Here is a 57,671-nt window from a genome sequence, read left to right on the forward strand (position 1 = left end):
AATGCTCGGTACTACCGCCGCGGCGCTTGCTCAGTATCAGACGTCAGTAGGCAAAGCTGGCAAGCCCGTAGCGGCTACGTTCAAGCCGGCAAAGGTGAGCATCAACGCCGCCAAGAAGCTGGAAGATTTCACGACGGAGAACGTGTTGGGCTACTTGGAAGGCACCGATAAGAAGGACGAGCTATTAGTAGTATCGGCGCACTACGACCACATCGGCATCGTTGACGGCGAGGTAAATAACGGCGCCGACGACGACGGCTCCGGTACGGTATCGGTTATCGAAATGGCGCAAGCGTTTACCCAAGCCAAGAAAGAAGGTCACGGCCCACGTCGCAGCATTCTGTTCCTGACCGTAACGGGCGAGGAAAAAGGTTTGCTGGGCTCGGAGTATTACACCGATCATCCGGTGTTTCCGCTGGAGAAAACCATTGCTGACCTGAACATTGACATGGTTGGCCGCACCGATAAGGAGCACGAAGGCAAAGGCGACTACGTGTACGTTATTGGCTCTGATAAGCTCTCCTCAGAGCTGCACGCCATCAATGAGGCGGCCAATAAGAAGTACACGAACATCGACATGGACTACCGCTTCAACGACCCGGAAGATCCTAACCGCTTCTACTACCGCTCTGACCACTATAACTTCGCCAAGCACAAGATTCCAGTGGCCTTCTACTTCAACGGCGTGCACGATGACTACCACGCCGCCGGCGACGAAGTTGAGAAAATCGAGTTTCCGAAGATGGAAAAGCGCGCTCAGTTGGTATTCTATACTGCCTGGGAGCTAGTTAACCGCGACAATCGAATCGTAGTTGATTCGAGCAAACCTTAAGTTTTTAGTTGGTGAAAAAGCCCCCCGGAGTTTCTCTGGGGGGCTTTTTTTGTGATTACTTCAATTACCTAGGGTGCTAGGCTGAGAATATTCAAGAAGCTCTTTAATGCTTGAATAGCAAGTGTAAGGCGTAACTTTAAGGTAGAATTCAGAGTTACCAGGTGCTTCCCCTGTTGGTTTCGGCCGACTTTCTTACCCTTTTGCCGCCATGACTAAAGTCATTCAATTTCTCGCCGATTCAGAGTCCAAAGCCTTTGATCTAGAGCACCGGCGCAAGATTCGCTTCAACATTGGCAAGTACAACGCGGCCGTGCAAACTGGCCTCACTTGGTACTACGATCATGAACTGGCGCGGGAGCGGGCCTCGTACTTGAAGGCGAAGGTGATTAATAACCTCGATCAGTACTTGCTGGAGTTTGAGCGCAACTTCACGGAGCGCGGCGGCAAGGTTATTTGGGCCCAGAATGCGGAAGAAGCCTTGTATGAGATTGGCAAAATCATGGCCCGCCGCCACGCCCGCACGGTGGTGAAGGCCAAGAGCATGACCACTGAGGAGATTCACCTCAACAAGTTTCTGGAGAAAAACGGCATCGAGTCGATCGAGACGGATCTGGGCGAGTACATCGTGCAGCTCAACGGCGAGCGGCCCTACCATATCGTGACGCCGGCCATGCATTTAAGCAAGGCCGACATTGCTGCCATCTTCGTTAAGCACCTCGGCATCGAGCACACCGATGATGCCCAAAAACTTGTGCTTACCGCCCGCCATTTGCTACGCGATAAGTACACCTCGGCCGAAGTGGGTATCACGGGGGGCAATTTTCTGATTGCTGATACCGGTGCCGTGGCTGTAACCGAAAATGAGGGCAACGCCCGCTTGTCGGCCACGTTTCCGCGCACGCACATCGCTATTGTGGGCATTGAGAAGGTAATTCCAACGATGCAGGACCTGAACCTGTTCTGGCCCTTGCTCAGCACTAGCGGCACCGGTCAGCAAGTGACGGTGTACAACACCATCTACACCGGCCCGCGCCAGCCGCTGGAAAAAGACGGCCCCGATGAGATGTTCGTGGTGCTACTAGATAACGGCCGCACCAATCTGCTGGCCCAGCCCGATAAGCGGGAGGCGCTGCACTGCATTCGCTGTGGCGCTTGCCTAAACGTGTGCCCGGTGTATAAAAACATCGGTGGCCACACCTACGAGGCTACGTACTCGGGGCCCATCGGCTCCGTGATTACGCCTCATCTATCGGGTATGGCTGAGAATAAGCATTTGAGCTATGCTTCCAGCTTGTGCGGCGCCTGCACATCGGTGTGCCCGGTGAAGATTAACATTCACAACATTTTGCTCAAAAACCGGCAGCAAAGCGTAGCAGAAGGCCACATGGACAAAGAAGAGCGCATTGCTATTCAACTGTGGATGCGCACCATGAAGAGTCGGCGCTTGCTGAACTTACTGCCTGCCAAAGCTAAAAACTGGGTGCTGATGCGCATGTTGAGCCAAGTGGGCTGGAACAAGCGACGCGACGCGCTAGAGGTGGCGCCCAAGTCATTCAACAAGATGTGGAAGGAGCGAAAATAGCCCCCTTCTCGCTGAATGGCAATATTTTATCATTAAAACCAACCCTCAGAGCTGAACAAGAGTAGAGAAGCGGCATACCCGTGTTCTACTCCTACTCCTTATGCTCGATTTATTATCGCATGTTCTGGCTTTTGCAGCCGGAGCAGCCTTGGTAATTTATACTGTAATGGGAGCTATACGCTCCTTTGTATTGCCGCGCAACGATCTGGTAATCACCAACAAGTGGACCTATCTAATTATTCGGCGCCTGTTCAGCAGCCTTACTTCGCTGTTTAGCACCTTCGCCCAGCGCGACCGCATAATGGCTATGTACGCTCCTACCAGCCTTATTATGCTGGAAATAAGCTGGCTTCTGATGGTGGCTGTGGGCTACACCGGTATTTACTGGGGAATTGGCGAAGGCTCCTTGATTGATTGCTTTAAAATCAGCAACAGTGCTTTGCTTACCTTGGGTTCTGATGATGCTAAGTCCATAGCGGGCAGCATTTTGACCTACTCCGAAGCAACCTTTGGGCTACTGCTGCTTACTCTGCTCATCTCTTATCTGCCGACTATTTACCAAGCCTATTCGCGGCGCGAGCTGGTAGTAGCTCGCCTTGAGCGACGAGCCGGCACACCAATGTCGGCTCCCGTCCTGCTGATCTGGCTTAATCGTACGGGCTCCCTGCTCGACGATGGACCGCAATGGGAAGCCTGGGAAGAATGGTTTGTAGAGCTGGAGGAAAATCACACCTCACTCCCCGTATTGGTTTATTTCCGCTCGCCGCAGTCGGGCCGCTCGTGGATAACGGCGATGGGCACACTCCTCGACGCGGCCGCCCTCATCATGAGCACCGTCGATCAGCGCCGCGACGCGAAGATCGAACTATGCTTTAAGGCCGGCTGCGTTGCGCTCAACCGGGTATACCGGTATTTTCAGGAACGTATTCGCTCGACACCAGAGTCATATGGTGGAGAAAATGACCCTATGAAGGACCCACAGCGCACCGAATTTATGCGCACCTATGACCTTCTGGCCGACACTAGCATTCCACTAGTTGCGGATAAAGAAGCGGCTTGGGAAAAGTATCATCTGCTGCGCAGGCATTACTCACACGCAGTAGAGTATTTGGCCAAGCTCACGATGGCACCGGACCTCAAACCGATTACGCCCCAGGCCGGTGACACGAAAGAAGCTGACAAGTGAATTACCCCGGAGTGAAAAAGCCCCCTGGAAGCTTCTGGGGAGCTTTTTTATTCAAAAAACTTAACTTAATAATTGTTTTCCTCATCGGGTAGAATATTGATGTCTTGCACCAATACATGCTGTTCTATCTCGCGGCCGCGGGGCGTGTTAGCCAAGCCGCCGAGGGCGGTTTCTTTATAGCGCGTTTCCATGCTTTGGCCTACTTCGCCCAGCGCCATCACGCACTGATCGACGGGAATAACCGGATTAACGCCGGCAATGGCAATCTGGGCAGAGGAGAAAGCGATAGCCGCCGCCGAGGCATTGCGTACCACACACGGCACCTCCACCAATCCCGCCACTGGGTCGCAGATGAGACCCAGCATACATTGAATAGTAATGGCAACAGCCGCGAAGGTTTGCTCTACGTCGCCACCCAGGCAATACACAATAGCGCCGGCGCCCATCGCGGCGGCGCTACCTGTCTCGGCCTGGCAGCCGCCCACGGCCCCGGCCAATGAAGCATTCTGCTCGATGATGAGCGCAATGCCAGCCGCCACAAGCAAGCCTTCGTGAATTTTATGGTCGTTGAGTTTATGCAAATCCTGGAGCGTAACCAGTACGCCGGGCAGAATCCCGGAGGCTCCGGCAGTAGGTGCAGCGACCACCCGACCCATGCACGAGTTTACTTCCTTCGCACCCAATGCCCTGGTGATTAGCTGCTTAAACTCGGGCGACAATACCGTAACCGGTGAGGCGGCAATCTTCTTGGCGCCGTTATTTACCATACCCGAGCGGGAAGTCATATTCTCAGTGAGGCCGGTATGCACGGCCTCGCGCATCACGTCGTAGGCGCGCTGCACGCCAACCCAAATTTCCTCTTCAGTGCGGCCCTTCTGCTCAATCTCGTAGGCCAGCACAGGTTGATAAAGCGCTTCCCCAGTACGGGCGCAATGGGCTTCCCAGCTGGCAAAATCGGTGAATAATAAAGACATAATGGGTGGGAGGCAAAAGTGGGTGGAAACTCCCTATTTCAACGCGAAACAGTAGAGAGGGGTGCAAAAATTGCGATAATTTCCGCAGCAGCTTCGTGGGTGCTGCACAAAAAAGCAGCTACCTGGTTAAGGTAGCTGCTTTTCACGCTTTAGCTGAACACAGGTTAAGCGCTGTGCTGTTTTACTTATGCTTTCTGTGGCTCCGTCACTAGCTGAACCGAGGCAGAATTAATGCATAAACGCAGGCCGCTGGGGGGCGGTCCGTCGGGGAATACGTGGCCCTGGTGGGCGTCGCAGACGTTGCAAAGCACTTCCACACGGGTCATGCCGTAGCTGGTGTCTTTCTTGTATTTGATGGCATTGTCCTGCACTGGTTGGGTAAAGCTCGGCCAGCCCGTACCCGATTCAAACTTGGTGCGCGAGTCGTAGAGCGGCGTACCGCAGCAGACGCAGGCGTACAGGCCAGCCTCGTGGGCCTCGCAGTATTCGCCACTGAAGGCGCGCTCCGTGCCATGCTCGCGCGTGACGTGGTATTGCTCAGGGGTGAGCTGGGCTTTCCACTCGGCGTCAGTTTTGACTACACGGCGTTCGGGGGGCATATTGCCATTATTGGCGAGACGAATTACATCGTTCCAGGTTTGCATATTCTTGTGGTTCGGTCAGAGAATGTATTAATGTGCAAACGCCGTGGGCGCCGTGGAAGTTTAAATAGATAGCCTGATTGCGTTCTGGTCGTTTTAGCAAAATAGTTTTTCTGATTTCGCTAAGATTAAAGTAAGCAGAAAGTGCGAGCACAAAGCAACGCGTGTCTCATTTTCACGCTACACCTTATCATGAAGATCCTCACTGCCGCCCAAACCCGCGCCGCCGATCAGGCTACCATTCAAGCTGAAGGCATCAGTTCCGAAGCACTTATGGAGCGCGCTGCCACTACTTTCACTGATTGGCTCACCGCTCGGCAGTCGCCCAAGGAAGCCGGGGAGATAGTGATACTCTGTGGCCCCGGCAATAATGGCGGCGACGGCCTGGTGGTAGCCCGCCGGCTGTATGGCCGCGATTATGCGGTGCGGGTAGCCGTGTTACCGTCGGAAAACCAGTCTGCTGATTTTCAGAAAAACTTCCAGAAATTACCCCCCGAGATAATCGTCACCGAGCTATCAGCCACAAATTTGCCCCCCATACCAGCGGGCACTCTGGTGATTGACGCGCTGTTCGGTACTGGTCTGTCCCGGCCGCTAGAAGGGCTAGCCGCTGCCGTAGTGCAGCATCTGAACACTGCTTCGGCACGCGTGGTAGCCGTAGATATCCCGTCCGGGCTTTTCTCCGATGCACCCCAACCAGCCGACAGCGCTATAGTAAGGGCTCGGCACACGGTCAGCTTTGAGTTGCCAAAGCTGGCCTTTATGCTGCCTCATAATGCTGCGTATGTTGGCCAGTGGCACGTGCTGCCTATTGACTTAGACCAGAAGTTTATCCAAGAAACCGCGACCAAACTTCACTTCATTGACGCCGCATTATTAGCCGGACGGCTTCAGAAGCGGGCACGTTTCGCTCATAAGGGCACCTATGGTCACGCGTTGTTGCTGGCCGGCAGCAAGGGCAAGATAGGAGCAGCGGTGCTGGCCGCGCAGGCCTGCCTGCGCAGCGGCGTGGGCCTGCTTACGCTGCGAGTACCCGCTGTTGGCTACGATGTGGTGCAAACAGCAGTGCCCGAAGCTATGTGTCTCACCGACCCGGCTGCCGATTTCGTGTCCGAGTTACCCGACCTTGCCCCCTACTCCAGTATCGGAATCGGTCCCGGGCTGGGCAAAGAAAAAGCCCCCCAGCAGGTGCTGGCGCAACTACTACGCGAAGCGAAAGTGCCGCTCGTGCTGGACGCCGATGCCCTGAATATCTTGGCCGAAAATCGGGAGCTATTAGCCACACTTCCACCCAATTCGCTGCTCACCCCGCACCCCAAAGAGTTTGAACGTCTAGCAAGTCCCGCCCGCGACGATTACCACCGGCTAGATTTGCTACGCGATTTCTGCCAAAAGTATAGCTGCTATACGATCCTGAAAGGGGCTAACACGTGCCTCGGCACTCCCGATGGTACGCTTTACTTCAACAGCACCGGCAACCCCGGTATGGCCACGGGCGGCTCGGGCGATGTACTCACGGGCATTCTCACCGCGCTCCGTGCCCAGCCGCTTTCACCATTGGACGCAGCCCTGATTGGCATCTATGCCCACGGCCGCGCAGGGGACTTAGCAGCCCATAGCACCGGTGAAGCCGGCTTAGTTGCGGGAGATATAGCGCGGTTTATAGGACCAGCTTTGGAAGAGTTAACGACGAAAGAATCGTTCTAGAGGTGCTTGTTGAGTAGATATTGAGGGCTGCTCAAGACACCCAATACACCGCGAGAAACTGCACCAGCATTACGCCATCGGCCAACAAAGCGAAGTAATAATCGGGGCGCATTTCATCGGCGTACCACACAATTAAGGCTGCCAAAGCAGTGGGAATAGTAAGTACCAGTAGATAGAGCGGCGTGACGCCTTGGGGAATGAGGATACCCGCTACGGCCAAGGATAATAGAGCTAATATTTTGGTGGCTTTCACTCCAAAAATCCCCGGAAACGTGCGGGTGCCGCTCAACAGGTCTTTCGTATAATCTCGAATATCAAACACGAAAGCCAAAGCCAGAATAAAGAAAAACCGCCGGGCGAAAAGCACGATTACCACTGGTGCGGTCAGGCTTTTGTGCAGGTACAAAGCCGGAATCCAGACGGTAACGGCTGCCCAGACATAGGCAATCAGGAATACCTTGAGGAGCGGAAAATCACGCAGGGCACGCCAGCGGCCTCGAATGCGCACGATGGGCAATGAGTATAGCAGCGAAATAGCGGCCAGATGCGCCAGAAACCCGGTCATCGGCTGCCAGCCATCGAGCCAAAAAAGCCCCCCAGCCACTGCCAGCGCCCCCAAAGCCACCATAAACAGTTCCCGGCGGTGCTGAATCATCCAGAGCTTGCGGCCCGACAGCACGAGTTGTTGCCTATGCTTATAGGGCAACACGCTATCAATGTTATACAGGAATAGGGTAGCGGCAAAAATCATTACCCCCAACCGTCCCGGAATATCTACGCGCCAGAAAAGAAACGTAGCCCACGTGAGTCCCGCCGCCGCTGCCGACACCAGCACGCTGCTATACAGCACGGCATCTGTCCACCGCTTCAGGCCAGTAAAAGCGGAAGCAGGAGCAGTAGCCGGCGATTTGTCGATACTATCGTGCATGGCAGCGGGTGGGCAAGCGGGGGCAAAAAGCTCAACGCTCAGTCCCAAAGGTACGGTTCCCTCTTATTTGCCCGTTTCGGCGTAATTCGCATCCACGGGCTTCGATTCAGGGGAGCCTTTCTGACGCAGAAAAATGGATAAGACCACGATGGAAACGATGGACAGGAACTCGCTCTGCCAGTTTTGCAGCGACTCAAACCAAAACCGGGAGGTTTGCATGTATCCCCACACGCTTATCGGTGGTTCACCTACGTGCACCTGCTCGATATTATAGACCTCGGCTCCACCCAACGCGTGCAGGTACAGTGCGCCCAGAAACAGCAGAAAAAAAGTTAAGCTGAGCGAATTCTGATATAGCTTCAATACCCAGCCGCCACGCTTCACTGCGCTCGGCGCATCCGACTTGCTGGGGTCAGGATCTTGGTCTACTTCCTCTTTTTCGTACAGCTTTTTCGACTCAGAGGAGCCCCGTTGGCGCAGCCACACAGTGAGCAACACGTACAGGGCCATTTGCAGAAACTCGCTTTCCCAGTTCTCAAATGTGGCTTCTATGAAGTGTCCTGATTGAAAATACTGGCCTAAGGTGAGCGGAGCCAGCTCCATTTGCTTCAGCTCATTGTTGTAGTCGTGCCAGCCTGTAAAGAGCTGCCCCACCAGCGTCAGCACAACTAAAGTAGTGACGACAAGCGATAGACTGTTCTCATAGAGCCAGCGCCATGTGGGCGATGCGGGTGGGTGGGTGAGCATACACCGCCTTACGACGGAGCCCCAAAAAAGATAAGCGGTCCGCCGGCAAACTACCAGCGGACCGCTTTAAAGCACAGAAATATCCCTTTTTACAATTCCACGCCAGCGGGGCGAGGCTTCACGGGCGGGGTTGCGCCACCTAACGGAAATGTATCGTTATAAAGCTTGATGCTGTCGGCGATGATGCGGTAAGCATCTTCGCGGCCCATAAAGCGCTCTACCGAAACTTGCTTGTTCTCTAGGGCTTTATAATCCTCGAAGAAGCGACGCATCTCGCGCAGGGTGTGGGGGGGCAAATCGGCGATATCGTTGAAGTGATTGACCGAAATGTCATTGGCGGCCACGGCAATAATCTTGTCGTCCTCCTCATTCTGATCAATCATCTGCATTACACCAATGACTTTGGCCTCAATAATACACATGGGCACCACATCGACGGAGCAGATAACCAGAATGTCAAGCGGGTCTTTATCGTCGCAGTAGGTCTGAGGAATAAAGCCGTAAGCGGCAGGGTAATGCACCGCCGAGAACAGCACGCGGTCCAGCTTGAGCAGGCCGCTGGCCTTATCCAACTCGTATTTGCCTTTCGAGCCCTTTGGAATTTCGATGATGCCATTTACAACGTTCGGAGCGTTATCACCGCGCTCTACATCGTGCCAGGGGTTAAAGTGAGTCATTATTGTGAAAAAGAAAGTAAAATCTTGAAATCAGAAGTAAAACGCAGCCGCTGCTACGTGCGCGAGCTTGTAAAGAAAAAATAGCAGGCCGCAGGTGCGTACGGATTAGCTGGAATGAAGATGTCGCGAGCCGATAAAAAGCTGATTTTAACCGTTAAAAGCAGCTTCTAACTCTTAAACTAATGCTAACGCAAAACTTCCACTAACGGCTTGCCCGTGCAGCCATCCGGTTCCTGAATATGGAGCCAGCTGGCAATTGTCGGCGCAATATCGGTAATAGCAGCCGGAGCGCGCGATTCGCCGTGGCGCACGTGCCAGCCCCAGAACACTAACGGCACATGGGTGTCGTAGTTGCCCGACGAGCCGTGGGTAGTGCCTTTGTTGACGGGATAAGCATATGATTCTAGCCACCCTGGCTCCAGCACAACCAGAACGTCCCCGCTGCGCTTGGGAAAAAACCCGTTTTCCAAGTACATCAGCATGCCACTTTCCCAGTGCGATTTCTGCAAATCATCAGAGGTAATGGCACGCGTCACGCCCGCGAAATTCAATACAATGTCCGCTACCTCGTCCTGAAACTGACGAAGGTTTTGTTTGCGCTCAGCAATAAGCGGCCGGTTGAGATATATCTGCTGGTTGTCGTAGGCTAACACCCAGTTGCCGGCCCCATGCCGACGTACCAGATCACGCTGCACCGAGTCACGCATGATGCGTGGCCCCACTGACCCGGCCGGAATGCGGTGGTTCCGCAGGAAGTCGGGCGAGTGCGCCGCCCCATGGTCAGCCGACAGGAAAATCAGGGCATTGCCCTTGCCCACTGTTTTATCCAGATACTCCAGCAAGCGCTTTATTTCCAGATCCAGCCGCAGGTAAGTGTCTTCCGCCTCAATAGAATTAGGCCCGAACTGGTGACCTACGTAGTCGGGCGAGGAAAAACTCAGAGCTAGAAAGTCGGTTATACCACGCTGGCCAAGCTGCTCCGCGCGGATTGCTTCCATGGCAAAATCGAGGGACAGCGTATTGCCGAAGGGAGTAGAACGAATCAGGTCGAGGTTGCGGCCAGCAGCTACGGGGGGCTTTTCACCAGCGGTTTGCAGAGCTGTATTCGTCTGCGCGGTTGGCGCGGCGCTCAGCGTGGGCAAGTCGTGGGGAAATACAGGCTTGGCTTCCCCTCTGAAGGTGCTTTCCCAGGGCACATCGTCGGCGGTGCTTTCGGTGTATTGGGCGATGGGTAATAGCGTAGTCCAAGGCTTGTCGAGGTACTGAGCCGGCAGGTTGCGGCTATTAAACTTGGCTACCCACTCAGGCAAGCTGTTTTGGTAGAAGGTGCTGGTAATGAAAGCGCCGTTCACGCCATCATACCAGTAAGCACCCGTGGCGGAATGGCCGGCCGGCAGAATAGAGCCTCGATCCTTCATAGAAATCCCAATCACCTTCGCCTGAAAATTTGTAGCCAACCGCAGTTCGTCCGTGATGGTGCTCGTGAGCATATGGCGTGGCGACTGTTGCCCGGCCTCTGTCGTACCACCTACCGACTGCACCGTTTTGTCTTCGGTTACATACGTGGCGCGCCCGGCCTCACGCACGTACCAGTTGTTGCCCACAATACCGTGAACGGAAGGCGTGGTGCCTGTATAAATACTGGCGTGGCCCGGCCCGGTATAGGTCGGCACGTAGTTGTAGTGCGTGTTTTCGTAACTGAATCCTTCGCCGAGCAGCCGTTTAAAGCCTCCATTCCCGTACTTCTCCCAGTAGCGATAGAGGTAGTCGTAGCGCATTTGGTCTACCACTATACCTACTATCAGCTTAGGGCGGTCAAGGGGTTTTCCTTTTTTCTGGGCAAAAGTCGGTGCTGCCAGGACAGCGGCCAGCAACAGGAATAGGCTCTTTTTCAAAACAGTAGCGTATGTAACCGCCTGGCTTCTTGCGGTTGGCGATAAAAGCCAAGGTTTGCGGCCGCAAAGATAGACGCCCGCGGCCGTAATTCAGGGAGCCAGCAGCCGAAATAGCCTACCCACCGTACACCGACGGATTATCCTTTTATTAAAACTACTTTCTACTTGTATGCCTAACGCTTCCGACTACGCTCTCATCTTTGATATGGATGGAGTGTTAATTGACAATACTGCGTACCAAGCTCGCGCCTTTCAGCTACTATTTCGCGAACATGGGCTCACCACTAATGCACGACGGCTGCTAGAGCGCCTGAATGGTATGCCAGCTACCAATATCCTGAAAACAGTTTTCCGACATCCGGTGCCTGAGAGGGATCTTAAGAAATACGCCGATCAACGCGAGTTTCTGTATCGGGTTCTCTACTGGAATAAGCGCCGCGCGGCAGCTGGCCTCACCGACTTTCTGACGGCAGCGCGGGCCGCAGGTTTCAAAATAGGCCTCGGAACAGCTTCGCCTCCCGAAACAATAGAGTATATCATCGACCACTTAAACCTGCGTCACTTGTTCGATACTATCACGGGCAAGGCTGATGTAGAGCGGGGCAAGCCGCACGCCGACACGTTCACCGTTGCTGCTAAGCAGCTCGGAGTGCCGCCGGAGCGGTGTATTGTCTTTGAGGATGCGGTGCTAGGTGAACAATCAGCCTATAAAGCAGGGATGCGCTGCGTTTGCCTTAGCACTAGTGTGAAGGCCAGCAAGTTTCAAAACCCTATGAAAGTAATCAAGAACTTCACTGAAATTGCCCCCCAGGATGTATTTGATCTTATAGAACAACACCCTACTGCACCTAAACCTGACAAACAGCTAGCCCAACGCCAGTACGCCAAGCTTTGATATGCATTCTAGTGTTTCATTATATAAAAAAGCCCCCCAGAATAAATATGGGAGGCTTTTTTATGTAATAAAATCTTTTTTAACGACTTGCGGCCAGTGCTTCAGCACCACCCACAATTTCAAGAATCTCAGTAGTAATAGCAGCCTGACGCGTACGGTTATACGTGAGCTTCAATGATTTCAACAATTCACCAGCGTTTTCAGTAGCCTTATCCATCGCCGTCATGCGGGCGCCGTGCTCTGAGGCATTGCTCTCTAACACAGCCTTATACAGCTGCACCTTCAGAGACTGCGGAATCAATGTTTGCACGATTTGCTCCTTTGAGGGCTCGAAGATGTAGTCAACGTTGGCGGTTGGCGTCGCCGTGACAGGAGCCTCAACGGCTACGAGCGGTAACAACTGTTCAGCGCGTACTATTTGCGTAGCTACGTTCTTAAACTCATTATACACCATCGTCACCTCATCGAACTGCCCAGAACGGAAACCTTCCATCGCTTCCTCAGCCGCAACGCGTACCGTGTCGAATGATAAGGAGCCGAAAACGTGGTTGTAGTTACCCAGCATTGGCAGGCGGCGACGCACAAAATACTCGTGGGCACGCTTGCCAATAGCCAACACCGTTACATTACCGGCCGCAGCTTGAGCGCTGTAACGACTTGCCAACAACTGATTTACGCCTTTAAAAACGTTGCTATTAAAAGCGCCAGCCAAGCCGCGGTCAGAGGTAATGGCAATGACAAGCACACGGCGTACTTCGCGCTGCACGTTGTACTCACTTTCTACTCCGCTTTCAGCAGAGCTAGTCAGATTGCTCAGAATACTGTTTAGCCGCTGGGCATAGGGGCGCATACGTAGGATGTTATCCTGCGCGCGGCGCAGCTTAGCCGCCGCCACCATTTTCATGGCTTTGGTGATTTGCTGCGTGCTCTGCACCGATATGATGCGGCTGCGGACTTCTTTTAAGCTGGCCATTCTTAATTATCAACTTGTTGAATACCTGAGAACTGAATGATTAGCTACAAAAGTGACTTCATCCAATCCTCAGGTATCTAACTATTTATTTGGCGTAAGACGCCGACAAGTCTTTCGCTACCTGACGGATAGCGTTCGTAATGCTGTCATCAAGCTTACCTGCTTTCAAAGCCTGTAGAGCCTCAGGATGACGGGTCTGCATAACCTGACGGAACTCGGTTTCGAAGGCACGAACCTTTTCAACGGGCACGTTATCAAGCAAGCCGTTGGTAGCTGCGTAGATAATAGCCACCTGGTCTTCCACCTTTACAGGTGAGAACTGAGGCTGCTTCAGAATCTCTAGGTTGCGACGACCACGCTCGATAGTGAGTTTGGTAGAAGCATCGAGGTCAGAACCGAACTTAGCAAAGGCTTCTAACTCGCGGAACTGGGCTTGATCCAGCTTTAGCGTACCAGCTACCTTCTTCATCGACTTGATCTGGGCGTTACCACCTACGCGCGACACCGAGATACCTACGTTGATAGCAGGGCGTACACCCGAGTTAAACAAGTTGGTTTCCAAGAAGATCTGTCCGTCCGTAATCGAAATTACGTTGGTCGGGATGTAAGCCGATACGTCACCAGCTTGAGTCTCAATCAAGGGAAGAGCCGTTAGCGAACCGCCACCTTTTACCAAGTGCTTAATGCTCTCAGGCAAGTCGTTCATGTCACGGGCGATAGCGTCGGAAGCGTTAATCTTCGCGGCACGCTCCAGCAAACGGCTATGCAGATAGAATACGTCACCAGGATAAGCCTCGCGGCCTGGAGGGCGACGTAGCAACAGTGACACCTCGCGATAAGCTACCGCCTGCTTTGATAAGTCATCGTACACAACCAGTGCAGGACGACCGGTATCACGGAAGAACTCACCGATAGCAGCACCTGTAAAGGGAGCAAAGAATTGCATCGGAGCCGGGTCAGAAGCCGAAGCGGCAACAACTACCGTGTAGTCCATCGCGCCACCGCGCTGTAGGGCGTTTACTACCTGAGCAACCGTGGAAGCTTTCTGACCTACGGCTACATAGATGCAGAATACGGGCTCACCGCGCTCGAAGAACTCGCGCTGGTTCAGAATAGCGTCAAGAGCTACTGTAGACTTACCAGTCTGCCGGTCACCAATGATCAATTCGCGCTGGCCACGGCCAATCGGAATCATAGCGTCGATAGCTTTGATACCCGTTTGCAGAGGCTCGTTTACTGGCTGACGATAGATTACACCGGGAGCTTTGCGCTCCAAGGGCATTTCATACAGTTCGCCAGCAATTGGGCCACGGCCGTCAATGGGCTGACCGAGCGTGTTTACCACGCGGCCAATAATGCCTTCACCTACTTTGATGGAGGCAATTTTATTTGTGCGGCGTACCGTAGCTCCCTCGCGAATCTCGCTGTAGTCGCCGAGCATTACGGCACCTACGTTGTCTTCCTCAAGGTTAAGAACTAAGGCTTGCAGGCCGTTTTCAAATTCTAGCAATTCCCCCGACTGGGCATTGCCCAGTCCGTAGATGCGGGCCACACCGTCGCCCACCTGCAGCACCGTGCCGACTTCTTCTAGTTCGGCTGCGGTCTTGAAATTGGACAACTGCTCCCGCAGGATGGCGGATACTTCATCCGGACGTACTTCTGCCATGATGCTGAGTTATAGTTGGGGTTGGTAGGGGTTCTTAGAGAACTCGCCGCGCAGCTTGCGCAAGCGGTTGCGCACCGAGTCATCAATTTGCTGATCACCCACACGCAGTATAAAACCGCCGATGAGTGATTCATCAATTTTCTCAGTGAGCGTAATGCTCTGGAGGCCGGTTTGACGGCGCACCAGATCGGTTACTTCCTCGCGTAGCGCGGGAGTCAGAGGCTGAGCCGTTGTGACTTGGGCCACCTGAATACCGCGGAGGTGTTCGTATTGACTCTGAAACTCAGTTGCTACCCATTCCAAAGCGCTTTCGCGGTTGTGCTGAGTGATGATGGTGAAAAACTTCTCCGTCACCTCTGACACTTTGCCCCCGAAAATAGCACGCAGAATAGCCAGCTTCTTATCGTGCTTCACAATGGGATTGCGCAGTAAAAGACGTAGGTCACGGTTCTGCTCCAGAGTTTTAGCAAACAGATCCATATCCTCCTTCACTTGCGGCAGATTGCCTCGCTCCTGCGCCAAGTCTAGCATAGACTTAGCATAGCGGGAAGCAGCTCGTTGTTCAGACATTTTTGTTAGGGTTTGAAACTGGTAACTTGAAGCCTAAGGAATAAACACCATTTGATGCAATGCCTTAGCTTATAGCTACCTGCTGCTTTAGTTAAGCTTAACGTCCTTCAGGTACGAGTTTACGAGTTGCTGCTGGGAGCCACTGTCGGCTAGTTCACGGCGCAGAATGCGCTCAGCAATATCAATAGAAAGCTGAGCAGCCGTGTTTTTCACTTCGGCCAGCGCAGCGTTTTTCTCGTTCTGAATGGCTTCGCGTGCCTGCACGATCATGCGGCCGCCTTCTTCATTCGCTTTGGTTTTGGCTTGCTCGATCAGTTGGTTAGCCATTTGAGTGGCTTCCTGCATAATCTTATCGCGCTCTTGGCGCGCTTCAGTCAGCAGCTTTTCATTGCCGACCTTCAACTGTTGCATCTCGAGCTTGGCTTGGTCAGCCATGCGTAGAGCGCTTTCAATGGAATCTTCCCGCTCCTTAAGAGAGGCAAGAATGGGACGCCAAGCAAACTTGGCCAGCAGAAGCAGCACCAAGCCGAAAATCACCAACTGCCAGAAGATCAGGCCTAATTCGGGGGTTACTAAGGGAGGCATAAAGCGGTAGTTAGTATGGGGTAGTCAGTATGTAATTGGTAGTTAGTGCTGCTTATTGATAAACGGACAGCACCTCAGATGCAGTGGGTGGAATCTATATTCAGTGCCAACTACCAGCTACTAAATACTCACTACTAAAAAGCCAAGTCAGCCCGCCGCGCCGTGCGCCGAAGCGACGCGCAGCGGGCTGCCTAAGTGTGTGCCCCTATCTCTAGAGGTTGAAGGAAATCAGCAAGCAGACTACGACTGCGAACAGGCCCAGACCTTCGATCAGAGCCGCTACAATCAGCATAGCAGTTTGGATGCGACCTGCAGCTTCGGGCTGACGGCCAATGGCTTCCATGGCGCTACCACCGATGCGGCCGATACCCAGACCAACACCAAGAGCAACCAGACCGGCACCGATACCGGCACCCATTACGGCTAGACCAACCGAATTGGAAACGTCACTGACAGCCTGCAAAAACAGAGAAAGAAGCATAAAACAAAAATTAGAGGGAAGTGAAAAACGAAAAAATCAGGGTGAGTAATGTAAACTTAATGGCCTAGTGACCGTGTGCTGGAGTAGCCGAGTTGTCGCCCCCAATTTGGAGGTCGGCATCGTGATGATGCTCCTCTACAGCACCGCCAATGTACATGGCGGTCAACAGCGTGAAGATATACGCCTGCAAAATAGCTACTAACAGTTCCAGCATGTTGATAAACAAGCCGAAAGCCAGTGTAACAGGGCTAATCAAAACACTTTGGAAGATGAAAATCAAGCTAATAAAGCTCAGAATCACGATGTGGCCGGCCGTGATGTTGGCAAACAGACGAACCATGAGCGAAAATGGTTTTACCACTACGCCAATAAGTTCTACTGGAATCATGATAGGCAACAAAGCCTTGGGCACACCGGGGGTAGCAAAGATGTGAGCCCAGTAATTCTTATTGGAGCTAAACAAGGTGATAAGCAACGTCAGGACGGCCAAGGTCAGCGTCACGGCGATGTTGCCAGTGAGATTGGCTGCGCCAGGTAGCAAGCCTAGCAAGTTGCTGAACCAGATAAAGAAGAATACGGTGAGCAAATACGGCATGTATCGCTCATACTTAGGACCGATGGCTTTTTTGCCTACTTCATCGCGAATAAAGATGATGATAGGCTCGAAGAAAGACTGCACGCCTTTTGGAGCGCCGCCTTTGTTCGTCTTGTAACGACTAGCCACTGTGAAGAAAATGCCTAACAGCAGAGCTGCACTCAGCATTAGGGAGGCAACATTTTTAGTAATTGAAAAGTCATATACCTTGCCACCATCCTCGGCTATAAGGTGCTCGTGCTCCAGCTTCAGGCCATTATAGGTTTTGCCTTCAGCAAGCTGCGATGAAGAGAATATACTTAGACCTTTACCGGCTTGATAAGCAATGATTGGCAGCGGAATAGTGAAGTGAATACCATGCTCTTTCTCATCGCCAAGAGTAGCGAAATGCCACTCATGGGCATCGCCAATGTGGTGCAGAATCATCTCGCCGGGACTGAAGGCTTCCGAGTCGGTGGCTTCTTCAACGGTGGGCGCGTGCTCTTGGGCAAAAACAGGAAGCGAAAGAATGCAAAAGAGAGCTATCAGTAAACGCTTCATTCAGAGTAATTTAGGTGGGAGCAGGATATTGGACTAACCCTGTTTTGAAAACGGGCGCAAGTTACTCAGGACGCTCCAGATTTCAAACCCGGCGAAGAGAAAATACAGGATAAAAAAGCCCCCCAGAAATGTCCAGAGCCCTGGGCGCTCCTGGGCGCCGCCATTATATAGAAATACTAGTACCAACCCTACCGACAGCAGCAAGCGTACTACCATCGAACCGAAGTAGGCGCCCATAAAGTTATCGGGGTTAGCCCGAATGAGCCGGGAAGTGACCCAATAAGTGATAAGCGTTAGGAGAGCAAAGAATCCAAATACGTAAATGGTGAGCGGATGAATGACCGCCGTCCCAAACTGACTGGATAAAGCATAAAAAATGCCCCCCAGAAGTAAGCAGAAGAGAATAAATTGACGCAGAAAAATCATTTGGGTGTAGAGTTATGCCCTATGGGTAATGCTTAGCGGTGAGGTATGAGGTAGTAAGTAGACGAATTATGAGTCTCGGGTGAGGGAGCGAATGACTTGATACATAGCTATAAATACGCCGAGCAGCATGAATACAATGGTGTACCAAGGCCGCTCGTTCTGAAACCGCTCATCGAGCGCAGTGCCAGCCCACGCGCTCAGTCCAATGATGACTAGCATTTGGAATCCCAAACCCGAATACTTAGCAAAAGTGCGCAGGCGGTCCGGATTGGAGTTAGTGGGCTTATCGGATGGAGGAACAGCGGGCATCGTAAATAGCAGGATGGGGGGCAAAAGTATAACTTTTCAACACACAAATACCCGTAGCAATTCCTTAGAATTATGCAGATATGAAAAGGAGGCAGGGAAAAAGCAGTAATTTTACCCGAAGCCCAACGTTGAGAAGAAAATGCCCCCCAGCTTCACCGAACGAATCGGCTACTGGGGCGCGTTAAATAGCCAACCCACCGCCTTGATCTGCTTTCTATTTTGACTAATACTCCGCTCTTTCGGCTGTTTTCAATTCCGCTGGCTTTGCTGCTGCTGTTGGTGGCGGGCATGGCTGCTTGTTCCTCAGAGCGCAAATCGGTGGTGGGCCGCACGTACCGGAATATTGTGGCGCGGGATAATGGCTTTTTTCTCGCCCGCGAGAAGATGCGTACGACTGAGGCTACGCTGTACGCCGCTCGTATCAACGACTACAACCGCTTCCTACCTCTCTTCCCAACCTTGGACGACGCGACTGTTACCAAAATCACGGCCGACCTCGACGATATTATAAAAAAAGCCTCTCTGCCACTTCAGTACCAACCGGGCAGCGCCTGGACGGATGACAGCTACCTCGTTATTGGAAAGGCACGCTATTATAAAAAGGAGTACGAGGAGGCAGCCAAGACTTTCCGTTATATCAACGGCAGCAGCGAAGACGCCACAGTGAAGCAAGAAGCCTTAATTTGGCTTATGCGCACTTACTTGGCTCAGAAAGAGTACGATAACGCCGCCGCCGTATCAGATGTATTGGATAAGGAAGAAGGCCGCGAGAGTACTGCCCGGGAGTTGTTTCTGACCCGTGCGGAGTATCATTTGCTAACTGATAATCCGAAGCTGGCTATTGAGAATCTGAACAAGGCCATTCCGTATATCAAGCCCAAAAATGAGCGTTCCCGCACCCGTTACATTTTGGCGCAACTCTATCAAGCTCAAGGGCAGGATAAAGAGGCCTATGCTGAGCTGAACCAGATTCTGAAGCGCAATCCCCCTTACGAGCTGGATTTCTATTCCAAGCTGCTGCTAGGGCAAGTGTCTGATCTGAACACCGATAGGGCGCGACTAGACAAGTATTTCGCTAAGCTGCTCAAAGACCCAAATAATAAGGAGTACCGCGACAAGGTGCTGTATGAGATGGCCCGGCTCGACTATCGTCAGCAGCGCTACCCGGAAGCGCTGGCGCTCGTGCAGCAGTCGTTGCGTGTGCCTACGCCCAATCGGGCACAAAAGTCTTATACCCATCTGCTGGCAGGCCGCATCTACTACGAAAATCTGCAACGGTATCAACTAGCGGCGGCCTATTACGATAGCGCAGTGCAGAATTTGCCCCCCACGGCCCCTGAGTACGCGGCCACAGCCGAGCGAGCCCAGATTTTACAGGAATTCGCTAAGCAGATTACCATCATCGAAACACAGGACAGCCTACAGGCATTAGCTCGATTGGATACTGCCGCGCTACGCACGCGGCTTAGTGAATATGCTAAGGTGGAAATTGCTTCTCGGCAGCAGCAAGCCGAGCGACTGGCCGCCGCTGAGAAAGCACAGGAAGTACGACAGCAGCAAGCACAGGCCTATACTGGCGTCAGCGAGACCCGGGCCGGCAATCCTGATATTGATCCAATGGCATTCGCCAATACGAGCACTGGCGCCCAATGGTACTTCGACAATCCGGCGGCGCTTAGCACGGCCCGGTCTGAGTTTATTCGGCGCTGGGGCACCCGACAGCTACAAGACAATTGGCGCGTCAGCAGCCAGGTTAGCGGCACCCTTACTACGAATCAGAGCGGGAGCGGGCCGGCTACCAATTCTGGCGTGGCCGGCGCTGGTGTGAACTCAGCAACTGGTGCTGCCCCTGCTGCTAATGATGCCGCAGCATTTGAGCGTGGCTTAGTTGCCCAATACCGTCAGAACATTCCGCTTACAGTGCCACAGCTTCAAGCTTCACAGAAGCAAATGGAAGAGGCATTATTCGCGCTGGGGGGCATTTACAACCAGCAGCTTCGGGAGCCCACTCGTGCCGTCGAAACCTACGATAAGCTGATAGCAGGCTACCCCAACAGCACGCATTTGCCCGAAGTATATTACAGCCTGTATTTGATCTACAAAGATCAGAATGACCCCAAGGCCGAAGTATACAGCCAACGGCTTCGCCAGTCGTTTCCTAATTCGTCCTACGCCCGCTTGGTTGGCGACCCGGAATATTTGCGGCGCACCTCACTGGCCAATGCGCAGGTAGGCGTCTTGGTAGATTCAGCCTTTGTCCTTTATAAAAAGCAGGACTTTAAAAAGGCAGCGGGCTTGCTGGACCAAGTAAAACGCCAATATCCGGATAACGCTCTGAACGACCGAGTAGCTTTTCTCAACACACTGCTTACCATTCGAACCCAACCGCCACTATCGGCGCAGGCAGCGGTCCAAAAGTTTTATAAGGACTACCCCAGCAGTCCATTGGCTCCACAAGCGGCCATTTTGCTCAAATCGTATCAGGATTATAAGGCAGGCAGCATTAGTGGCGCTCTGGCTTCCACAGAAAAGCCCCCCGTCTCTGCCTTTCGGCCTGGTGAAATAGATACTCGGCGGCGCGTAGCAATAGCTCCTGATAATCGGCCGGTGGTACCCGTCAATCGGGTGGCAGCTCCGCCAGTTTCCGCTCCTATTCCTGCTTCAAAAGCCAATCCAACTCCCGCCAAGCAGTCAGCCACAACCGTTGCCAAGCCAGCAGAAGCTAGTAGTACAGCCAAACCTACCGCTCCTGCCCCAGTTCCGACGAATGAAAAAGTAGCGACTCAACCTACTACGCCGGCGCCGGCAACAGCACCGGGAGGCAATTCTACACCTGCTCCCGCTGAGCCAGCAGCCACTCCTTACCTGAATAACCCAGCCACGGGGCATGCAGTAGTGCTTATTTTCCCCAAAGGCGCAGCACCTGTAGCCACTTTGCCAGCGGCCCTTGCTACCTACAATAATCGCTTTTATCGCGCCAACAACCTTCAAGTGCAACCTACTGCCCTCGGTGATTCGGTGGAATTGGTGGTGGTACAAACATTGCCGGTTCAGAAAGCGGCGCAGAGCTACGCCCTAAAACTGCGTGGCCCACAGTCGCCGCTAAGCCGATTACGGGGCGCGGGTTACCAAATCCTGGTTATTGGTATTGATAATCTCCCATTGCTACTTCAAACCAAGGATTTAGCTGATTATCAACGCTTTTACGAAAGAGAAATCAAGAATTGAAATTAGTTTGAGTTGGTCAGTCAGCTTATATAAGGCCACCGCAGCACTCAATACCTTTCCTGATTTCGCGTTCCTAGCTTATAATTTCCCTAAAGAATGGCTATTCCTGCCACCAAAACTAAAGTTCAGCCACGTAAGCCCCAACGGTCAGGGCGCTTCACGGGCATCACGCGCACGCTATGGATGCTGTTTAGCTTCGGGCTAATTGGCTTCATCGTGTATGTGTTGGCCGTGAGTGTCAACTTTATGAACCTGTTTGGGCGCATGCCCAACCTCAAGACGCTGGAAAACCCCAAGAGCGAACTCGCCTCGGAGATCTACTCAGCCGATGGAGTGCTAATGGGCAAGTATTTCCGCGAAAACCGCACGCCGGTGGGCTACGAGGAACTGCCCCAAAACTTGATTGACGGCCTGATCGCCACTGAAGACGTCCGCTTCGAGAGCCACTCTGGTATTGACCTGAAAGGTCTGTTTGCCGTTCCGTATTATTATGTATCGGGGCGCATTCGGCGGGGTTCCAGTACACTTACGCAGCAGGTTGCCAAGGTGCTGTTCCGTACCCGCGCCGATCTTAATGACGGTACACTGAGCCATGTGCCAGGCCTGCGCATGCTCATCATCAAGACCAAGGAATGGATAATGGCCATTCGACTGGAGCGCAACTATACCAAGCGCGAAATCATGACGATGTACTTGAATATCAACGAGTACGGATCGAATGCGTTTGGTATTAACGTAGCAGCTAAAACCTTTTTTAATAAGCAGCCCAAAAACCTCACGCTGGAGGAGTCAGCCCTACTGGTAGGGGTACTTAACGCGCCTTCTTACTTTAGTCCGGTAGAGCACCCAGAACGGGCAAAAACCCGGCGCAACTGGGTACTGAGCCAGATGCGTAAGTACGGCTACATTGATCAAGCATCATATGAAGCGGCGGCGGCTAAGACTATCGCGCTGACTTATAATGTAGAAAATGCTAACAAGGGCATTGCCCCATACTTCCGTCGGGAGGTGAGCAAAGCGCTTCTACAATGGAGCCGCGAAACCGACCACGACCTCTACGCCGACGGCTTGAAGATCTATACTACCATCGACTCGCGGATGCAGAAGTATGCGGAATCAGCGGTAGCTGAGCATATGAAGCAGCAGCAAAAGCTGTTTACGCAGCATTGGAAGGGTCAGCAACCATGGCGTGATGAAACCGGTCGCCTAATTCCGAACTTCCTGCAAACAGCCATCAAACGCACAGAACGCTACAAGTCGCTCAATACCCGCTTTGAAGGCAACAAGGACTCTATCAACTACTATCTGAATAAGAAGTACAAGATGATGGTGTTCACGTGGCAGGGCGAGAAGGAAATGACGATGTCGCCATTAGACTCTTTGGCGTACTACAAGCGCTACCTGCAAGCTGGCTTTATGGCCATGAACCCATTAAATGGGCAGATAAAAGCATGGGTAGGTGGCACCAACTTTAAGTATTTTAAATACGACCACGTAAAGCAAGGTACACGGCAACCCGGCTCCACGTTCAAGCCGATTGTATATACGGCGGCCATCGACCAAGGCTATTCACCTTGCTATCAGGTACAGGATTTGGCTATTACCTTCCCAGCGGAAGCTGGTCGGGCGGCTTACACTCCTCGCAACTTTGAAGGTGGCTATTCGGGCCGCACCTTTACCATCCGGCAAGCTTTGGCCCGTTCGATGAACTCGATTACCGCCTTTCTGGTGCAGAAGCTGGGGCCGGAAACTATTGTTGCTTACGCTAAGCGATTAGGTATCACCTCTCCCATTGAGGCCGTACCGGCTGTCGGCTTTGGCTCCAGCGACGTGAGCATCTATGAGTTGTGTGGCGCTTACAGCACCTTCGTAAACAAAGGGGTGTGGACTTCGCCCATGATGGTGACGCGGATCGAAGACAAAAATGGCAACGTGCTGCGCGAATTTGTCCCCCAGACCCGTGAGGCCTTGAGTGAAGAAACCGCTTACCTGATGACGCATATGCTGCAAGCCTCTACTACAGAGCGCGGCGGCACATCTACCATTCTCAAGACGGGTTTCAAGTTTCCGTATGAGATGGGGGGTAAAACTGGCACTACCTCTAACTATTCTGATGCTTGGTTTATGGGCATCACTCCTGACTTAGTGTGTGGCATGTGGGTGGGCGGCGAAGACCGCAGCATTCACTTTCGTAATGGCTCCAACGGGCAGGGCGCTCGTGCTGCGCTGCCTATTTACGGCTTATTCATGCGCAAAGTATATGGCGATAAGGGTCTTGATGTAAGCAAGGCTCCCTTCCCAAAACCCGCGCAACCATTGAGTATTGAGATTGACTGTAGCCGTTACTACGGTGGCCAACGTGACACCATTCCAGTGGATCAGAAGCTCAACCAGACTGATCTTGATATCCTTAATGGACAGGAGATTTAAGCAAGCCTACTTAGCTAATCGGCTTTTAATAAAAACAAAATCGTGGCTGGTATGCCTTACCAGCCACGATTTTGTTTTTATGCCTTCTTTGTGGGTTTAGGAAATTCCTCTGTACACCTTCGCGTTCTTTATTTGCGTACCTCTATCAGAATCTTCATTCTGCGCCTAATTACCAGCATATGGCCGCCAAAGCCCATCTACAAGAGCAAATCCGTCAGCTACCCCATCGTCCGGGTGTATACAAATACTTTGATGATGAAGGTATTATCTACGTTGGCAAGGCTGTAGACCTGCGTAAGCGCGTAAGCAGCTACTTCACCAAGCAGGATCATAATAAGAAAACCCAACAGCTGGTCAAGAATATAAAGCGCATCGAATTTACCATAGTAGACAGTGAATCCGATGCCTTTTTGCTTGAAAACAACCTTATTAAACAGCATCAGCCTAAGTATAATATCCTGCTGAAAGATGGCAAGACGTATCCTTACTTATGCTTGACGAATGAGCGGTTTCCGCGCCTGATTCCGACTCGTAAGAAGATCAACGATGGCTCGCGCTATTATGGTCCATACGCCAACTTAACGGCTATGAACGTGATACTGGAGTTGATCCGTGCGTTATATCCGCTACGTACCTGCACCTATAATCTTACCCCTGACAACGTAGCGGCCGGCAGGTTTAAAGTTTGTCTGGAGTATCATCTGGGCAACTGCAAAGGGCCCTGTGAAGGCTTGCAGGATGAAGAAACCTACAACCAATACATTCAGCAGATACGCAGCATGTTAAGTGGTAATCTTACCGTTCCCAAGGCTTATTTCAGGGAGCGCATGATGGCCGCCGCGCAGGAGCAGCAATACGAATTAGCACATACTCTCAAGAAAAAGCTGGACCGCCTAGACGACTTCCAGGCAAAATCGACTGTCGTCAATGCTTCGCTCTCGAATATCGATGTATTCTCGATTGCGTCTAACGAGAAGAGTTCGTTTATCAACTATCTAAAGGTGATGAATGGCTCTATCATCCTGACGCAGTCGCTGGAAGTGCAGAAGAAGCTGGACGAGACCGACGAGGAAATTTTGCCACCCCTGATCATGCAGATGCGGGAGGAGTTTGAGAGTGAATCGAAGGAGATTCTCACTAATGTTGCCTTGCCTCCCTTGCCTCTCCCTGGAGTCCTTGTTTCGACCCCGCAAATCGGTGACAAGCGCAAGCTTCTGGAGCTGAGCATCAAGAACGTGCTTTATCTGCGCAAGGAAAAGGAGAGTATGAATGATCGCTCCAAGGACCTGAATGAGGTTCGTATTATGGAAACGATAAAGAAGGATTTGCGGCTAACAGAGCTTCCCAAGCACATTGAGTGCTTTGACAACTCAAACTTTCAGGGCGACAACCCGGTGGCAGCAATGGTCTGCTTCCGCAATGCCAAGCCTAGCAAGAAAGACTACCGACATTACCACATCAAAACTGTCATAGGGCCCAACGACTTCGACTCCATGTACGAAGTCGTGACACGCCGCTATCGCCGGCTCGTGGATGAGGGCGCTTCTCTACCTCAATTAGTTATTGTGGATGGTGGCAAAGGCCAGCTTAGCATGGCCGTGAAGGCCTTAAAGGACCTTAATCTTTGGGGTCAGATCCCAGTTATAGGCATCGCTAAGCGTTTGGAGGAAATTTATGTCCCGAATGACCCTCTACCGCTTTACATCGATAAGAAAAGCGAGTCGTTGCGCCTGTTTCAGCGTATGCGTGACGAGGTGCACCGCTTCGGTATTACCTTTCACCGTAACCGTCGGGATGCGGCAACGCTCAAAACGGAATTGACGGAGGTGAAAGGTCTTGGCCCTGCTACGGCCGAAAAGCTATTGAGCAAGTTTAAATCAGTCAAGAAAATTCGTGAAATGAGCGAAGCTGAGCTAGTCGCTGAAATAGGCAAAGCGAAAGCGCGTGTCTTACTCGCTTATTTTGAGCAACAGGAGCAAGGAGCGGAGTAAATCAGTAGGTATTTACTCAAAACAGTTATAGAATCAGTAACAATAAAAAAGCCCCCCAGCTACGTAGCTGGGGGGCTTTTTTATTGTTAACTCAAGCTTAGAAGCTCCATAAGTTGTATTCGTACTCAATCAAGTCAGCAGCAGCTTGTTGCGAGGCGAGAATGCCTTGCTGTTGACTACCGTAGATTTCATCCAGACGAGAATCACTTGGATTAGAAACCTGAACGATATAAGAGTTAAACAACCATAGCTCGAATGCATCCGCCAGGTTCTTGTGTTGAGCGTCGTTCTGTGGATTAAACCAGATAGCTTTATCAGGATTGTTACGGAACATCTTCACCAGATCACTGTACTTGAACGTACCGATCTCCTTTTCAATACCTGAGGTATTTGAGCTAAGGGTAGATGGCACCAACAAAGTGATGGTTTTGATGTCATGATACATCCGCGACCGTTTCTTGTCGAAGATCATATCTTCCTTCAACTCCATCTGATACAAATCCTTATAACGATACTCGTAGCTGGCAGGTGCACCAGCCGTAGCAGGAGCACTGCTTCCAGCCGCTGGTCTAGCTGCAGGAGCACCCCAACCATCATCATTTGCACCAGCATCTGCCTCAGTGAAACCAGCTGCCTTTTCTTCGTCGCTAAGCTCGTTGGCCGATTCAGCAAACGACATGTTAGCCGTTACTTCAGCTGGAGTATATGTGCTGGTCAGCGAGTCATTACGATAAGCCTGAATTTCACCGCGCTTTACTGCTTCAAGGATAACCTTGCTGATTTCCTTGCCTTCAGAAAACATCGGCTTATTTTGCTTTTCACGCAAATCAACAGCCCGGGTTATCGTCTTGCTGAACATGATGTCCGAGTTCGGGATAGGCCGGTGCGAGCCATTGCTGCTCGCAGTAGTGGATTGCTCCTGACCCGAAGCTGTCAATGACAGTGTTAGGCCGGCGGCCAGAGCAGCGAATGAAAGGAATTTATTCATACCGTGATAAGCAATTAAAAGCGACGGTTAGTTCAGGAAAGAGCAACTAGACGAGCGGGATGTTGAACTGCTTCGACACCTTCACTTCTTCCTGCTGATTTTGGAAGTTCAAACGGCGAACTTCCTTCACTTCGATGTAAAGACGGTCGCCTTCACGAGCCGAGTTTACAACATCATTCAGGTTAGCATCTGGGCCGTTGATGGTACGAGCAGGCATAGCTGGACGCTTGCCACGAACCAAGGTAATCTCGTACTGCGTTACCCGATAGCGAGCATCCTCAGGCAGGAAAGTCTGGAAACCAGCATCTGGAATTGCCTTCAGGCTCATGTTGCGCACTGCAGTGATAGGCGTTCCTTGCTTTTCATTGGCCTCACGACCACCTACGATGCACTTGATATCTGGCTTTGGAATCGGGCGGACCTCAAAGGTTTGCGAACCGATAGCGTTACCGTTGCTGCTTACATTAAGGGTTACCTGCTTAGCGTTTGGTACCAGTGTGATATCACCAGTTTTAGAACCAGGAATTGCTTGTGCACCTGAAGCTGAGAAGCTAGGCTTATACTGAGCACCCAAAGCAGGCACCTGTACATTGAGCTTGTTACCGCACTTGAAGTACAGAGCTTGTACTGAAGCAGATTGAATCTGCATTACAGGCTTGGTTACTGTATAAGAAACGGGCACTTTGAAAGTGGTGTCGCGGCCATTCTGCTTGAAACGTACCGTGCCAATCCACTGCTTCTTAGCGTTACCAGCAGCATCAAATCCGCCAGGAGTAGCCGTGAATTCAACTTTACCCTTTCCGTCTGGACCTACTGGAATTGGAGTGCCATTCATGGTCATAGTGGGGCGCAACGTGCTAGCAGAAGCAGTCAGGAACAACTCAGCTCTGTACTTGGTACCAGCAGCTACTGTATTCGACTCCGCACTAGCGAATGCGCCAACCTTATCAAAAACGATGGTCTGGGCACCGACTTTTGCTCCGAGAGCGCTCAATGCATCAGCTTCCAGCTTCAACACTTCCGTTTCTTTCTGTGATAGTACTGCCAAAGCAGCTACCAACGGCGTATTTTCGAAGTTCAGTTCAGCAAAATTCTTATTTTTCTGCTCCGGATCGATAACCATTGGATCCTCTTTAGCGTCGAGAGCCAGTGGCCCAGCGTTAGGAACATACTGCTTGATATAAGCTGAGTATTTATTCAACTCATCCTTCATAGGGTAAGCCGCGCCGTTACGATTGCCACCTAGCATTGTGATAGCTACCTTGTCTTCGGCACTCATGTTCTTATACTCGTTCTTTCCTTTGGTATTATCGGTAGACGTAACGAGCTTGTCGCGAACGTCGCGCAGATACGCCACCATTTTGGCCGTCTGCTGGCGTACTTCTTCGCTTTGCTTTAGTACAGCTAGGTCACGCGCTTGGTTCTGGTTCTTTTGAACAGTTGCAGCAATACCTTTTACTGTATTGGCATTAGCGGTGGAAGTCTTTTCATTGACACCCAGCAAGCTATCATCCAGAAATTTAAACTTCAGCAAAATTGCTGAGTTGACTTGTAGGGCCAGAAGAGCAGTCAGTACCAAGTACATCATGCCTATCATCTTCTGCCGTGGAGTCTCTTTTGCTCCCGCCATTGTATGTTGCTAATCTATAACTATGTGGACAGAACCCTTTTTGGCTATCGTAGTGTAAATACTAGCTGGTAGCACGCATCGCGTTCAGCATGTTGCCGTAGACGCGGTTGAGGGAATGAAGATTGGTAGTAAGGCTAGTCACCTCTTGCTTGAACTGCTCGGTTTCCTTACCAGCCTCGGTGAGGTTCTCCATAGCCTGGCTCAATGTGCCATAGAACTTGTTCATAGACTTGAGGTGCGTATTAGCATCCTGAAGCTCCATTTCATAGACTGCATTCAGAGCGCCCAAGTTCTTGGTTACGTTCTGCACTTGTAAGTGATATTCTTTTGCATCAGAGGTAGCGTCTGACATAGCAGCCATAGCTTCGGCTGTATTTGCATAAGAAGCAGTGATGCGCTCAAGCGACTGAGTAGCAGTACGGACTTTTGTAGTGTACTCCTCCGTCACATTTGTAGCCTCGCCTAGCGAAGACAATTGCTGTGTAGTATTACTCAAACGGTTCAAGCCTTCGCCTAAAGAAGATATAGCCGCAGGAGTTACGTTAGCATCCTTCAACATATCGTCCAGCTTACGGGTCAGACCTGTGCTGTTGTTATTAGTAGAGAAGCTAGGATCACCAGTAGAAGGGTCGTAACCTTCAGCTAATTGAGGATATACGAGGCCCCAATCAGGCTCCTTAGATGTTGGTTGGAAAGCGCTAAGAAAGAAAATCAAGGCCTCTGTACCCAGACCAACCATCAGCATTACATCAGCACCTTTCCAGTGCAGAATTTTAAACAATGCTCCAATGATTACGACCGCTGCCCCGATGCCATAAATCTTGGGCATGACCACATCAAAGAAGAAATTACCGCCTTTTGCTGCCATTTTAAATAAGAATTGAAAAAAGTTGGTTGGAAAGGATGAAGAATGTATGAAAATGTAAAATGAGATAGCGCTTACTGCTCTAGTTTAACTGGCGGTTAGTTCCCATACCAATTTGAATCATGGCAGTGCGGAATCCGATGTAGGAACGAGCTGAATCTTGGTATTCAAAGTTGCGCGTTCCTGTCTCAAGGAAATAAGCAATGTCTTTCCATGAACCGCCACGTACCACTTTGCGAGGTTCGTTGTCATCAGGGTTAGTTGGGTTCATATCCCAAACTACAGGTACAGAAGCTTCCATGTAGGCGTCATCACACCATTCAGCTACGTTGCCTGACATATCATACAAACCGAAGTCGTTGGGGAAGAAGCTTCCTACAGCTGAAGTGTAAGCATAACCATCACTGGCATAGTCGCCACGGCCTGGCTTAAAGTTGGCAAGCATACAGCCCTTTGAGTTACGCAAATAAGGGCCACCCCATGGATATGTAGCTAAATCGCGCCCGCCACGAGCGGCGTATTCCCATTCAGCTTCTGAAGGCAAACGGAAGTTAGGAGTTGGAGCCGAGCCCGCTTCCTCGTTGGCTGCATTCTTATGCTTAGTACGCCAGTTGCAGAAGTACTTGGCTGCGAACCAGTCTACACCAACTACTGGATAATCATCAAAAGCAGGATGGGTATAATAATACTCCATTAGTGGATCACCCATATGATAAGTGAAGTCACGTACCCATACGGTAGTATCTGGGTAAAGCTCCGTCATCACGTACTCCTCACCCAACACGTCAATTGAATCCTGCCGAATGGCATTCATAAATTGGCGATACTCATTATTAGTGATTTCAGTCTCGTCCATGTAAAAGCCGGCTATTGTCACCTGCTTATTCATGTTGACCATAGAAGCTGATATATCCTGATCCGTTTGGCCCATATGGAAAGTACCACCAGGGCAAGGAACCATACCGAAGGGGACTTCCTGCGGATTAAAATCTGGACGGTCCTCCGCTCCAACCAGGTCGCCCTGCGGTCCTTTGCCAAAACCACAGCCTCCCATTAAAAGCGCCGAAAAAGCGACAAGAGGCAATTTGAGAAACTTATTCATGTGAAGTTTAAAAAGACTATTGGGCGGCGATACCAAAAGATTACAATTTTACAATTGGCAAACTTAGCAACTGCTGTGACTATTAGCAAGGTTCGTGCCCGAGCTGAAGGCAACGTTTAAATATCTAATAAAGCTCCTATTCATATCATAAAAATAGCGCCAGAATGGCCAACTATTATAAAAAGTTGCTTTATCACTTTAAATACAAATAAAATTTATAAGCTATCAAAAGCTATATCGAGGGGTACGGATTGCAGGGCGGGTAGCAGGGCCCATTTTAGGTAAGCGATATGAAAGCATTATTTCGTGTGAACTAAATGCCCTTGCATCTTGATTAAATGCAACTAGGTCAAACGCATAACCAACGCGAAACGAGTTGGTTTCTGCAAAACTCATGCCTAGTTGACCAGTGAATGACTCTCCATAACGATACCCTACACCTGCCCAGTATTTTTCCTGCAAAGTCGCCCGTGCACCTACCTCAAAAGAGTTGTTGTCGAAAGTAAATTTATCATCGTCACCAAACTCCCCTGGCAAAACCAATTTACCAATGACAGTGGGTGTTACAAAAACGGAAGAACTAACTTCTATATTGTATCCCGCTGTTAAGTAAGCATGATTCTCTCCAATATACGATGCTGTTCGCTGGCTGCCTTCTGTCTGAAACTGGTAGCGAGACCTCAACAAGTTATTTACACTTAGGCCTACATAAAATTTAGGAGCCTCATACCATACGCCTGCGCCCGCGTCAATTTTACTATCAGAGCTTTCAAATGGCACACTCGGATCGTCAGCATCATTTGCCCGGTATGTTCCCTTGCCTAAATTATTAAATATTCCCTGAGCCCCGATACCTAATAAGCCGTCCCCAATCTTAAAGTGTTTTGAATAAGACAGTGCTGCGGTCGTAACGCTGGCTTCTCCTATAGTATTGCGATAAATATTTACGCCTACACCGCCCCCCAAAATACGAACAGGGGTAGAAACAGATAATAAAAACGTCCGATCGTTACCGCCTGGATCGAATGTTCCGCCATAATTAAAGTATTGCTCCCTTACTATAGTTAATATTTCTCCCTGGCCCTTAATACCTGCGTAGGCAGGGTTTAAAAACATGCCATTAAACCCATAATGACTGAATTGCGGCTGCTGTTGGGCAACGACAGTGCCAGTGGCTGCTAAAAGCATAACCATAGCACCTAGTATAGATCTCTTCATATAGGCACCCAATTTTAGCACAGATTTTTAGTAGGACATAATACCCTACGTAACTGATTCCAAATCTATGGAAAAAAGTCTGCGCATCAAATGAGCTAACTATAGGGTTTAGCTCGTGAAAATGCCTCTGATATATGATTTTAAGCGTTTTGCTTATCAGCCTTATTCTTCTCTTTCCCTGCGTCAGGTCCGTAATGATAACGAATATATTGCTCAATGGCACCTGTCATGGAAGGAGCATTGGGGTGCGGAGCCTCAATATCCAACTCCAAGCCCGCATCGATTACGGCCTTGGCTGTAGTAGGGCCAAAGGCGGCAATGCGGGTGCCATTTTGCTCGAAGTCAGGGAAATTAACGAATAGAGAGCTGATTCCGGAAGGACTGAAGAAAGCAATACAATCGTACTTTACATCCGTCAGATCCGAAAGGTCACTGGCCACAGTGCGATAGATCACTGCCTCTGTAAACTTGAAGTTATTAGCCCGCATAAACTCTGGAAGATCATCCTTACGGATATCAGAGCAGGGATATAAGAACTTCTCGCTTTTATGCTTTTTGATAACATCAAACAGATCAGCGGCAGTACGCTGACCCACAAAAAGCTTACGCTTGCGCAGTACAATATATTTCTGCAGGTAATTAGCAGTTTGCTCCGAAATGCAGAAATACTTCATTTCTGCAGGCATTTCCAGCTTCGCTTCTTGACAGATACGAAAGAAATGATCTACTGCGTTACGGCTCGTAAAGATGACTGCCGTATACTCTGCAATATTGATCTTATCCTTGCGAAAATCCTTGTAAGAGACAGGCTCCACCTGAATGAATTCCCGGAAATCGACCTTGATGCCGTACTTATCAGCGATTGCGAAGTAGGGTGATACGTCGCCTGTTGGTTTCGGCTGGGTGACAAGTATGCTGGAGATACGCTTGGCGTGTCGGCCCGTCCCCGGTTTGTCTTTGCTCTCGGCCATAGAGGGTGGGTGAATGGGTAGTTTTGGAGCGATAAGAAGTGTGCAAAACGAGGCAATGTAGCCCGCGTCTAATTATATCAGTACGTAAAAACGATCAACTTAAGTAATATGGTAAGGGGTATTACTTCGGTGGCGCAAAGGTACGAAAACAAATGCAAATTTAGGAGGGATGTTCTACTATGCAGAGTACGCGTGACCCGCAGCATTGTCCCGACCAACATCAAGGAAACCACCCCGTTGGATATCCACAATACTGTTTCGGGTAGGGTTTGATTAAGAGCCAGATAAAAGAGCATTACGATGGGTAGAAACAAGCCCATAAACAGAATGGTGCGCACAAACTCCCGGTACTGCACCATCACCAGTGGGGTGACATCGAAGATGTAGCCCATCAACTCTAAAAACAAGTATTTTCCCAGTACAAACGCGGCTATTAAAGCAGCATAAAGCAGGACCCGAACAACAATAGCCGACTCCGGTACATCGAACAGGCGCCGCAGAATTACGATGCTCTGAATATTGGTGTGGATGGCAACCAGCAGTAAGGCAAAGGAAAGAGAGAACACAAATACCAGCAGCAGATTAAGCCAGGTGATAGTAGGCTTGGTCAGAAACGCCTCATCACTATTTGATTTGCCAAGAAGCCTGTCAAACTGGTAGATGCGGGCAAATCCGGGTTGGTATGCAGCTTTGATGCCGCCATACAGCAGCCCAATCAGCAATAAAAAGCACAGAAACACATTTTGCCCTTGGTGACCTCGCACTCGAAGCTGGGCCTGATAAGGTACTGGGTCTACCTTGCCCTTTGCGACTATCGGCAGAACAGGGGCGTTGGTGAAGGAGGAAAAATCGGGAGAAACGGTAGGATGCCAGATACACAGCAGATGCATACTAGCGGGTGTACTGGGGGGCAAAAGCTTCTCTAAGTCAAGGGAATAGGAGGCTGGTGTAGCGGCAGTGAATACCAACCTATTATCCAGAAAAATACTTAAGTCTTTACGCGCAGTGAAGGTAATGGGCAGTTTCTGACCAGGCCGGATAGTTACCCATTGATAGTAGGCTTTAGCTGGCGCATGGTAATCTGGGAGGTAAAGAATTAACTGATTATGGGGGGCGTCATAAATAAGCCAATCGTAAGAAAGGCCGGTGCGGGGTGCGGGTGGCAACGGCTTATATTCGGCTGCAGTAGCACTCAGAGATAATAATAGTAACACCAGCTGCAGAAATGCCCCCCAGCTGCCACTTCTACCTCCATATGTACTTCTGACTGTCACTGGTTTAGGAAGCTACTCGCTGCTGTGCCGTGCGGCTACGATATACGCCCAGAAACACGCTTAATAGCACTGAGAAGGCTATCAATGCGACAATAAGAATCGTGTTGCCCAGCTCAGCGAAGTTGATCACAAATAAGATAACCACCAGATTCAATAAACCCAACAACATCACTGTACTGATTTGCTGGAAACCCATAGCCAGAATGCGATGGTGCACATGGTTTTTATCAGGCGAGAATGGCGACCGACCAGCCATCATTCGGATCAGGAAAACCCGGAGCGTATCAAACAGGGGCACGAACAGGATTCCGACGGCCACTGATGGAGCTGAAGCACCGAATGGCTGGCCCAGTTGGGCGCCCATCTCAATAAATTGAATTGTGAGAATAGACACAATAAAGCCACATACTAGCGAACCCGTATCGCCCATAAAAATGGTAGCTCGATGAAAGTTATACCGTAGGAAGCCCAAAATGCCCCCCAGCACGCACACCGACACATACACATAATTGCCAAATTCTGAGCCGCCGTACCGATAGAAAAAATAACCAAACGTGGTGACGATAATACTAACTATGGTACCGGCCAAGCCATCCAGCCCATCTATAAGATTGATGGCATTAGTGATACCTACTATGACTAAGAAAGTGAAGGCATAACTGATGCCAACCGGCAACTCATGGACGCCCAGAATACCCTGAAAGCTAGTGATGCGCACATCGGCCATCACCATCACAATGCCGGTAGCGAGAAGTTGGCCCACAAACTTTTTAGTGACTGAGATGGTCACTAAATCGTCTTTCAGCCCCACGAAGAACAAGACGATACAGCCGGCCAGCAACTGTTGGACGCCATTGTTGAGGTCAGCAAAGATGGTGAGAGCCGACATAAACCCCGCAAATACCGATACGCCTCCCAAGCGTGGCGTGAGCGACTCATGCACGGTACGCACGTTGGGCGTATCGAGCATGTTCTTGAGGTGGGCAATGTAAATGATAGAAGGCACCGCAAACAGCGCCACTAAAAAGGACCACAAAAACGACAACCCCAGCGTAATTCCAATGGCATTCATCACGTATCGGCTCAAAGATGAAGCAAACAACAGGATACGCTCCTGCTCATCTGCGCGTTAACTTTTACCCGTGCAGCACGCCTTCGCGGCCGAGCAGAGCAATAGGAATCAGGTTGGCTGTCACAATAGAATCGGGCACAAAGATGAACTTCTTATCAAAGATCTGCGGACCACGATAGTAGCTTACCCAGTACTGATTATTAAGGTGAAATAAGTCAGGATCAATAGGTTCGACGGGCACAGCGCTACGAGGCTCTACTTCCGCGAATACATGCCGCAGGGTTGAAGTCCGCACCTTTTCACCGTCCTCCAAAGTGCCATAACCATTGGAGCTAATGATGACGTTGCTCAATGGATAGTCGTTATGGTTGAGCAGATACACTTGCCAACCAGGCTTGCCTTCCTCCGTAGCCGCTTCGTCGTCGGGAACGATAGCTATGGAAACGCCTTCAACAGGATCAAAAATAATATCTTCTTTCATGCGCTAATCAAACAAGTAGCTCAGCCTCCAGCAAAGCGGCTAGGTGAGGAAGCAAACGATTTTCCACCTCGCTGATCGGCACTGCATAGCCGAGTTCCTGCTGTAAAGAGGTAACAGCTTTGTCGGTGATACCGCAGGGCACAATATGGCCGAAATACGTGAGGTCGGTATTTACGTTAAGCGCGAAGCCATGCATGGTTACCCAACGGCTGCACTTCACTCCCATTGCGCAGATTTTGCGCGGCAGGGGGGCATTTTCTTCGTAGTCCAGCCATACTCCCGTCAGGCCCGCAATGCGGCCGGCGGTTAGCCCATAGTCAGCCAGCGTACGGATAATGGCCTCCTCCAATACGCGTAGGTAACGGTGGATATCAGTGAAGAAGTTGTCGAGGTCGAGAATGGGGTAACCCACCAGCTGGCCGGGGCCATGATAGGTGATGTCGCCGCCCCGATTGATGCGGTGAAACGTTGCCCCATGCATTGCCAGTTCCGACTCGCTCAACAACAGGTTTTCAACTTTACCACTTTTACCCAACGTGTACACGTGAGGGTGCTGACAAAGCAGCAGGTAGTTAGACGTTGGTGTGGGGGGCAAATTCGCTTCCGCGGCCTGCCGATTCTGCGTTTTGATGGCTACAGTAGCCGCCAGCAATTGCTCCTGATAAGCCCAAGCAGAGGCATACTCAGCCAGCCCAAGCCGTTCTACAATAACGCGCCGATTTTGCCCCCCAGTAGGTGCAGCAGGTAAAAGCTCAGCCGTCGTTGTAGCAACAGGATTCGTATTCATTAGTAAACGCGCAAATAAAGGCACAAAGGTACTATATTAAGCGCCAAACCCAACCCGCAATCCTCTTGCCATGCCCGGCTCCGGCCACCTGCTCGGCCACGCCGGCGAAGCGGCCGCCGCCGATTTTTTCCTAAACGAAGGCTACACCGTAGCTTGCCGCAACTACCGCCACCGGCGCGCGGAGGTAGATCTTATTGTGCAGCGGGATGACGTGCTCCTAGTTTTTGTGGAAGTAAAGGCACGCTCATCCAGCCGCTACGGCCATCCCGAAGAATTTGTGACGGAACGCAAGCGCCAGCTTTTTCGCTTGGCTGCTGACCAGTATCAGGAGGAAGTAGAATGGCGTGGCGACATCCGTTTCGATATTCTGGCGCTCACTCAGCTTGCCGACGGCTTTCGCATCGAGCACTTCGAGGATGCTTTTTATTGATCTGCACTATATAGTATAGTGTGTCCGTAAACCGAGCCGCTCAATTCCGCCTCGACCCCGGTCGATCCGTAACGGCATCGCGCTTGTCAAGCTTATCTTTCTCGTACACCAGCACCCCGTTGCGGTTGTATTCCTTATAAAGGACTGGTTCCTTCACCTCCGGGTCGTAGCCCGTTTCGCCGTACTGATACTCATAGTGCCGACGGTTGCGGAAGCCCCAATACTTTGCCCACTCCCCTACTTTCTTGCCGTTCTCAAACTGGCCATCCCAGTCCTTCTGACCATTCTCCAGAAAACGAGCGTATTCGCCCTCCAGCTTTCCGTTGTTATATGGAATTATCTCCTTGATTTTAGTACGCTCCGCATCGTAATACGTGATTTCAGCGTCGCGCGGGAAGCCCTTTTCGTAGTGAATCTTGCTTAGCAGAATACCTTCCCGATTGAAACGCTCCCATCGCAAGTGCTTGGCTCCTACGGCGAAGTAGCCCGTTTCCACTATTTTGCCGCCCTGCATTTTCTTGTATGGCCCATGCAGCACTTTATTGTCGCCGGGGTCTACGCCAGCTCTGTCCTGCACAATCCGGCCTTTGCGCGCATCAAAATAATAGCGCGTGGGTACATACGGATCGGTGGGTTTGGGAGTGCGCATGTAATAAAATTGCTCCGTAATCTGGTTGCGCCCCTTCCCTCCCGACTTCACGTAGGCTTTCTTAATCGGCTCCCCGAGGAAGATATTCTTCTTCTTTTTTGGCTTGCGCTCAGCAGCCTTTTCCTTCGCACGGGCAGCACGTGCCTCTTCTTTGGTAAGTATTACCTTCCGCGTGATCTTGCCACCAGTCGTGTCGCTAGTCTGAACGAGCGAATCAGACAGGGCACTTAGGGCCGGATCATCGGCTTTGCTGTTAAACGAAACCGTTTTGCGAGTACAGGCACTGGTAGCCAACCCAAGCAAAACCAGCAGAACAAGTGAAAAGCGAAAAGAGCGCATCGGTGAAACAGGCAATATTCAAAGCCTCGAACGTAAAGATAACCTGATTTGGTGCCCGGCTTAAATTTGCCCCTCAAAGCTGCCTGAAAGAAAATTAGAATATTGAGTCTCACTAAAAACAAAACCCGTTGACTACAGAGTCAGCGGGTTTTGTACTACTTAAAACTATGTGTACTATTTAGTACTACTCGGTAGCAAGTAAGTCAGTGCTACGCTTCACAAAGGCAGTTAGTGCTTCACCTTTCAGCATGTTCTGCGATAGCAAAGCCAGATCAAAGGCTTGGCGCGCCAGCTTACGGCCCGCCTCTTCGTCGGCCTGCAATACCCGCTGCGTAATGGCGTGGTTGGCATTCACGCTCACGGTATAGCTATCTGGCAACGAGCCAAACATAGCCATTCCGCCTCCGCCACCCGTGCGCTGCATATCCTTCATGCGGCGCATAAACTCAGGCATTGTAATGATTACGGGGGCTTCCTGCGGCGACAAAGCGTCTACCTGCACATGCATCTGCTCATTGCTGATGGCTTTGGCGAACAGCTCCTGCAAACGGGTTTTATCATCGTCGCTAAGCACACTTTCGGTTGTTTCATCTTTCTCAATGAGCTTACCGATTGTATCAGCATCCACGCGCTTAAACGTGGTTTTTTCGAGTTTCTGCTCTAGCTGACCAATGAAATGAGAGTCGAGCACAGCTTCCAACTGTAACACATCGTAGCCCCGGTCTTGGGCGGCCACCACGTAGCCGTGTTGGGCTTCGGCGTCGGTGGTGTACAGAATCACGAGCTGGTCGTTCTTGTCCTTCTGGTTGGCCTGCACCGACTCCTGGTACTCGTTGAGGGTGAAAAATTTGCCCCCCACGTTCTGCACCAGCACAAAATCCTTAGCCTTCTCATAAAACTTCTCATCCGACAGCATGCCGTACTTTACAAACAGACCGATATCCGACCACTTTTGCTCGTAGCCAGCGCGGTCTTTCCGGAAAAGCTCACCCAGCTTGTCAGCTACCTTCTTGGTGATGTACGTATTAATTTTCCGCACCGCAGCGTCGGCCTGCAGGAAGCTGCGCGACACGTTCAACGGAATATCCGGCGAGTCGATTACGCCGTGGAGCAGCATCAGGAACTCGGGCACCACGTCTTTTACCTCATCGGTAATAAACACCTGCCGCGAGTACAGCTGAATCTTGTTGCGCTGGAATTGCAGCTCGTCCTTCACCTTCGGGAAGTAAAGAATACCCGTCAGGTTGAAGGGATAGTCTACGTTGAGGTGAATCCAGAACAGCGGCGCCTCCGAAAAAGGATACAGCTCCTGGTAGAACTTGGTGTAGTCTTCGTCGGTCAGCTCGGCAGGCTGCTTGGTCCAGATGGGCTGGGTCTGGTTGATTACCGTGCCTTCGAACTCAATCTCAATGGGCAGGAACTTGCAATACTTGGTGAGGATGGTACGCAGGCGGGCTTCTTCCAAAAACTCGTCGGAATCGGCGGCTACGTGCAGCACTACGTCGGTGCCGCGCTCGGCTTTCTCGGTGGTTTCGAGCGTAAACTCCGTGCTACCGTCGCAGGTCCAATGCGCGCCTTCCGTGCCCTCTTTATACGACTGAGAGAAAATCTCAACCTGATCGGCTACCATGAAAGCGGAGTAGAAGCCCAAGCCAAACTGACCGATAATCTGGTCTTTGGTGGCGGCATCTTTCTCTTTGTACTTTTCTACAAACTCGGTGGCGCCGGAAAAAGCAATCTGGTTGATGTACTTTTTGATTTCCTCGCCAGTCATGCCCAGACCACGGTCTGAGATGGTGATTTTGCGCGCCTCTTTGTCTAGGGTTACGCGCACTTTCAACTCGCCCAGCTCGCCTTTGAACTCGCCTAGCTGCGCCAAGCTTTTCAGCTTCTGAGTAGCGTCAACGGCGTTGGACACCAATTCGCGTAAAAAGATCTCGTGGTCGGAGTAGAGAAACTTCTTGATAATGGGAAAGATGTTCTCCGTGTGAATCGAGATACTACCTGTCTCTTGCATAGCGCCTTAAAAATGGATTCGTGAAATGAAAAGTGGACAGAATTGCAGGCTACGGCTAGCCTGCTTTCTTGATTCAGCGGTTTTCAAAACCTGTTCCACGCTACCTGTAGCTGCCAGTTTGGCACCTCTCCCACCTTCAGGTTTTGGTTATAATAAGCTGCACTAAGTCTAGCAACTGTTTAGTAAGCATTGGTATTTAACGTCATCAAGCGTGGCTACCTCGATTGCTAACATGTCATGCACAGCCGAACCTATATCGCGCTCACAGCAACAAAATTTTGTGCTTTTGAGCTCATGCAGCTACCACAACCGATTGCATTTTCCTATCACAATCGCTTGCATAGTTTATCTAAAAATGGTGCCCTACTAAAACGATTACGGCAGCGTAGTTCGATATAACTTTCTTGCCATCAGTGGACAACATTCATCTTCACTACCATCTGATAGTCATTCACTTCCTACCCAAGCAAACCAATATGACGACACTTCGACGCTTAAGCTTTCTTCTTACAGCTTTCTTTCTTAATCTGGCCGTATATGGCCAGAATGCCCCAGTAACTTTGCAAGCTGAAGCTGGTACACTTCGCGATGCTAGTGCTCCGGCAGCCATTACTTTCAATACCGAAGGCACAACCGGTTTTATTCGCGTGGTAGGCAATTTCGTCACGCTCAATGGCGTAACTCAGAGTCCTAATGCCGACAACAGGGTGCTTTCCTATACGGTTACGTTTCCCGGTGCTGGCGTCTATGACCTGTACGCCCGAGTGCGCGTGGGTGCTGGCGGCTTCGACGATGACAGCTATTATATAGCTAACTCCTTTGGTACCCGATCGGCCTTCGAAACCAACCGCTGGACAAACGCAAACGGCTTGGCAGGCGGCGGCTACACCACCATTTCGGATATTGTGTCCGCCGGCGGTCCTGGGGGAGCCAACAACACGTGGAGATGGTTCCGGATGTCGGCCTTTGGGGGCGGCACGTTCACGGTGCCCGCGAATAACCTGACCCAGACCTTTGAAATCGGTAGCCGGGAAAACGGGCTGGACATCGACAAATTCGTATTTGGCGCCTCAGGCGTGTTTTTCACGGTTGGCAACCTGGATAATGGGCAGCAGGGCTCCACTACGCCCCCACCGCCACCTTTTGTGCCGCCCGGCCCTCCCATTGCTACCGGCAAACCGAAGTTTGTTGGCGGAGCCTTCAGCAATTCTCAGGGCGTTAACTTCGACAAGTACTGGAACCAAGTGGTGTCGGAGAACGACGGCAAATGGGGCAGCGTGGAAGCCACGCGGGATGTGATGAACTGGACTGGCCTCGACTTGGCCTACAATCAGGCCAAGAGTCAGAATGTCCCGTTTCGGATGCACGTGCTGGTGTGGGGCAACCAACAGCCCGCTTGGATTGAAAATTTGCCCCCCGCCGAACAACTGGAGGAAATAAAGGAGTGGTTTGCGGCCGTGGCCCAGCGCTACCCCGATATTGCCTTCCTGGAAGTAGTAAACGAGCCCACTAACGACCCGCCCCTGAAGCGCAGCCCCACCGATCAGGGCAGTGGCAACTACATTGAGGCTCTGGGTGGCAATGGCGCTACTGGTTGGGATTGGGTGATAAATTCCTTCAAGCTAGCCCGCGAGTATTTCCCTAATACGCCGCTGATGATCAATGACTACAGCGTTGTGAATGTGACCAGCAACACCCAGCGCTACCTGGGCATTATTAACTTGCTCAAGCAACAAAGCCTGATTGATGCGATTGGTATTCAGGGCCACGCTTTCTCCACTCGCGGAATTCCGGTGGCCACGCAAGTAAGCAACCTTAACTTGCTAGCTACCACAGGCTTGCCGCTTTACGTTACAGAGTTTGATGTGGATGGCCTTCAGGATGATGTGCAGCTAGCTGAATACCAGCGGGTGTTTCCATTATTCTACGAGTACCCCGCCGTGAAGGGCATTACGCTGTGGGGCTACCGGCCGGGGCACTGGCGCACGGCCCAGGGCGCGTACATTGCCTTTGAGAATGGTGCCGAGCGGCCAGCCCTGAAGTGGCTGCGGGAGTATGTGCAAAGCACCAGCTTATCCACTATTACCACGGCTACAACCCTGTCTGCCCCTACTTTTTGCGGGGGCAGCACGCTGTCGGTGCCGTTCAGCGTTGCGGGCGTAGTCGCGGCTAACCAGGCGTTTACAGCGGAGCTTTCCGATGCTACCGGCAGCTTTGCTAACCCCACGGCTATTGGTTCGGTTACAGCCTCAGCGGCGGGCAGCTACGCTGTGGCGGCCACTATTCCGGCTAACACGCCCGAAGGCACGCGCTACCGCATCAGGGTGACGAGCAGCAACCCCAGCGTACTAGGCAATGCTAACCGCACGAACCTGACCATCAATCCGGTGTTTACGGCCCCGGAACTGCTCGTGACGCCAGCCAATAATACCTACACGGGCGGCGTACCGACCAATCTTTACTTGGGCTACGGCCCGCAGAGCGTGACGCTCACGGCCGCTGGTGGTGTGAGCTACACTTGGAGCGGACCGGCTGGCCTGAACAGCACAACCATCGCCAACCCCATATTCACGGCTTCAACGGCCGGCGTTTATACGTTCGTTGTAACTATCACCAACGAAGCGGGGTGCACGGCGACGCAGCAGGTGACAATAACGGTGCTGGACGTACGGTGCAGCAATAACCCAAACGCTGCAAAAGTGCTGGTATGCCTCAATGGCAAGGTAGTTTGCGTGGCTAAAAATGCCGTTCCTGCCCTGTTAACTTACTCCAAAGGTCTGGTGAGACTTGGCGATTGTAGTGTTGGTACGAATACCGATTTGACGTCAGTAGCAGAAAAGCTCATTCGCTTGTTTGAAGCTTATCCCAATCCATTCAGTGGGCGTACCACCCTGCGCTTCCGCTCCACCGAATCGGGGCAGGTGCAGCTACAAGTGTACAATCCGTTTGGGCAACTTGTGGCCACTCCCTTCAACGGCCGAGCCGAGGCTGGCAGAGAATATGAGATTTCATTGGACGGCAGTTCTTTGCCCGAGGGCGTCTACACTGGCCGCCTGCTCACCAATGGTAAAGTGGAAACCATACGGTTGATGATTGCAAAATAATTGCTGACTTCTGAAACAGTATCACAGTAAAAAGGGCGGCTGAATTCAGCTGCCCTTTTTTATATTCTCCATATTTGTAACCTACTAATGACGAATCAGCTATACAAATAGTGCATCAGCGCTTCCTGGGGCTGGTTTTTTGGAAGCGGGACGTAAGGCAGCCACAACGCGGCGCAGTAGTCGTGCGGACAGTGTTTTCATAGTGTGGGTGGTAAGTGGGTGGATTATATGTCTTTATACTACAAAGGTCGGCAGTTGTTGTGCCCTGAATGTTGCCGCCAGGTTATGCTTTTGTTGTGTAGGTAGCTGGGGGGCTTTTTAGGAGGCCGATTGCCATTCTGCCATCAACGCCAGCATATGGATGGGCGAGTTGGTCAACCAATCCAGGGCCGAGCTTGGGTCGGCAAAAAACTGCACGTCGAAGCGGGCAATATGATGACCAAGTCCTAATAAGCTCTCCACTACCATCTGGTTATAAGTGGCTGCCGCAGGCACTACCACAGCCACTTGCTGCACTGATTGAGCTGCTACCCTCGGAAACCAGTTAACGCCCACCCAAATCTGCTCTTTCATACTCAGGTCGGGCAATCCGTTCATGTCCACGAGCACCCGCTTAATCTGGCGAGATTGTACCAACTCAGCTAAGTAGTTCATGGCCTGAGCAAAGCTGTGCAACGGGCTGCCACCGCACCATTGGTAGCGCAGCAGACATAATGATTCATCGTACTGCACTCGCAGACAATCGATTTGAGCAAGTATCATCTTGGAAGTAAAAACCAGAAGCTTCTTAAAATGCTAAAAGCAAAGCAACGATTATAAGTAGCGAATTGCTTGCCAGTAATTTGCCCTTAACAATGTAATAGCTTATTAATTTATGGATTAAGTCAAAATATATAATTTATAAACTTGACCTGGATAGTAGTTTCAGCCATAGCGTAATAAGGCCTGCCTCATTAAATTCTTTAATTCGTCTAAAAAACAGAAGACAGTTTACATTCAGATTGGCTCATTCTGTAACCCCGAATTCAAGTTGGTTGGCGCTATGCTAATCATTTATTTCGGGCGACTTCTGGCTGTCGGCAACTAGTTAATTGAGTGGTTTATCAACTACTTACCATTTTCCACGTACTTTTGCCTAACTGTTTCTGACACATTGTTGCAAATGCGGACTTTGCGTTCCCGTCTGGCTCTCCTGCTTCTGCTCTGCTTTACGCGGGTGCTGCTGCCCGACGCGTGGATACTGGCGCTGCACCAACACGAGCACACGCTGGCGGAATCGGCGCAGGCCACTCGCATTGATAAGTCGCAGGCCAAAGCCCTGCTGACGGTTCAGCACCAGCACTGCCAGGTCGATCATTTCTACCACATCCCCTTCCAGGCGCCAGCGCCGCTGGAATTGCCATTCGTGGTATTTTACGCCCCTATGGAGGCTGTGGGGGGCATTTTGGCTGAGGCGCACCATAGTGTAGAGGTGGCGCGGCTGCGCGGTCCGCCCAGCCGAGTATAGCCCCTTTGTTCCAGCCGCATTTCCGATGAATTTGCCCCCAGGGGCAAATCTGCCCCTGCATTTTCCCGCCACGCGATTTGGTAGGTACGCGGCTGCCGGTTCAGTTCATCCCGGTTTCCCTTTTTATGCTTTTTCTACTGCCAAGCCGCTTCCGGCTGCTGGCGCTGCTGTGGCTACTCAGTGGCCCGCAGACTGTGTGGGCGCAATCCGGCTGCATGCTCTCCTTGAGTGGCCGCCTGACCGACCACGAGTCGCGCCAACCCTTACCTGGAGCCACCATTCGCCTGCTCGATACCGAAGACGTGGTGGCTTCCGATGCCAGCGGCAACTACCATTTGCACGTTTGTCCCGGCGTTTATCGTCTGCAAGTCAGCTTTTTGGGCTACGAGCCCGAAACGCTGGAAGTGCGTGTGAACGGCGCTGTGATTCGAGATTTTAAGCTGCATCCATCGGCCGTGGCTTTGCGCGTGGCACTGGTACAGGGCACCCGCGTGGCTGAACAGTTGCCTCAGGCTACCGGCACCATCACGGGCCGCGAACTACAGCAAACGCGCGGGCAAAGTCTGGGCGAAGCTTTGCAAAAAGTAAGCGGCGTGACGGCCATTCAAACCGGTCCCAGCATTTTCAAGCCCCTGATTCATGGCCTGCACTCCAACCGCGTGACGATTCTAAACAACGGCGTACGCCAGGAAGGACAGCAGTGGGGCCAGGAGCACGGCCCTGAAATTGACCCGTTTATTGCTTCCCAACTCACAGTAGTGAAGGGCGCGGCCAGCGTACGCTACGGCTCCGATGCCATCGGGGGCGTGGTGCTGGTGCAGCCTAAGTCCCTGCGCGACTCCGCGGGCACGGGTGCTGAGTTGCACCTGTTGGGCATGAGCAACAATGGTATGGGGGCCATTTCAGGGATGGTGGAGGGCAACGCGCGCCGGCTGCCGGCCCTGAGCTGGCGGGTGCAGGGCACAGCCAAAAGGGCCGGCACGGCACGCGCCCCCGAGTACGTTATCCCGAATTCGGCCTTCGCGGAATACGACTTTTCGGGGGCCGTGGGCTGGCGCAAAGCCACTTACGGTGCCGAGGTGTTCTTCAGTCAGTTCAATACCAAGCTGGGTATTTTGCCGGATTCTCACCTGGGTAATCAATCTGATTTCGACCTGGCCGTGGGGCGAGGGCGCCCACTGGTACCGCAGGATTTCTCCTACGATATTGAGCGCCCTTACCAGCAGGTGCGCCACGATTTGCTGAAGCTCTCGGGCTTTGTACGCACGGGCACGGCGGGCCGCCTCACTACTACGCTGGCCCACCAGACCGACGTGCGCGACGAGTATGACCGCTACCGTCCCCGCAACGACAACCGCGCCCGCCTCGACCGTCCCGAGCTGAGCTATACCAACCGGACCACCACTGCCGATCTGGTCTGGGAGCATAAACCGCTCGGCAATCTTACGGGCAGCGTGGGGCTGAGCGGCACGTATCAAAGCAACCGCTACGATGGCCGGCCCTTCATTCCCTTCTATACCAATAAGGTGGGGGGCATTTTTCTGATTGAGCGCTGGCGCCACAAGCAATGGCAGCTCGAAGCCGGTCTGCGCCTCGACCGCCGCGATCTGGAAACCCAACGGGCCATCGGCAACTCCGGCAATTTCTACGTGGCCACCGACCAATTTCAGTACACCACGCCGGCGGCCTCGCTGGGGGGCATTTTTGAGGCCGATCCGCACCTGACGCTGAGCGCCACTGGTAGCCTCACGCGCCGGGCCCCGGCTGCCAATGAGCGCTTCAGCAACGGCGTGCACAACGGTCGCTTCGATATCGGCTACGACGTAGATCGACCCAGTGGAGTACCGCCCCTGGGCCCCGAAACGGCCTGGCACACCGGCCTGACGGCTAACTGGCACGATAACCCCCGCTTCAACGGCGAGGTGAGCGTGTACCAGACATACATTCAGAACTACATCTACCAAGTGCCGGTGCTGCCGCCCCCGCTCAATATTCGGGGCGTGGTGGCCACGTTTCTGTTTCAACAGACTGATGCCCTGTACCGGGGTATTGATGCGTCGGGCAGCTACGCCCTCACGCCGCAGTGGCAGCTGGCCGGCAAAGCCGCCGTAGTGCGGGCCCGCGATCAGCGCCTCGATGACTACCTCATCTTCACCCCCGCCGACCGGGCTGAGTTAAGTCTGCGCCACGACTGGCGCCCGCAGACGGGCAGCCGCTTCAGCCAACGCTACGCCCAGGTTGGTGCTTACGGCGTGGCCCGCCAGACTCGCGTGCCCACCGAAGTGCTCGACTACGCACTGCCGCCCGCCGGCTACGTGCTGCTGGGGGCCGAAATCGGGACGACGGTGCAGCTCGGCGACTTACCGCTGGATGTGAGCCTGGCCGGTTCCAACCTCCTCAACCAAACCTACCGCGACTACCTCAACCGTTTCCGCTACTTCACCGCCGAGATGGGCCGCAACGTGACGCTGCGCCTGCGGGTGCCGCTGGAGTTCAGCAAAAAGCCCCCTGAGGCTCAATTCTAAAGTCTTAAACTCACTTCAACCCTTTTAAAATCTTGGTTCATGAAAAACAATCTGTTTAATAAATCGCTGATCGGCCTACTTGTGGCGGCACCTTTCTTTGTTTCCTGCGACGACGACAACGACGGCCCAACGCCGGACGAGAGCAACGAGCAAATCACGACCGTGCGCTATGTGCTGACTCCTACTACCGGCACCGGCACGCCCGTGACGGTGGAATACCGCGACCCAGATGGCGACGGTGGCACTGCCCCCACCATCGGCAACCTGACATTAGCGCCCAATACTACCTACACCGGCCGCCTGACCTTATTGGACGAAACAAAAAACCCTGCTGAGGACATCACTGCCGAGATTCAGGACGAGAGCGACGAGCACCTCTTCGTGTTCACGCCCACTGGCACCAACGTGACTGTTACCATCACCGACCGCGACGCCAAAAACTTACCTATCGGCCTCCAAACGCAAGTGGTGACAGGCGCTGCCAACGCAACTGGCACCACCGGCAGTCTGCGCGTGGTATTGCGTCACCAACCCGAAGGCAAGGACGGCACCCCCACGCCCGGCGATACCGATGTGGAAGTAAATTTCCCCACGGCCGTGCGCTAAAGGAATTTCAGGCATAGGGAGGTCGGCTGCAAACGGCCTCCCACTATTTTCTCCTGGTTTGGTTTTGGAGAATCTGGAGAAGACACCGGTCACTGATCGGTGTTTTCTTGTGTAGTCCCAGGCTCTTATCTGGCAATCATTTGCGGCGCGATGTAGCGCAAAAAACGACCGCAACTAGACGCAAACCAAAAGTTCGCGTACGGTTCCATAATCCGAACGGCTCACCAAGCGGAAGCTTCGTGTTACTTTGCTTTCTGAATCTATTTTTATGACGCGTATCATTCTGACCGCTGGGCTATTACTGCTGTCGGGGGGCATTTTTGCCCAAAAACCATCTTCCTCGCCGGCCTCATCTGCCAGTCGCACCCTCGCCGCGCCTATTACAGGGCGCGTGGTCGACCAGGCCACCGGCGAGCCGCTGCCATCGGCCACCATCCTCTTTCCCGATCTTAGACGAGTTACGGCAACGGGTCCCGATGGCGCTTTTCGCTTCACAAACCTGCCCAAAGGGCGTTTTCTGATGCAGGTGCGCAGCTTGGGCTATACCACCGTGGTGCGCACCGTCGACACCGGCGCTGGTCAGTCACTGGACATTGCGCTTGTTCCGGCGGCTACCGAAATCGGGCAGGTTGTAGTCACGGGCGTATCGGCAAGCACGGAAATGCGCCGCTCGCCAATTCCAACTACCGTCGTAAATCGTAACCAGTTGAATCAGGCAGCGGCCACCAACGTAATTGATGCCATAGCGCACACGCCTGGCCTCTCCCAAATCACGACCGGCGTGGGCATTAGCAAACCCATTATTCGAGGCTTGGGCGCTAATCGGGTCATAACATTGAACAACGGCGCCCGCCAGGAAGGCCAGCAGTGGGGCGACGAGCACGGCATCGAGATAGACGAAGCCGGTATCGACCGGGCCGAGGTTATCAAGGGCCCCGGCAGCCTGCTCTACGGCTCCGATGGCTTGGCCGGCGTCGTCAACTTTGTAGCCCCCGATCCGGTGGAAGAAGGCAAAATCATCGGTTCAGTAGCCACTAACTACCAGACCAATAACAATTTATTAGGCTACTCCGTGATGAATGCCGGCAACCTGAACGGCTTCAACTGGATGGCCCGCAATAGCGGCAAAGTAGCCAGCAACTACCACAACCCTTATGATGGGCGCGTGTTCAACTCGGGCTTTCGCGAGCTAAACGGCAACGGCTACATTGGCTTGAATAAAAGCTGGGGCTATTCGCACCTCACGCTTAGCACGTTCAATCAGATTGTGGGTCTGGTAGAAGGCGACCGGGACACCATCACGGGGCAGTTCCTAAAACCAGTTGTGGGGGGCAATTTTGGGGAAATAATTGGTGAACCCCAAAGCGAGGACGCCCTGCGCACTTACACCCTGCACGTACCTCGCCAGCAGATCAACCACTTGCGCATCGGCACCGAGAATAATTTTATTCTCGACCGCAGCCGCATTACGTTGAATGTGGGCTGGCAGCAAAACCTGCGCCGCGAGTTTGGCAATCCCGCCGACTACTATGAGGAGTCGCTGTTTTTTCAACTCCGCACCGTGGACTACAGTTTGCGCTACTTTTTGCCCGAAATAAATGGCTGGAACACCACCATTGGTACCAGCGGAATGCGGCAGGAAAACGTGAATAAGGGCGTCGAATTCCTAATTCCGGCTTATCAGCTCTATGACGCCGGTGCATTTGCCGTCACCAAGAAAACCTTCGGCAAGCTCGATTTGAGCGGTGGACTGCGCTACGACTGGCGCCGCATTGAGGCCGATAATCTTTTCCTTGATGAGGAAGAACAGCCCGTGCCTGCGCCGACAGGAGAAATGAAGTTCCCGGGTTTTGTGAGCACTTTCCGGAACGTATCGGGCAGCGTGGGGGCCTCTTTTGAGGCTTCCGAAAAGCTCGTGCTGAAGGCCAACGTGGCCCGTGGCTTCCGGGCGCCCAATATTGCCGAACTGGGCTCCAACGGCATTCATGAGGGCACCATTCGCTACGAAATTGGAAACCCGGCACTGAAGGCCGAAACCAGCTTCCAGCTCGATGCGGGCGCCAGCTACGAAACTGAGCACGTAGGCCTGCGAATCGACGCCTTCCGCAACCAGATTCAAAACTACATATTCCCCCGCCGCCTGCCCGGCACCACCGGTACCGATTCGCTTTCCACTGACGGCGACCCCGTTTTCGTGTATGGTCAGGGCGACGCCCGCCTGCTGGGGGGCGAATTTACCATCGATATTCACCCTCACCCGCTCGACTGGCTGCACTTTGAAAACAGCTTCTCGATGGTGCGCGCTCAGGAGCTAAACCAGCCCGACAGCCTGCGCTACCTGCCCTTCATCCCCGCCGACCGGCTCCAATCGGAGTTGCGTGTAAACTTCAACAAAGCGGGCACTCACTTAGCCAACCTGTACGCCCGCGCTGGCATTGAGCACACGTTTCCCCAAAATCGCTTCTTCTCCGCTTTTGGCACCGAAACCCGCACGCCTGGCTACATGCTGGTTAACGCTGGTATTGGAGCCGATGTGGTGAACTCGCAGGCCAAAACACTGTTTTCTATCTACTTAACGGGCACCAACCTCTTCGACGTTGGCTACCAAAGCCATTTGAGCCGGTTGAAATACGCAGCCTTCAATCCTACCAATGGTCGCACGGGCGTATTTAATATGGGCCGAAATGTGAGCGTGAAGCTAGTGGTGCCGCTGGTGTTTAAGTAGAAACAGCTATACTGAACCATGGCGCACGCTCACCACCACGGTCACGACCACCATCATCACGGCCCCGCCGAGGGCGATTATGGCCGGGCGTTTGTCGTGGGCATTGGGCTGAATATGGTTTTTGTGGTGGCGGAGGCGGCGGGTGGCCTGTGGGCGAATTCCTCGGCACTACTTTCCGACGCGGGCCACAACCTGAGCGATGTGCTGAGCTTAGCGCTGGCCTGGGGCGCAACTCGTTTGGCTCGTCAGCCTGCTTCCGAACGGTATACGTATGGGCTGAAAAGTGCCACTATTCAGGCTGCATTGCTGAATGCCGCCCTGCTGTACGCGGCGCTCGGCATTATTCTCTGGGATGCCATCGACCACATGCTTCACCCTGCCCCGGTTGATGGCCGCATTGTGATGTTGCTGGCGGGAATCGGAATACTGGTCAACGGCTTCACAGCCTGGTTGTTTCGGCGGGGGCAGCAGGGCGATGTAAACGTGCGCGGCGCTTACTTGCACATGCTCACCGACGCGCTGGTATCGGCGGGCGTAGTGGTTGGGGGCGGCTTGGTGCTCTGGACGGGTTGGCTGCGGCTCGATGCGCTAATCAGCTTCGGTATTTTGGGCTTGATTGCGTACAGCTCGTGGGGGCTGCTACGCGAAACCGTCCAGCTCAGCTTGCACGCCGTCCCGCCGGGTATTGATATAGCCGCTGTGCGTCAGTTTTTGCTGGCCCGCCCCGGCGTTACGCAAGTTCATGACCTGCACGTGTGGTCCCTGAGCACCCGCGATTCCGCCCTTACGGCTCATATCGTACGCTCCGGTGGCACCAACAACGCCTTCTTGCAGGAGCTGCAGGCGAGGCTACAGGCCCAGTTTGGCATCAGCCATTGCACGGTGCAGGTAGAAGATACCGTACCGGTAGCAGGAAGCCACGGTGGCTGTGAGGAATAGCTTCGGACGCAGCAACTAGCACATAGTAGCGCTTTGTAACGCTTCTGGGGGGCTTTTTTGCCAAAAAATCTCCACCTTCACCCCACCTGTCCTCCGCAAAACCACCCACCCCCTCCGTATATGAGCAATCCCGCTGCCCCAGCCCCCATTTTGCCCCCCGAAACGAAACACACTTCTGTGTTCAGCGCCGTGGTAATTGTGGCAGCTCTGGGCTACTTCGTGGACATTTATGATCTGATTCTGTTCAGTATTGTGCGCGTGCAAAGCCTGAATGCGCTGGGCGTAACCGATCAGGCTGCCGTTACTAGTCAGGGGCTTTACCTGATCAATATGCAGATGGGCGGCATGCTGCTGGGGGGGATTTTGTGGGGCGTTCTGGGTGATAAGCGCGGCCGGATTTCGGTTCTGTTCGGATCTATTCTGCTGTACTCGCTAGCCAACATTGCTAACGGTTTCGTGCAAACTATCGACCAGTATGCCTGGCTGCGACTTATTGCGGGCATCGGCTTGGCTGGAGAATTAGGCGCCGGAATTACGCTAGTGGCTGAAAGTCTGCCCAAAGAAAAACGTGGCTATGGTACCATGATAGTGGCTACGGTAGGCGTGTCGGGGGCCATGCTGGCTTACTGGGTGGGCGAGCGGTTTGGCTGGCGCAACGCCTATTTTATCGGCGGTGGGCTTGGGCTGGCGTTGCTATTATTGCGCGTAAGCGTCTACGAATCAGGCATGTTTGAGCAGGCCAAGCGTAGTGAAGCCGTTCGCGGCCGATTTCTGGACTTATTCACCAACGGCCCGCGCCTGGCCAAATACATCAAGTGTCTGCTTATTGGGGTGCCGCTGTGGTTTGTGGTCGGCATTCTGATAACGCTGGCTCCAGAGTTTGGTCGGGAGTTGGGCGTGCAGGGCGAGGTAACGGCTGGTCTGGCGGTGTTCTGGTGCTATTTTGGGCTGGTATTCGGTGATTTTGCCAGCGGCGGCCTCAGTCAGATTTGGCGTAGTCGCAACCGTGCGTTGCAGGTATTCCTGGTTTTCTGCGGGCTCATGGTGGCGGCCTACTTGTTTGGCTTGCGCGGCGCTAGCACCACTACTTTTTATGCGGTGTGTTTTGTGCTGGGCTTATCCGTGGGCTTCTGGGCTTTATTTGTGACCGTGGCGGCTGAGCAGTTCGGCACTAATCTGCGGGCGACGGTAGCTACTACGGCTCCCAACTTCGCCCGCGGCTCCGTAATAATCCTCGCCCCCACGTTTCAGTTACTCACTGGCCCACTGGGGCTTATTGGTAGCGCTGCTGTGCTGGGAGTGGTATCGTTGCTGATTGCTTTCTGGAGCGTGAGCACCTTGCCTGAGAGCTACGGCAAAGACCTTGATTATCTGGAAGTTTCCTAAGCAATCGGTAACATTCGGCTGCTCCGTAGCGTTTCAGGCTAAACAGCGGCAAGCCCGACCTATTATGAAAAAGTTACTGAGTATTCTTACCCTGGTTGGCATCGCTTTAGTGAGCCATACAGCCCAGGCTCAAACCACCGTTGATTCTGCCCAAGTGCGGATTCAGCAACAGCAAGACGCGTTGAAAACCAATGAGCAGGCTCTGAAGGAGCAACGCAAGGAACGCGAAAAGACTGCCGACGCGATAGACAATCAGCGCGACGACATGCGCAAGCAGAAAAAAGAGATGGATCGTCAGGAGGACGAGATGCAAGCTAATCGTCGGGCGCAGAAAAAGCAGATAGAGGGCCAAGAACTTGATCTGAAAGCCACCAAGCAACGCGAAAAAGCACGGCAGGCAGAGCTCAAAGCCGAAAGACTTCGCTTGAAAGCGGAACGCAAGCGCTCATAAGCACTTGTACCTAAGCCGCCACATTATACAAGCAGTTTAGATGCCTTTACTCTTAAAAACTCCAGCCCATCGGCTGGAGTTTTTTATGTTCACACCTTCACACTTCATTCCATATCAATGGCTGATCAACCAACCAAAAACACCCCTCGTTATTACCCGTTGCACCATTTCATCCTGCTGCCGGCGGCCCTTATTATGGCCTTTTACACTGGCCGACGCTATGCTGAGGTAGCCGGCAACGACTCAGATCTTTCGCGACTCTGGTTTTCCCTCATGGCCCTCGCCGTTATAGGGGCGGGAGTCCTGCTCATGCTACGTCAGCATTATGCCCTTACTTTGCAGGACCGCCTGATTCGGCTAGAGGTGCGGCAGCGGTATTTTGAGGTCACGGGCCAGAGTCTGCGGCCTCTGGAAGACCGGCTTTCGCTGAAGCAAATTCTGTCGTTGCGCTTTGCCGGCGATGCCGAGCTAGCTAGCTTGGTGCAGGCCACAATCAGCGAAAATTTGCCCCCCAAAACTATTCAGGCTCGTATTCAGGACTTTCACTTCGATCCTATGCGGGTGTGAGGAAAGCTTACACCGATCAAATGGCTGCCTGACCATTTAACAATCAACCGTTTACATCATGATTCTTTACAACGTAACAAGCAGCATCGAACCAGAAATAGCGGACGAATGGCTGGCTTTTATGCGCGACACCCACATACCGGAGGTGATGGCCACTGGTTTTTTTGTTCGCAGTCAGCTTTGCCGCCTCCTCGATGAAGAAGAAGGCGGCGTCACTTACGCCGCGCAGTACTACTGCCACAGCCTGGAGCAGCTCGAAGAATATCAGCGCGTAGCTGCCCCCGGCCTGCGCACCGACCTCGAAATCCGCTTTCCCGGTCAGTACGTTTCTTTCCGCACGGTACTGGAGGTAATGGAATAACTTATCATCTTCAACCCTACAAAAAAGCGCCGTTCCAGGGTTGAAACGGCGCTTTTTTGTAGGGTTGAAGATGAATACTTCTTTTTATTAGCTCTGGGGGGCATTTAGTACAGCCGCTTCGGCAGCAGGAGCGCAGATGTAAGCTTGTAGCTGTTCGGCGCTGAGGTTACCGTTGTGCCATTCCGGGTCGAGGTTGGCCCCAATTTTTTTATAGAAACCGATAGCGGGCTCATTCCACTCAAGCACCTGCCATTTCATACGGTGCGCGCCAATTGCCCGCGCTTCAGCTACTACCGCGTCGAAAAGCAGCTTGCCGAGGCCCGTACCACGCACTTCTTCCGTTACCACCAAGTCTTCCAAGAACAGCATTCGACCCTTCCAGGTAGAGTAGGCCGTGTAGTACAAAGCCAAACCTACAATCTGCTGGGGTGCTTTTTCGGCTACAAAAAACTTGAAGATGGGGTCAGGGCCGAAACCGTCGCGCTCCATGTCGGCCAGGGTATTAGTTACCTCGTGAGGGGCGCGCTCATACACGGCCAGTTCCTGAATAAGGGCCAGCACTTGGGGCAAATCGGCGCGAGTGCCGCGGCGGATGGTCGTCATCAGATGAGAGGTAAAAGGTTCGGGATACTTACGTAAGCTCTATGTGAATAAGAGCCGAAAAGCACAATGAGCAATAGCACCAAATCGGCTATTGCTCATTGTGTAATCTATGCTGCGAAAGCACTCAATTACATCTGAGGCTGCATTTTCTTGATGTCCTCCGTTGCGTTGGCGGCGTTTATCTCGCGGGGCACATTGGAGTCGGGCTTGCCGCCGGTAGTGTCGGCAGCGGCGGGAATGGGCGGCAGGGGCTTTACAGCCACATTCTCGTCCATGTTCTTATAATCCGGATTCTTGCACGAGGTCACGGATAGGGTCAGGGAAGCGCCGGCCAACAGACCAAGCACAAGCGTTTTCTTCATAAACAGCCGAATAAGGCGGGCAATTGGGTTTCGGGCCGCAAGATACAAAGCGACCCGCGAAAGGTTAGTACGGAAAAAAGCCCGTCAGTGGCTATTCAATCTCTTATTACTGGTAAGCTGAACCGTTGGGGGGCTTTTCTGGGCTTATTTCCCGTAGGGATTCAGGCCCATGCTGTAGTAGGTAAAAGCCCACACATCGGCCCATTCCTGGATTTGCAGTTTGGTGCTTTTGCCCGCCCCGTGGCCCGCATTCACGTCTACGCGAATGAGCTGTGGGTTGGCGCCGCCCGCTTTTTCCTGCAAAGCCGCGGCAAACTTAAAAGAGTGCGCCGGCACCACCCGGTCGTCGTGGTCGGCGGTGGTAATCATCGTGGCCGGGTAGTCGGCGCCTTGTTTCAACGTGTGCAGAGGCGAGAAGCTATAGAGATTCTGAAACTGCGCGTAGTTGTCGGAGGTGCCGTACTCGGGAGCCCAGTTCCAGCCAATCGTAAACTTCTGATAGCGCAGCATGTCCATCACGCCCACGGCTGGCAAAGCCACGCGTGCCACATCGGGACGCTGAATCATGGTGGCGCCCACCAGTAAGCCGCCATTTGATCCGCCCGCAATAGCCAAGTGCTTAGGCGACGTGTAGTTCTGCACCGACAAGTACTCGGCGGCGGCAATAAAATCGTCGAATACGTTTTGCTTGTTGGGCGTCATGCCGGCTTTGTGCCAGGCCTCGCCGTACTCGCCACCACCGCGCAGATTGGCCACAGCCAACACTCCCCCGTTTTCCAGCCACAGCATACGCGCTACGCTAAACGATGGAGTCAGGGAGATATCGAAGCCCCCGTAACCGTAGAGGTAAGTTGGGTTTTTGCCATCCAGCTTCAGCCCTTTCTTGTGCACGATAAACATGGGAATCTTCGTGCCGTCTTTGCTGCTATAAAACACCTGAGTCGTTAGATAGTCATCGGGCTTCACCTCCACTTTCGGGGCCTGAAACACCGTGCTTTGCTTGGTAGCGAGGTCGTATTTGTAGATAGTAGTCGGATACGTGAACGAGGTGAAAGCGTAGTACACTTCCTTGGCATCACGGCGCCCACCAAAACCTGCTGCTGTACCAATGGCTGGCAGCTCTACATCATTCTGAAACTCTCCGGTTTCGCTGTACACTTTTACCTGGCTGCTGGCATCTTTCAAGTAGGTAGCAATCAGGCGGCCGCCCGCATGCTCCACATTATCGATTTTATAAGTGGTTTCGGGCAGCACCGTTTTCCAGTTGGCCTGCTGTGGCTTTTTTGGATCAATAAGTACCAAACGGTACAAAGGCGCCTGGTAGTTAGTGAGTACCAACAATTTGCCCCCCACGTTGCCCACCACCGAGTTATTGTGCTCGAAGCTGCTGATGAGCGTCGTGAACTTGTCGGCCTGCTTTGGGTCGGTGAGGTCGCGCACGGCGAGGCGGTTGCCGTCGGCCACGCCATCGGTGAGACTCAGCACTAAGAAACGCTCATCTTCCGTGGTGCCCGCGAATCGGAAGCCCAGCGGCATTTTCTTGTCTTCATACACCAGCTTATCCGCCTTTTGCGCGGTGCCAAGCTTGTGGTAATAGACTTTGTGAAACTCGTTTTTGCCAGCTAACTGGTTTTCACCTGACTTAGGCGCGGCATAACGACTGTAATAAAAGCCATCCTTGGCCCACGCCACCCCCGACACCTTCACCCACTCCAGTTCATCCTTCAGCGGCTGGCGTGTCTTCAGATCCAGCACTTTCACCTTCAGCCAGTCAGAGCCGCCGCCGGAGGTGGAGTATGCCATATAGCGATGGTCGTTGGAGAAGTAGGTGCCGGTCAGGGCTGTAGTGCCGTCGGCCGAGAACTTATTGGGGTCGAGCAACACTCCCGGCTGGCTCTGGGGGGCATTTTTCTGCACGTACAGCACCGCTTGGTTCTGTAGGCCGTCGTTTTTGGAGAAATACAGCTGTCCGTCCTCCACCTGTGGCACGCCGTAACGCTCGTAGTTCCAGATGGTGGTGAGTCGCTCCTGGATCTTATCCCGAAACGGTATTTTTTCCAAGTAGCCGAAAGTCAGCTTGTTCTGGGCTTCTACCCACGCTTTGGTTTCGGGTGAATCGAGATCTTCAAGCCAGCGGTATGGGTCGGTGACGGACGTGCCGTGGTAATCATCTACCTGATCGGATTTGCGGGTTTCGGGGTACTTCACAGAGGAACTAGATGGTGTAACGGCCGCCATATGAGGGTTGGCTGAATAAGTAGTAGCCGATTTGGCAGTTGGTCCCGCAGAGCGACAAGCCCCCAGCGCGAGCAAAGCCAGCAACGGGTATTTAGTGATGTACATGAGGTATAGAGCAGCGGAGTGTATGTCGAAGATAGAAGTCCGTCTTCGCTTTATATCATAATGAAGCAGGCTTTCTTGTAATATATGAAGTCACACCTTCCCTATAGTGGTGTTTATTAGGTTGAGCACAGCCATATAACTGGCATAATCTGTCATTTATAATGCTCAGAACAAAAGCACTGCACCTCTGTCGGCTCATACGTTAACCAGAATGAGGTGAGAAAGGTCTTAGTACTGTTCAGTTAAATTATTAAGAAACTTTCTAAATAAGAAGATAAGTTGTTCCTTTGCATCTCTTTAGAAAGTTTCTGAATAAGCAATTTATGTTTTTCCTCCGCTCTTTTGGCTTAGCCATTATCCTCACTGGCAGCGTTCTAACTGTTCAGGCACAACAAACAGCTGCTATTCGTGGCCGCGTCACTACCTCCGACGGTAGCCCGGCCGAGGCTATTACTGTGGGCCTGGAAGATCGCAGCCAGGGCACCATCACCAACAGCCGGGGCGAATATGT

Annotated in this window: 50 protein-coding genes (2 of these 50 only partly in view); 20 read left to right on the forward strand and 30 right to left on the reverse strand. The window is 52.4% G+C overall.

Translation table 11 applies throughout. The annotated features are described in order from the left end of the window. The 3 genes from H8B13_RS17360 to H8B13_RS17370 all read left to right on the forward strand — a co-directional run. Positions 1-832, forward strand: the end of a protein-coding gene (locus H8B13_RS17360; RefSeq protein ID WP_187312086.1) for a M28 family peptidase. The gene continues 869 nt to the left of window position 1, outside the view; only the last 832 of its 1,701 coding nucleotides appear in the window; the start codon falls outside the window, past its left edge; it ends in the stop codon at positions 830-832. A gap of 208 nt (positions 833-1,040) precedes the next feature. Next, complete coding sequence (locus H8B13_RS17365; protein WP_187312087.1) at positions 1,041-2,414, forward strand: LutB/LldF family L-lactate oxidation iron-sulfur protein; 1,374 nt, start codon at positions 1,041-1,043, stop codon at positions 2,412-2,414. A 100-nt stretch (positions 2,415-2,514) separates the two neighbouring features. Beyond that, entirely contained in the window at positions 2,515-3,600 is a 1,086-nt protein-coding gene (locus H8B13_RS17370; RefSeq protein ID WP_187312088.1) for a hypothetical protein, read from the forward strand. Between the two features lie 65 nt (positions 3,601-3,665). Here H8B13_RS17370 and sdaAA read toward each other — a convergent pair whose 3' ends face one another. After that, positions 3,666-4,574: an L-serine ammonia-lyase, iron-sulfur-dependent, subunit alpha gene (sdaAA, locus tag H8B13_RS17375; RefSeq protein WP_187312089.1), complete on the reverse strand. Its 909-nt coding sequence runs from the start codon at positions 4,572-4,574 to the stop codon at positions 3,666-3,668. Positions 4,575-4,759: 185 nt separating this feature from the next. Then, positions 4,760-5,218 (reverse strand): peptide-methionine (R)-S-oxide reductase MsrB, encoded by a 459-nt coding sequence (gene msrB, locus H8B13_RS17380; protein WP_187312090.1) that lies wholly within the window; start codon positions 5,216-5,218, stop codon positions 4,760-4,762. Positions 5,219-5,407: 189 nt separating this feature from the next. Here msrB and H8B13_RS17385 point away from each other — a divergent pair, with 189 nt between their 5' ends. After that, entirely contained in the window at positions 5,408-6,922 is a 1,515-nt protein-coding gene (locus tag H8B13_RS17385; RefSeq protein ID WP_187312091.1) for an NAD(P)H-hydrate dehydratase, read from the forward strand. Between the two features lie 31 nt (positions 6,923-6,953). Here the strand turns inward: H8B13_RS17385 and H8B13_RS17390 are convergent, their stop codons facing one another. The 4 genes from H8B13_RS17390 to pafA form a co-directional block, all read right to left on the reverse strand. Beyond that, positions 6,954-7,850 (reverse strand): UbiA family prenyltransferase, encoded by an 897-nt coding sequence (locus H8B13_RS17390; protein ID WP_187312092.1) that lies wholly within the window; start codon positions 7,848-7,850, stop codon positions 6,954-6,956. Positions 7,851-7,913: 63 nt separating this feature from the next. Beyond that, positions 7,914-8,597: a DUF6766 family protein gene (locus H8B13_RS17395; RefSeq protein WP_187312093.1), complete on the reverse strand. Its 684-nt coding sequence runs from the start codon at positions 8,595-8,597 to the stop codon at positions 7,914-7,916. Positions 8,598-8,686: 89 nt separating this feature from the next. After that, a complete protein-coding gene (locus H8B13_RS17400; RefSeq protein ID WP_133274276.1) occupies positions 8,687-9,274 on the reverse strand; it encodes an inorganic diphosphatase in 588 nt (195 codons plus the stop codon). Positions 9,275-9,459: 185 nt separating this feature from the next. Continuing rightward, complete coding sequence (gene pafA / locus H8B13_RS17405) at positions 9,460-11,169, reverse strand: alkaline phosphatase PafA (protein ID WP_187312094.1); 1,710 nt, start codon at positions 11,167-11,169, stop codon at positions 9,460-9,462. A gap of 169 nt (positions 11,170-11,338) precedes the next feature. Here pafA and H8B13_RS17410 point away from each other — a divergent pair, with 169 nt between their 5' ends. Then, positions 11,339-12,064, forward strand: coding sequence for an HAD family hydrolase (locus tag H8B13_RS17410; RefSeq protein WP_187312095.1), 726 nt, complete (start codon positions 11,339-11,341; stop codon positions 12,062-12,064). Positions 12,065-12,143: 79 nt separating this feature from the next. Here the strand turns inward: H8B13_RS17410 and atpG are convergent, their stop codons facing one another. The 8 genes from atpG to H8B13_RS17450 all read right to left on the reverse strand — a co-directional run bounded on the left by atpG (position 12,144) and on the right by H8B13_RS17450 (position 18,209). After that, positions 12,144-13,037, reverse strand: coding sequence for an ATP synthase F1 subunit gamma (gene atpG, locus H8B13_RS17415; RefSeq protein ID WP_187312096.1), 894 nt, complete (start codon positions 13,035-13,037; stop codon positions 12,144-12,146). Positions 13,038-13,122: 85 nt separating this feature from the next. Continuing rightward, positions 13,123-14,703, reverse strand: coding sequence for a F0F1 ATP synthase subunit alpha (gene atpA / locus H8B13_RS17420; RefSeq protein ID WP_187312097.1), 1,581 nt, complete (start codon positions 14,701-14,703; stop codon positions 13,123-13,125). Between the two features lie 9 nt (positions 14,704-14,712). Further along, a complete protein-coding gene (atpH, locus tag H8B13_RS17425; protein WP_187312098.1) occupies positions 14,713-15,273 on the reverse strand; it encodes an ATP synthase F1 subunit delta in 561 nt (186 codons plus the stop codon). 87 nt (positions 15,274-15,360) lie between these two features. Further along, on the reverse strand, positions 15,361-15,858 hold the full coding sequence (locus tag H8B13_RS17430; RefSeq protein ID WP_187312099.1) for a F0F1 ATP synthase subunit B: 498 nt from the start codon (positions 15,856-15,858) through the stop codon (positions 15,361-15,363). A gap of 211 nt (positions 15,859-16,069) precedes the next feature. After that, positions 16,070-16,339, reverse strand: coding sequence for an ATP synthase F0 subunit C (gene atpE / locus H8B13_RS17435; protein WP_084443863.1), 270 nt, complete (start codon positions 16,337-16,339; stop codon positions 16,070-16,072). A gap of 64 nt (positions 16,340-16,403) precedes the next feature. Beyond that, the gene (atpB, locus tag H8B13_RS17440) at positions 16,404-17,474 is read right to left on the reverse strand and encodes a F0F1 ATP synthase subunit A (RefSeq protein ID WP_187312100.1); all 1,071 of its coding nucleotides are present in this window, start codon (positions 17,472-17,474) and stop codon (positions 16,404-16,406) included. A gap of 33 nt (positions 17,475-17,507) precedes the next feature. Then, positions 17,508-17,900, reverse strand: a complete 393-nt coding sequence (locus H8B13_RS17445; protein WP_187312101.1) for a hypothetical protein — start codon at positions 17,898-17,900, stop codon at positions 17,508-17,510. Positions 17,901-17,966: 66 nt separating this feature from the next. After that, a complete protein-coding gene (locus H8B13_RS17450) occupies positions 17,967-18,209 on the reverse strand; it encodes an AtpZ/AtpI family protein (protein WP_187312102.1) in 243 nt (80 codons plus the stop codon). Positions 18,210-18,428: 219 nt separating this feature from the next. Here H8B13_RS17450 and H8B13_RS17455 point away from each other — a divergent pair, with 219 nt between their 5' ends. From H8B13_RS17455 to uvrC, 3 genes are all read left to right on the forward strand, one after another. Continuing rightward, on the forward strand, positions 18,429-21,437 hold the full coding sequence (locus tag H8B13_RS17455) for a tetratricopeptide repeat protein (protein WP_187312103.1): 3,009 nt from the start codon (positions 18,429-18,431) through the stop codon (positions 21,435-21,437). A 96-nt stretch (positions 21,438-21,533) separates the two neighbouring features. Further along, a complete protein-coding gene (locus tag H8B13_RS17460; protein ID WP_187312104.1) occupies positions 21,534-23,867 on the forward strand; it encodes a penicillin-binding protein 1A in 2,334 nt (777 codons plus the stop codon). 179 nt (positions 23,868-24,046) lie between these two features. Further along, entirely contained in the window at positions 24,047-25,858 is a 1,812-nt protein-coding gene (gene uvrC, locus H8B13_RS17465; protein WP_187312105.1) for an excinuclease ABC subunit UvrC, read from the forward strand. A 97-nt stretch (positions 25,859-25,955) separates the two neighbouring features. Here the strand turns inward: uvrC and gldN are convergent, their stop codons facing one another. From gldN to lipB, 10 genes are all read right to left on the reverse strand, one after another. After that, complete coding sequence (gene gldN, locus H8B13_RS17470; RefSeq protein ID WP_187312106.1) at positions 25,956-26,846, reverse strand: gliding motility protein GldN; 891 nt, start codon at positions 26,844-26,846, stop codon at positions 25,956-25,958. Positions 26,847-26,892: 46 nt separating this feature from the next. Beyond that, complete coding sequence (gene gldM / locus H8B13_RS17475; protein WP_187312107.1) at positions 26,893-28,476, reverse strand: gliding motility protein GldM; 1,584 nt, start codon at positions 28,474-28,476, stop codon at positions 26,893-26,895. Between the two features lie 61 nt (positions 28,477-28,537). Next, positions 28,538-29,344, reverse strand: a complete 807-nt coding sequence (gene gldL, locus H8B13_RS17480) for a gliding motility protein GldL (RefSeq protein ID WP_223284744.1) — start codon at positions 29,342-29,344, stop codon at positions 28,538-28,540. 79 nt (positions 29,345-29,423) lie between these two features. After that, on the reverse strand, positions 29,424-30,443 hold the full coding sequence (locus H8B13_RS17485) for an SUMF1/EgtB/PvdO family nonheme iron enzyme (protein WP_133274290.1): 1,020 nt from the start codon (positions 30,441-30,443) through the stop codon (positions 29,424-29,426). A 225-nt stretch (positions 30,444-30,668) separates the two neighbouring features. Beyond that, positions 30,669-31,661: a PorP/SprF family type IX secretion system membrane protein gene (locus tag H8B13_RS17490; RefSeq protein WP_187312108.1), complete on the reverse strand. Its 993-nt coding sequence runs from the start codon at positions 31,659-31,661 to the stop codon at positions 30,669-30,671. A gap of 140 nt (positions 31,662-31,801) precedes the next feature. Then, positions 31,802-32,632, reverse strand: coding sequence for a uroporphyrinogen-III synthase (locus tag H8B13_RS17495; protein WP_187312109.1), 831 nt, complete (start codon positions 32,630-32,632; stop codon positions 31,802-31,804). A gap of 77 nt (positions 32,633-32,709) precedes the next feature. Beyond that, complete coding sequence (locus H8B13_RS17500) at positions 32,710-33,846, reverse strand: DUF4271 domain-containing protein (RefSeq protein ID WP_187312110.1); 1,137 nt, start codon at positions 33,844-33,846, stop codon at positions 32,710-32,712. 64 nt (positions 33,847-33,910) lie between these two features. Beyond that, positions 33,911-34,993 (reverse strand): MraY family glycosyltransferase, encoded by a 1,083-nt coding sequence (locus H8B13_RS17505; protein ID WP_261990436.1) that lies wholly within the window; start codon positions 34,991-34,993, stop codon positions 33,911-33,913. Between the two features lie 49 nt (positions 34,994-35,042). Next, on the reverse strand, positions 35,043-35,459 hold the full coding sequence (locus H8B13_RS17510) for a hypothetical protein (RefSeq protein ID WP_187312111.1): 417 nt from the start codon (positions 35,457-35,459) through the stop codon (positions 35,043-35,045). Between the two features lie 7 nt (positions 35,460-35,466). Next, on the reverse strand, positions 35,467-36,246 hold the full coding sequence (lipB, locus tag H8B13_RS17515) for a lipoyl(octanoyl) transferase LipB (RefSeq protein ID WP_187312112.1): 780 nt from the start codon (positions 36,244-36,246) through the stop codon (positions 35,467-35,469). 70 nt (positions 36,247-36,316) lie between these two features. Between lipB and H8B13_RS17520 the strand changes: the two genes are divergently transcribed. Then, positions 36,317-36,676 carry a YraN family protein gene (locus tag H8B13_RS17520; protein ID WP_187312113.1) on the forward strand — a complete coding sequence of 120 codons (360 nt, stop codon included), beginning with the start codon at positions 36,317-36,319 and terminating at the stop codon, positions 36,674-36,676. Between the two features lie 40 nt (positions 36,677-36,716). On the opposite strand, the gene H8B13_RS17525 is transcribed toward H8B13_RS17520, so the two are convergent. Further along, complete coding sequence (locus H8B13_RS17525) at positions 36,717-37,664, reverse strand: toxin-antitoxin system YwqK family antitoxin (RefSeq protein WP_187312114.1); 948 nt, start codon at positions 37,662-37,664, stop codon at positions 36,717-36,719. A 184-nt stretch (positions 37,665-37,848) separates the two neighbouring features. Beyond that, the gene (htpG, locus tag H8B13_RS17530) at positions 37,849-39,681 is read right to left on the reverse strand and encodes a molecular chaperone HtpG (protein WP_187312115.1); all 1,833 of its coding nucleotides are present in this window, start codon (positions 39,679-39,681) and stop codon (positions 37,849-37,851) included. A gap of 476 nt (positions 39,682-40,157) precedes the next feature. Between htpG and H8B13_RS17535 the strand changes: the two genes are divergently transcribed. After that, positions 40,158-42,785: an endo-1,4-beta-xylanase gene (locus H8B13_RS17535; RefSeq protein WP_187312116.1), complete on the forward strand. Its 2,628-nt coding sequence runs from the start codon at positions 40,158-40,160 to the stop codon at positions 42,783-42,785. Between the two features lie 318 nt (positions 42,786-43,103). On the opposite strand, the gene H8B13_RS17540 is transcribed toward H8B13_RS17535, so the two are convergent. Then, positions 43,104-43,547 carry a hypothetical protein gene (locus tag H8B13_RS17540; RefSeq protein ID WP_187312117.1) on the reverse strand — a complete coding sequence of 148 codons (444 nt, stop codon included), beginning with the start codon at positions 43,545-43,547 and terminating at the stop codon, positions 43,104-43,106. Positions 43,548-43,947: 400 nt separating this feature from the next. Here H8B13_RS17540 and H8B13_RS17545 point away from each other — a divergent pair, with 400 nt between their 5' ends. The 9 genes from H8B13_RS17545 to H8B13_RS17585 all read left to right on the forward strand — a co-directional run bounded on the left by H8B13_RS17545 (position 43,948) and on the right by H8B13_RS17585 (position 53,852). Beyond that, positions 43,948-44,292, forward strand: a complete 345-nt coding sequence (locus H8B13_RS17545; protein WP_187312118.1) for a hypothetical protein — start codon at positions 43,948-43,950, stop codon at positions 44,290-44,292. Positions 44,293-44,417: 125 nt separating this feature from the next. After that, entirely contained in the window at positions 44,418-46,817 is a 2,400-nt protein-coding gene (locus tag H8B13_RS17550) for a TonB-dependent receptor (protein WP_187312119.1), read from the forward strand. A gap of 39 nt (positions 46,818-46,856) precedes the next feature. Further along, the gene (locus H8B13_RS17555; RefSeq protein WP_187312120.1) at positions 46,857-47,423 is read left to right on the forward strand and encodes a hypothetical protein; all 567 of its coding nucleotides are present in this window, start codon (positions 46,857-46,859) and stop codon (positions 47,421-47,423) included. A 268-nt stretch (positions 47,424-47,691) separates the two neighbouring features. Then, positions 47,692-50,148 carry a TonB-dependent receptor gene (locus H8B13_RS17560; protein ID WP_187312121.1) on the forward strand — a complete coding sequence of 819 codons (2,457 nt, stop codon included), beginning with the start codon at positions 47,692-47,694 and terminating at the stop codon, positions 50,146-50,148. Between the two features lie 18 nt (positions 50,149-50,166). Then, the gene (locus tag H8B13_RS17565; protein WP_187312122.1) at positions 50,167-51,087 is read left to right on the forward strand and encodes a cation diffusion facilitator family transporter; all 921 of its coding nucleotides are present in this window, start codon (positions 50,167-50,169) and stop codon (positions 51,085-51,087) included. Positions 51,088-51,207: 120 nt separating this feature from the next. Continuing rightward, entirely contained in the window at positions 51,208-52,473 is a 1,266-nt protein-coding gene (locus H8B13_RS17570; RefSeq protein ID WP_187312123.1) for an MFS transporter, read from the forward strand. Positions 52,474-52,537: 64 nt separating this feature from the next. Further along, positions 52,538-52,924, forward strand: coding sequence for a hypothetical protein (locus tag H8B13_RS17575; RefSeq protein WP_187312124.1), 387 nt, complete (start codon positions 52,538-52,540; stop codon positions 52,922-52,924). A gap of 117 nt (positions 52,925-53,041) precedes the next feature. Further along, positions 53,042-53,491, forward strand: coding sequence for a DUF6526 family protein (locus tag H8B13_RS17580; protein WP_187312125.1), 450 nt, complete (start codon positions 53,042-53,044; stop codon positions 53,489-53,491). A 58-nt stretch (positions 53,492-53,549) separates the two neighbouring features. Further along, positions 53,550-53,852 (forward strand): DUF4286 family protein, encoded by a 303-nt coding sequence (locus H8B13_RS17585; RefSeq protein WP_187312126.1) that lies wholly within the window; start codon positions 53,550-53,552, stop codon positions 53,850-53,852. A gap of 87 nt (positions 53,853-53,939) precedes the next feature. Here the strand turns inward: H8B13_RS17585 and H8B13_RS17590 are convergent, their stop codons facing one another. From H8B13_RS17590 to H8B13_RS17600, 3 genes are all read right to left on the reverse strand, one after another. Further along, a complete protein-coding gene (locus H8B13_RS17590) occupies positions 53,940-54,455 on the reverse strand; it encodes a GNAT family N-acetyltransferase (RefSeq protein WP_187312127.1) in 516 nt (171 codons plus the stop codon). Positions 54,456-54,583: 128 nt separating this feature from the next. Next, positions 54,584-54,817 (reverse strand): hypothetical protein, encoded by a 234-nt coding sequence (locus H8B13_RS17595; RefSeq protein ID WP_187312128.1) that lies wholly within the window; start codon positions 54,815-54,817, stop codon positions 54,584-54,586. 144 nt (positions 54,818-54,961) lie between these two features. Next, positions 54,962-57,160: a prolyl oligopeptidase family serine peptidase gene (locus H8B13_RS17600; protein ID WP_187312129.1), complete on the reverse strand. Its 2,199-nt coding sequence runs from the start codon at positions 57,158-57,160 to the stop codon at positions 54,962-54,964. 323 nt (positions 57,161-57,483) lie between these two features. On the opposite strand from H8B13_RS17600, the gene H8B13_RS17605 reads away from it, so the two are divergent. After that, a protein-coding gene (locus H8B13_RS17605) for a TonB-dependent receptor (protein ID WP_187312130.1) crosses the window boundary here: on the forward strand, positions 57,484-57,671 show its start. It continues 2,266 nt past the right edge of the window; only the first 188 of its 2,454 coding nucleotides appear in the window; it begins with the start codon at positions 57,484-57,486; its stop codon lies off the right edge, out of view.

This window comes from Hymenobacter sp. BT188, assembly GCF_014333585.1.
In the GTDB taxonomy this organism is placed as follows: domain Bacteria; phylum Bacteroidota; class Bacteroidia; order Cytophagales; family Hymenobacteraceae; genus Hymenobacter.

What these genes read in the sequence shown, in the direction of transcription:
- H8B13_RS17365 (WP_187312087.1), top strand. Translation starts at nt 1,041, where the DNA reads ATGACTAAAGTCATTCAATTTCTCGCCGATTCAGAGTCCAAAGCCTTT.
- H8B13_RS17370 (WP_187312088.1), top strand. Translation starts at nt 2,515, where the DNA reads ATGCTCGATTTATTATCGCATGTTCTGGCTTTTGCAGCCGGAGCAGCC.
- sdaAA (WP_187312089.1), bottom strand. Translation starts at nt 4,574, where the DNA reads ATGTCTTTATTATTCACCGATTTTGCCAGCTGGGAAGCCCATTGCGCC.
- msrB (WP_187312090.1), bottom strand. Translation starts at nt 5,218, where the DNA reads ATGCAAACCTGGAACGATGTAATTCGTCTCGCCAATAATGGCAATATG.
- H8B13_RS17385 (WP_187312091.1), top strand. Translation starts at nt 5,408, where the DNA reads ATGAAGATCCTCACTGCCGCCCAAACCCGCGCCGCCGATCAGGCTACC.
- H8B13_RS17390 (WP_187312092.1), bottom strand. Translation starts at nt 7,850, where the DNA reads ATGCACGATAGTATCGACAAATCGCCGGCTACTGCTCCTGCTTCCGCT.
- H8B13_RS17395 (WP_187312093.1), bottom strand. Translation starts at nt 8,597, where the DNA reads ATGCTCACCCACCCACCCGCATCGCCCACATGGCGCTGGCTCTATGAG.
- H8B13_RS17400 (WP_133274276.1), bottom strand. Translation starts at nt 9,274, where the DNA reads ATGACTCACTTTAACCCCTGGCACGATGTAGAGCGCGGTGATAACGCT.
- H8B13_RS17410 (WP_187312095.1), top strand. Translation starts at nt 11,339, where the DNA reads ATGCCTAACGCTTCCGACTACGCTCTCATCTTTGATATGGATGGAGTG.
- atpG (WP_187312096.1), bottom strand. Translation starts at nt 13,037, where the DNA reads ATGGCCAGCTTAAAAGAAGTCCGCAGCCGCATCATATCGGTGCAGAGC.
- atpA (WP_187312097.1), bottom strand. Translation starts at nt 14,703, where the DNA reads ATGGCAGAAGTACGTCCGGATGAAGTATCCGCCATCCTGCGGGAGCAG.
- atpH (WP_187312098.1), bottom strand. Translation starts at nt 15,273, where the DNA reads ATGTCTGAACAACGAGCTGCTTCCCGCTATGCTAAGTCTATGCTAGAC.
- H8B13_RS17430 (WP_187312099.1), bottom strand. Translation starts at nt 15,858, where the DNA reads ATGCCTCCCTTAGTAACCCCCGAATTAGGCCTGATCTTCTGGCAGTTG.
- atpE (WP_084443863.1), bottom strand. Translation starts at nt 16,339, where the DNA reads ATGCTTCTTTCTCTGTTTTTGCAGGCTGTCAGTGACGTTTCCAATTCG.
- atpB (WP_187312100.1), bottom strand. Translation starts at nt 17,474, where the DNA reads ATGAAGCGTTTACTGATAGCTCTCTTTTGCATTCTTTCGCTTCCTGTT.
- H8B13_RS17445 (WP_187312101.1), bottom strand. Translation starts at nt 17,900, where the DNA reads ATGATTTTTCTGCGTCAATTTATTCTCTTCTGCTTACTTCTGGGGGGC.
- H8B13_RS17450 (WP_187312102.1), bottom strand. Translation starts at nt 18,209, where the DNA reads ATGCCCGCTGTTCCTCCATCCGATAAGCCCACTAACTCCAATCCGGAC.
- H8B13_RS17460 (WP_187312104.1), top strand. Translation starts at nt 21,534, where the DNA reads ATGGCTATTCCTGCCACCAAAACTAAAGTTCAGCCACGTAAGCCCCAA.
- uvrC (WP_187312105.1), top strand. Translation starts at nt 24,047, where the DNA reads ATGGCCGCCAAAGCCCATCTACAAGAGCAAATCCGTCAGCTACCCCAT.
- gldN (WP_187312106.1), bottom strand. Translation starts at nt 26,846, where the DNA reads ATGAATAAATTCCTTTCATTCGCTGCTCTGGCCGCCGGCCTAACACTG.
- gldM (WP_187312107.1), bottom strand. Translation starts at nt 28,476, where the DNA reads ATGGCGGGAGCAAAAGAGACTCCACGGCAGAAGATGATAGGCATGATG.
- gldL (WP_223284744.1), bottom strand. Translation starts at nt 29,344, where the DNA reads ATGGCAGCAAAAGGCGGTAATTTCTTCTTTGATGTGGTCATGCCCAAG.
- H8B13_RS17485 (WP_133274290.1), bottom strand. Translation starts at nt 30,443, where the DNA reads ATGAATAAGTTTCTCAAATTGCCTCTTGTCGCTTTTTCGGCGCTTTTA.
- H8B13_RS17490 (WP_187312108.1), bottom strand. Translation starts at nt 31,661, where the DNA reads ATGAAGAGATCTATACTAGGTGCTATGGTTATGCTTTTAGCAGCCACT.
- H8B13_RS17495 (WP_187312109.1), bottom strand. Translation starts at nt 32,632, where the DNA reads ATGGCCGAGAGCAAAGACAAACCGGGGACGGGCCGACACGCCAAGCGT.
- H8B13_RS17510 (WP_187312111.1), bottom strand. Translation starts at nt 35,459, where the DNA reads ATGAAAGAAGATATTATTTTTGATCCTGTTGAAGGCGTTTCCATAGCT.
- lipB (WP_187312112.1), bottom strand. Translation starts at nt 36,246, where the DNA reads ATGAATACGAATCCTGTTGCTACAACGACGGCTGAGCTTTTACCTGCT.
- H8B13_RS17520 (WP_187312113.1), top strand. Translation starts at nt 36,317, where the DNA reads ATGCCCGGCTCCGGCCACCTGCTCGGCCACGCCGGCGAAGCGGCCGCC.
- H8B13_RS17525 (WP_187312114.1), bottom strand. Translation starts at nt 37,664, where the DNA reads ATGCGCTCTTTTCGCTTTTCACTTGTTCTGCTGGTTTTGCTTGGGTTG.
- htpG (WP_187312115.1), bottom strand. Translation starts at nt 39,681, where the DNA reads ATGCAAGAGACAGGTAGTATCTCGATTCACACGGAGAACATCTTTCCC.
- H8B13_RS17535 (WP_187312116.1), top strand. Translation starts at nt 40,158, where the DNA reads ATGACGACACTTCGACGCTTAAGCTTTCTTCTTACAGCTTTCTTTCTT.
- H8B13_RS17540 (WP_187312117.1), bottom strand. Translation starts at nt 43,547, where the DNA reads ATGATACTTGCTCAAATCGATTGTCTGCGAGTGCAGTACGATGAATCA.
- H8B13_RS17545 (WP_187312118.1), top strand. Translation starts at nt 43,948, where the DNA reads ATGCGGACTTTGCGTTCCCGTCTGGCTCTCCTGCTTCTGCTCTGCTTT.
- H8B13_RS17550 (WP_187312119.1), top strand. Translation starts at nt 44,418, where the DNA reads ATGCTTTTTCTACTGCCAAGCCGCTTCCGGCTGCTGGCGCTGCTGTGG.
- H8B13_RS17555 (WP_187312120.1), top strand. Translation starts at nt 46,857, where the DNA reads ATGAAAAACAATCTGTTTAATAAATCGCTGATCGGCCTACTTGTGGCG.
- H8B13_RS17560 (WP_187312121.1), top strand. Translation starts at nt 47,692, where the DNA reads ATGACGCGTATCATTCTGACCGCTGGGCTATTACTGCTGTCGGGGGGC.
- H8B13_RS17565 (WP_187312122.1), top strand. Translation starts at nt 50,167, where the DNA reads ATGGCGCACGCTCACCACCACGGTCACGACCACCATCATCACGGCCCC.
- H8B13_RS17570 (WP_187312123.1), top strand. Translation starts at nt 51,208, where the DNA reads ATGAGCAATCCCGCTGCCCCAGCCCCCATTTTGCCCCCCGAAACGAAA.
- H8B13_RS17575 (WP_187312124.1), top strand. Translation starts at nt 52,538, where the DNA reads ATGAAAAAGTTACTGAGTATTCTTACCCTGGTTGGCATCGCTTTAGTG.
- H8B13_RS17580 (WP_187312125.1), top strand. Translation starts at nt 53,042, where the DNA reads ATGGCTGATCAACCAACCAAAAACACCCCTCGTTATTACCCGTTGCAC.
- H8B13_RS17585 (WP_187312126.1), top strand. Translation starts at nt 53,550, where the DNA reads ATGATTCTTTACAACGTAACAAGCAGCATCGAACCAGAAATAGCGGAC.
- H8B13_RS17590 (WP_187312127.1), bottom strand. Translation starts at nt 54,455, where the DNA reads ATGACGACCATCCGCCGCGGCACTCGCGCCGATTTGCCCCAAGTGCTG.
- H8B13_RS17595 (WP_187312128.1), bottom strand. Translation starts at nt 54,817, where the DNA reads ATGAAGAAAACGCTTGTGCTTGGTCTGTTGGCCGGCGCTTCCCTGACC.
- H8B13_RS17600 (WP_187312129.1), bottom strand. Translation starts at nt 57,160, where the DNA reads ATGTACATCACTAAATACCCGTTGCTGGCTTTGCTCGCGCTGGGGGCT.